The following is a 57,671-nucleotide window of genomic DNA, read 5'->3' as shown; positions in this document are numbered from 1 at the left end:
CACACGCTGATAAAAATTATTATCAATTTGCGAAGGATAAGGCGTGCTTTGGTTATCAGAATATCCCGAAGCCAAAGTTCCGCTGGCGCTAAGTGTAGGTAAAAAACCAGCCTTGGATTTTTGTAATTCCAGATCAGCAGCTTCCTTTTCAATCTGACTGCTTTTTATTTCCGGCCTTTGTTCTAAAGCAGTTTTCTGAGCTTCTTCCAGATTTACAACAGGCAAATTAGGCTCTAAAGTTTCAGGTTTCTGAATATTTAAATTATATCCTGACGGAAGTTGCAGCAATTGTTTTAAAGTCAAAATAGTCTGACGTTCGCTATTTTGAGAAGCAATTAAATTATAATTATCCGTAGCCAACTGTGCTTTCAGTAAAACATAATCTTTTTTGGCGATACTTCCGGCATTGTATTTTAACTCTCCTAATTTGAGTTGCGCATTAGAAGTTTCAACAATTTCGTCCAAATAAATACTATTTTCTTTAGCCAGTAAAATAGTCAAATAAGCTTGTGTGATTTGAATGGTGATATCATTCTCAGCAGCTTCTGCATTAAATTGCGCCGATTTTGTAAAGAGTTCTTTCTGTTTTATATCATTATTTAGATAACCTCCATTATACAAAACCATCGACGAACCCAACGAATAGTTTCCTGCAAAACTAGATTGCGTCTGAAAACCGCCAACAACCGGATCTGCATTTTTAGCATTCGTAAATGTCTGTGAGGCGTTACCCAAAAGATTAGGATATCTTGCTGCTTTAGACAACAACAAATCCTGTTCTGTAGATTTTGTCGTCAAGCGTAAAGTATTAATCTGAATATTTTGCTGCTTAGAATAGGCAATACATTGTTCCAAATTCCATACTGCCGGTAACTGATTTTGTTCAATAGTTTGCCCATTAATAGGCAAACAATGAATAATAAAAATTACCATAAAAGTACTTATCATAAATGATCTCATACCTGAATTTAATTTAAATTAAAAAATAAATTGTAACCTGAGTCCTAGATAGTAAAACTGCTTTTACGCCTATTATGGATTTGATTTAAAAGGGAGAATTTGGTAGGTAATTCATCATAAGTTGATATAAAATGAATTACAATATCAAATGTAGTGATTATTGTAACACTTTTACCGAGGCAAAAATATTTCAGTCATAAATAAACTATAAATTAATTTAAAAGAAAACTTAACAAAAAAGGAAGTATATTCAAAAATAAAAAGCTTCTAAAATAGAAATTTAGCTTTCTGCTTCGACAGCCTGATTTTCTAAAATGCTTTTTAATTGCGGTGCAAATTCCAATCCCCATTTATCAAGAGCAGAAATTAAAGGCAAAAGAGATTCTCCCGTTTCTGTTAGATAATATTCCACTCGTAAAGGGATTTCATTATGAACCGTTTTTCCTAAAAGTCCATGAAATTCCAATTCTTTTAATTGGTTTTGTAATACACGTTTTGTAATTCCGGTAATAACATTCACAAGATCCTTGGGACGTTTTATGCCTTTTGAAATTTCATCCAGCAAACAAAATTTCCATTTAGAACCAAATACTTCCATAGCCACAATAAGTCCACAAGTATAATCAATAGGTATTTTTCGTTGATACATAAAAAATCATTTAGAACTACAAAAGTAAAACAATTACAGTTTTTACAGGAAAAATCCATAGTGATTAATTAATCCCTATGTGACTAATTCATCCCTTATTGTATTATTAATTAACGAGTTCGAACTTTGTAACTGCAAATTTTAATCCTAAAATCAATGAAAACACTTGTAATTATAATTCATCCTGATCTCGAAAACTCTGTAATAAACAAAAGATGGATCGAGGAATTGAATAAATATCCAGATCAATACACATTACATAATTTATACAGTCTTTATCCTGATGAAAAAATTGATATTAAAGCCGAACAGCAATTAGTAGAAAATCACGATAAGATCATATTTCAATTTCCGCTTTATTGGTTCAATTGTCCTCCGCTTTTTAAAAAATGGTTGGATGAAGTCGTAATCTCAGGATGGGCTTATGGCAGAGAAAGCAGTTATAAATTAGCCAATAAAAAAATTGCTTTAAGTATTTCTGCAGGAATTAATAAAGAAGATTACAGCACAGACGGAAGATACAAATATACCCTCGAACAACTTACAGCACCATTTGAAATCACTTTTGATTATATCAAAGCCGATTATAAACCCTTATTTGCTTTTTATGGAGCAGAACATGATTTAAGCACAGAAAAAGTCGAAAAAAATACGAAGGAATATATCTCATTTCTGGAAGCGTTGTAAAACTTATCGCAATGACAAATCTTTGTCGATCAACTAATGTGATTTCTCCCTTCGCTCGAAATGACAAAAAAACGCTAAATAACAAACAACAAGAAATCTCTAAATCATTCCTCCGGAATTTTTTAGACAGTTCCACAGGAACAAAACATATTGTAGGGATGGATTTTAATCCATCATTCGCAATCAAAACAACAAGAAGCCTCTAAAACATAAATTTTAGAGGCTTTTTAATTTTTAGATATTTGTGACAAAACATCCTGTTTTTCTCTCAAATATTCCTTCTCAACCTCCATTTCTAGCGCCTTTATCCACATTGTAAGAATTTAAAAATAAAAAGTATTTTTTACATTTATTTTTCTGAAACAAAACCTTCAAACTTCCCTCTTTAAAAAAAAATTTCGGCTATAAAAACGCAATCTCATTTAAATACAATTACCTGATAACAAATACATTATATGTTAACACAAAATATACTTAACGTTAATATGTACGTTCATTCGTATATTTTTTTCAGATTTATTTTTTTTAATGAGATTAATTTATACTTTTGCTTTATACTATTCTTATTTATTCTAAATAAGACTTACTTACAAATTCATTTTATTCAATAAAGATAAAAAAGAATTTTCTTAAATAATTATCCGAAAACATATGAAAATTAAGAATAAATACAGTAAAATCAAACCGTCAAATTCTCTTTATAAACTGAAAAAAGTGTCAAAGAATATTCGTGAAAGAAGAAGCATTTACGCCAATCAGTTTATCAAAGGAGAAATACCGGAATTGCTGCTGGAAGAAATCTTGATTAATGCAACCTGGGCTCCTAATCATAAAATGACAGAGCCATGGAAATTTATTATTTTTAGAGGTAAATACCTAAGGAAGTATGGAGAATACATGGCGGATTATTACAAGGATTTCTATAGTGAATTGTCACTTGAAGATCAAAAAGACAAACTTTCCTATCTCGAAAACTATCCATTAAATGCCGCTTGTATGATTGGTGTAATTCTGGTAAAAAACACCAAAATTGCCTTGCCCGAATGGGAAGAAATTGCGGCAGTTTCTTCTGCTGTTCAAAATATAGCGCTTACCTGCACCGCACATAAAATTGGCAGTTATTGGAGTACCAAAGGAGTTGCTATCGATTATGTCGCAAAATTTGGTCTCTCGGAAAATGAAAAATCATTAGGGCTTCTCTATCTCGGCTATTATCCCGAAGCCCTAAAACCATCCACAAAGAAAAGAACCCCTCTATCTAAAAAAGTCGTTTATCTCGACTGAATTATAACTAAAACCCTTAAAACAACTATTTTATGAATACCACATTGATCCGTACAGAAGTGTCTGCCATAGGAGTCCAGCCGGACCAGGATTTTTACAAAGACATTTTCCATCAGAATTCCGGCACCGAATATGCTCAGGCTGTGAAATTAGCACAAGAACGTGTTTCAGATTTCCTGAAAAACAATAAAAAACCTTTCAGCGGAATCAAACCCGCAGAAATTAAAGCTAAAATTGATAAGGTTGATTTTGAAATCCCACTACCCGATTACGAAAGTCTGCTTGATGAAGTCGATGAACTTTATGTTAACCACGCCACCGCTTTTCATCTTCCGGAATATATAGCGCACTTAAATTGCCCTGTTGTAATACCCGCACTGGCTGCAGAAGTTATAATAAGCGCCATAAATTCATCACAAGATACCTACGACCAAAGTGCCGGCGGAACTTTTATAGAAAGAAAATTAATTGACTGGACTAGCGAAGAAGTTGGTTTTAAACATGGCGATGGCGTTTTTACCGCTGGAGGATCTCAAAGTAATTTAATGGGCTTGCTTTTGGCAAGAGATTATTATGCATTGAAATATCAAAAATGGAATATCAAACTTGATGGACTTCCGTCTGATGCATCCAAATTCAGAATTTTTGTATCGGACAAAGCACATTTCAGCAATCATAAAACGACATGGGTTTTAGGTCTTGGCGAACAAGCAATCATAAATGTTGGCGTAGATCAAAGATACCGCATGGATCCTGAAAAACTGGAAAAAGCCATCGCTGACGAAATCGAAAAAGGAAATATTCCAATTGCCATCACCGCTACTGCCGGAACTACAGATTTTGGTAACATAGATCCTTTAAAAGCAATTGCCAATATTGCTGCAAAACATAAATTGTGGTTACATGTCGACGCTGCTTATGGCTGTGGATTGCTCTTGACTGAGAAACAAAGGCATTTATTAAACGGAATTGAACTGGCAGATTCCGTAACGATCGATTATCACAAATCATTTTTCCAGCCCGTGAGCAGTAGTGCGTTTATTGTAAAAAATAAACTTCACCTCAATATGATCAAGCACCATGCTGATTATTTAAATCCAAAGGAGCAAAATTACGATGCACTTCCTGCGCAGGTTAATAAATCGGTTATACAGACAACACGCCGTTTTGATGCGCTGAAACTTTGGTTTACCCTTCGTTATATGGGCAAGAAAAAGTTGGGACAATTTACTGACACTTTAATTGAAACTACCCAACAAACTGCCGCATATCTTGAATCTGATCCTAATTTTCAATTGTTATGTCACTCTGATATTGGTGTTTTATTATTCAGATATCTTGACGGACCACTTGAATCCAACTCTTGTGAAGTCAATAAATACATCAAAGAAAAACTCTTTTTTAGCGGTGAAGTTCTAGTAGCCAGCACCAAAGTAAATGGAGAATTCTATCTCAAATTCACGATTTTAAATCCGCTTACAACCCTAAACGATATTAAAAACATTCTTAACCTTATAAAACAAAACGGAAATGAATACCACAGACTTAACTAATTTACAGCAACTGGCAGAACAAGTAAATTACAAATCTCTTCTTAATTGTTATTGCAGAGAATTCAACAATTGGAGCCGTTACGAAGGAATTCCGAAATACGATCAGACTTTGGCTGATTTCATGCAAACAATCAACCACTGCTCTTTTCTAAGATTTGACTTTAGCACAATTGGTCAGGAAGTTTTTGCTCCTTTACAGTATTTTTCTGAAAGTGGCGTACATACTTTTGGCTTTCCTATAGTTTCACGCGCTATTGAAACGGACGAATTCAGAGAAATAAATCCTATCGAATTTACGGCACTTGTTGCTGCTTATTCTAAAACAGAATTTCCTGATGTAGACGCTGTTCCTACGCAAAAACGCATGCAAAACAGTATTGAAAATCTGGCACTTTATCTCGAGCATTATAAAAATAGTGATCGTTCTGCCAACAATCCTGAACAAACATTTATCACATCTGAACAATCTCTGATTTTAGGACATACCGTACATCCTTTACCAAAAAGCAGAGAAGGATTTACCAAAGACGAATTACTTCAATATTCTCCTGAAACCGAAGGAAAGTTTCCGTTACACTTTTTTCTGGTTCACCCTGAAAATGTAGTCGAAAAAAGTGCCGAAGACTATTTGATGACCGATTATCTGAGAAAAGAAATTTCAAAATATGCGACTAAAGAAGCCAAAGAATTATTGGATTTCTATACACAATACAAAGTAGTACCTGCACATCCTTGGGAAGCCAATTATTTATTGGATCAAAAAGAGGTGAAAGAAATGCAATCTAAACAGCTTCTTTTCAGTCTCGGACAATTTGGACCTTCTTATGCAGCAACTTCTTCAGTGCGTACGGTTTATAATTCGGAAAGCGAATGGATGTATAAATTTTCTCTTCATGTAAAAATCACCAATTCCTTCCGTGTCAATTATCTTCATGAACTTAATCGTGGATATGATTCGGCACAATTAATGAAAACTGATTGGGGAAAAGGCATTCAGAAAGACTATCCGCAAATTCACCTTATTACTGATCCTGCTTATATTACGGTAGTTTATGAGGATAAAATTATTGATGGTTTCAGCACCAGTATTCGTCAAAATCCTTTTCATGGAGCAAATGCCAGTAAAAATGTTACCCTTGTAGCTTCACTTTCACAAGATGGTGTTTTGAATGAATCACCCAGAATATTAAATCTTATTAAGGAAGCAGCCAAAAGACAAGATGCATCCGTATCTGAAACTGCCATAGCTTGGTTCAGACAATATCTGAATATTAGTATCACGCCTTTGATTGGGATTTTTAATAAATACGGTTTTGGATCCGAATTTCATCAACAGAATGTTTTGGTTGAATTTGACGAAAATCTTTTCCCATCAAAACTTTACTTCAGAGACAATCAGGGTTATTTTTTCCGTCAGGGAAAAGTAGAAGAACTGGAACGTTTAATTCCGGAATTTGGGAAAGACAGCCGATCTTTTATTGCCGAAAAAAGAATTATTGACTTCTGGGGATATTATCTATTAATCAATCATTTGTTTGGGATCGTAAGCATTTTGGGCAAAACCAAACTTGCTGACGAAAATGTATTGCTTGACATCATCTACGAAACTTTAAAGAAAGAAGAAGAATCAGATACTACAGGTTTAGTTTCACATTTTACCGAAAGTGTAAAATTGATCGTAAAAGGAAATCTCCTGACGAGTTTAAATAATATGGATGAAGCAAGCGCGCCGAGAACAAATCCGGCAGTTTATAAAACATATCCAAATCCTTTAAACAAACACTTTTTCTCTAAAAAACTGATTCAGCCCAAAGAAAACACAACCGTTTTCAGTCGCTTTTTCGAAAAAGAAAATGTAACCATAACCTTGCGTCCCGTAGATCTTGACAAAGATTTAGAGATGCTCCACGAATGGTTTCACCGCGAGCATGCTTTGAAAATCTGGCAAATGAACTGGCCAATTCGTGAGTTGGAAGCATTCTATCGCATGATGCTTCCCGGAGGTCATTCGCACAGTTATATTGGCGAAGCAAATGGCGTTCCAACTTTTAATATCGAAGTGTACTTGCCAAGCCGAGACATTGTTGGTGAATATTATGACGCATTACCCTCAGATTATGGAACACATCAATTTATTGCGCCAACTGATCCGAAATTAAAATACGGTTCTCCGGCAACACAATCTATGATGGATTTTGTTTTGAGTGAACCAAAAGTAGGCAAAATGGTTGGCGAAGGTTCTGTAGATTCAATTGCATCGATGATGAACAAAGCTCACGTTGGATTTAAGATTCAGAAAGTAATCGAAATGCCACATAAAAAAGCCAATCTAAACTTCTGTTACAGAGAATGGTATTGGGCAAAATTTCCTGCTGCCAAAGAGTTTCAAAATAATACGGTTTCGGCACCTCAAGTTTAATCCCCAAAAAAATAACAATGAGTACAGAAAAAATATATTCAGTAATAGGCATCGGAATTGGACCTTTTAATCTTGGACTTGCCGCGCTTATCGAACCTGTAGAAGATTTATCAGCACTATTTTTTGATCAATCAGAAGGTTTTGACTGGCATCCGGGACTTATGTTGAACAATGCGACACTTCAGGTTCCGTTTTTGGCTGATTTGGTAACAATGGCTGATCCAACAAATAAATATAGCTTCCTTAATTATATCAAAGAAAGCGGACGAATCTATAAATTTTACATTCGTGAAAACTTCTTTATTTACAGAAAAGAATACAACGAGTATTGCAAATGGGTTGCTAATCAGTTGTCAAACTGTAAGTTCTCTCACAAAGTAGTATCTGTAGATCATGTTGATGGCGTTTATAAAATAATGGTCATCAACACTCAAACTTGCATTACGGCTACTTATTATGCAGAGAAAATTGTTCTGGGAACAGGAACTTCGCCACATATTCCGGGATTTATAAATCAGGAAGCTTTGCCAAATGTAACTCATGCTTCGAATTATTTGCCTTTCAAATCTCGCATTCCAAAAAATGCATCAGTGACTATAATTGGTTCCGGACAAAGCGCCGCCGAAGTTTTTCGCGATCTTTTGCCTGCAACCGAAAATGGTTTACAACTGAAATGGTTTACGCGTTCGTCACACTTTTTCCCTTTGGATAATAAATCAAAGCTGACTTTAGAACTTACTTCTCCTGAATATGTAGATCATTTTCATAGTTTATCAGATGAAAAACGCAAAAACCTTTTAGACAAACAACACGGACTCTATAAAGGTATCGATCACGAATTGATTAATGAAATTTTCGATAGTCTCTATGAAATGAGTTTAGAAGATACACCACTTAATGTTGAATTACGTTCGAATATGCGCCTTACTTCGGTTAATGAAGATTCTGATGGTTCTTATTCACTTGATTTCATGCACACAGAACTTGATCAGCCTTATGAAGATCAAAGTGATTATGTAATTCTGGCAACGGGTTACAAATACAAAGAACCCGCTATACTTTCGGGAATTGCAAACAAAATTGGTCGTTTACCAAATGGATTATTCAAGGTGAACCGCAATTATACCATTGATAAAAACGGGACGGATATTTTTGTTCAAAATGCTGAATTGCATACGCATGGACTTTCGACTCCGGATTTAGGAATGGGCGCTTACCGAAATTCCTACATCATAAACCAAATCGCAAATCGCGAAGTATATAAGGTCGAAAAACGAATTGCATTTCAACAATTTGGTGTACAAAAATCTACATCAGAATTAAGGGAAGCTAAAGTTTTGGAACTGATAAACGAGTAACACATTGTGAATAATTATTTAACACATAGAAACATAGTCTCGAAGCTCAATGTCATTAAACTAAGTTTTTAGAAAAATAAAATTAGTGCAAATCAAATCCGTTTTTATCTGCGTTTTTACGAAGTAAATCTGTTTTATCCGCGTCAAAATTAGACGCTGATTTTACTGATTCGCTAAAGCGAAAACGCTGATAAAATCAGATTTTTCTAATTACTTTCCTGATTAAACGGTTAAGTAATTCTATAGATTTCCCCTTAACTTAATGACTAAAACTATTTCTCTATATGTTAAAATTAATGACACCCAAAATTTAAACGAATCATTAAACAATTATAAAAAATAATCAGAATGATAACCCCAGAAAACACCTTCAAAGATGCCCAGCACCTTAACGCTGCTGTTTGGAATCAGGTAAATCGAAACTTACTGGCAAAAAGTATTTCAGAATTAATGCGCGAAGATGTCGCAAAACCAGAAATAACAGGTAAAGACGAAGATGGTCTTACCCACTTTATTTTAAAAACCGATACTGAAAGTATTTACTATAGCTTTTCGGCATATCAACGATTTCTAAATTATTGGCATATCGTCAAAAACAGCATTTCCAAAATAGAATATGACGTAAAACTAGACCATGTTGATGTGCCTAATTTCTTTATCGAACTTCAGGAAACTTTTGGCATCAATTCTTTTACACTTGCCCATTATATCGAGGAATTGCTGCACACTTTATATGCTGATGCCTATATTCATTCGAACCGTCGTTTGCCTGCCGGAAAATTAGCCGATGCCGATTTTCAAACTATCGAACACAGTCTGGACGGTCATCCATGGGTAATTGTCAACAAAGGCCGAATTGGTTTTGACTCTGAAGATTATAAAAATTACACTCCAGAATCAGATCAAAAAACACGTTTGATCTGGCTTGCCGCTCATAAAAACAGAGCAACTTTGCATTTGCAAACCGATATGACGGATCAGACTTTCTATGAATATGAAATCGGGAAACAAAAACTGGATGTTTTTAGAAACAAATTAATAGAGTTAGAAGTTAACCCCGACGATTATGTTTTTATTCCGGTTCATTTATGGCAATGGCAGAATAAACTTGTGATGCAGTTTTCTAATGACATTGCTTCTAAACACCTTATTCCGTTAGAATTAACAGAAGATATTTACAGTCCACAGCAAAGTATCCGTACATTTTTTAACGAAAGTGCGCCACATAAACATTATGTAAAAACCTCAATGTCTATCTTAAATACAAGCCATGTCAGAGGTTTGTCGGCAAAACAATTGTCTATAGCGCCACGTCTTACGGCATATATAAAAGATATTCTGAAAAAAGACGAGCATTTACAAAAAATGGGCGTTCTGCTTTTGGGCGAAATGGTTTCGGTAACTTATACACATCCAAGTTATAGTAAAATTGTAAACACACCTTATCAGTACAATGAATATTTGGGTGCTTTGTGGCGCGAAAGTCCAGTGAATTCTTTAAAAGAAGGAGAAAAATTAATGACAATGGCAGCATTATTATATGTTGACAATAGCGGTAAAAGTCTGGTCGAAGAACTTATCGAAAAATCAGGACTTTCGACAGAACAATGGTTAAAGGCTTATATGACGGCGTATCTTAAACCAGTGCTTCAAATCTATTACCAACATTCTTTATCGATAGATCCGCACGGGCAAAATGTGATTCTTATCCTAAAAGATTATGTTCCAACACGAATTGCTTTGCAGGACTTTGTGGGAGATATTCTAATTAATGAAGAAGCAAAGAAAAAGCTGCCACAGGAATTTATTGAAAACATGTTTGTAGCTTCTCCAAATCCTGAAAATGCTCCGTTAACAATATTGATCGCCATTTTTGATGCATTTTTCAGATATCTGAGTGATGTTATGATTACTACCGCAAACTATTCTGAAACTGAGTTTTGGAATTGTGTTTACGAAATCATCACAGAATACCAGTCAGAACATCCTGAACTTCGGGACATATTTGACAAATACAATATGTTTATTCCTGAATTTAAACGTCTTATTTTCAATAGCCGACGTTTATATAACGGTTATGAAGAAACGGCAGGTTTTCCGCACATGAAAAAAAGCGGTTTTATTCCGAATCCGCTGCATCAATTGATTACTGAAGAATTATTAACAGAGAAAGAAAACTAATGAAAGAAGCAATTCTAAAAACACGCTCTTTCTTTGGTCTTTTAAGGCGTTCACTTGCCGGAAGCGAAAGTAACTTTACTTCGGGAAGTATCAACAAAACCATTATTTTGTTGTCTGTACCAATGGTTGCAGAACTCTTAATGGAATCCTTATTTGTGTGTTCCAATCTTTTCTTTGTGAGTCGATTAGGCACAAGTGCCATTTCGATCGCCGGAGCAACAACCACTTTTATCACCTTTTGTTATTCGGTTTCAATAGGACTTGGAATTGCAGCATCAGCCATGATTTCGAGAAGAATTGGCGAGAAAAAATTCAAAGCCGCCGGACAAACTGCAATGCAGGTAATTTATGTAACAATGCCCGTTGCGGTACTTATTAGTGTAGTTTGTACGATCTGGACAACCGATATTATGAGCGCCATGGGACTTTCTGACGCTATGGTTCAGGAAGGAACGCCTTACGGAATTGTCATGTTTGCGTCAAGCGGATTTTTAATTCTGCGTATCGTCATCAACGGAATATTTCGTGGTGTCGGAGATGCTTCAACGGCAATGAGAATACTTTGGGTTTCGAACGCGATAAACATTGCGTTATGTCCCATACTTATTTTTGGCTGGGGACCAATTCCTGCTTACGGATTACTTGGCGTTGGATTAGCAACTTTAATTGCCAGAGTTATTGGAGTACTTTATCAGGCTTGGTATCTTATAAGAGGCAAAACGGTTATGAAAATAGGATTGGCACAATTGGTTTTCAATCTTGCCATTTTCAAAAGAGTTGTAAAACTGGCTTTTGGCGGAACGGTTCAGTTTATTATTCCCGCTTCAAGTTGGGTATTTATGATCAAGATAATGTCTCATTTTGGCGAAAGCGCACTTGCAGGATATATTTTGGCACAAAGAGTAACATCTATTGCCACAATGCCCGCTTGGGGTCTTGGGAACGCAGCAGGAATATTAACAGGACAAAATCTTGGAGCAAAACAACCCGAAAGAGCCGAAAAATCGGTTTGGAGAGCCGGAATGCTCAACATGGGTTTTCTGGTTTTGATTGGAATTAGCTGGATTTTCCTCGCTGTTCCCATAGTCAAAATCTTCACCGATATTCCCGAAGTGATTTCCTTTAGTACGATGTATATCCATCTTATTTCTATGGCGTACATTCTTTTGGGATATACGATGGTTATTTCGAGGGCGCTCAACGCTGCGGGCGAAGTCAAGGTCGTAACCTGGCTTTATATTCTGATGTTTTACATGGTTCAGATTCCACTAGCCTATACTTTAGGAATCTCGTTTGATTTAGGATCAAATGGTGTTTTTACTGCCATTCTGGTTTCAGAAATTATATTGGCGGTTGCCTGTATTGTGATCTTCCGAAAAGGAAAATGGAAACATACTAAAGTTTAAGAATTAATCAATTTAAAGATTTTGTTTCACGCAGATTTAAAAAGGATTTAAGCAGATGTGCGCAGATTATTAGCTCAAAAAAAATCTGTTATAATCTGCTATAATCTGTAACCCGAGCGATAGCGAACTGGCGAAGCAAATCTGCGTGAAAAAATCAACACAAAATAAAATATCAATTTAATTTAAATAATAAAAATAATGAGTACAATAGAACAATTACACGGAGTATTTGCAAGAGCTTTTGAAATTCCTGTTGAAGCAGTAAACGACGAATTAGAATATCAGGCTATTGCCGAATGGGATTCTATGAGCCATCTAGTTTTGGTAGAAGAACTGGAAAGCACTTATAATATTTCTATCGAAATGGAAGATATTCTGGAAATGGGAAGTGTAACTAAAATTAAAGATATCCTTAAAAAATACGGATTCGAAATTAATTAAACAACCTGTTTGATGTGATTTTATTTAACACATGGTAACTAAATTAAGTTAAGCTTTTACAAAATCCCTTTGCGATCTCAAAGCAAAGCGCAATTCATAAAACTTTGTGAACTTTGCGTAATCCTTTGTGAACTTTGCGTAATCCTTTGTGAACTTTGCGGTAAAATTTTATTTGTCGAGTTACTCACGTGGGCTTCGACTCCGCTCAGCCTGACAAGATTGCGTTTAAAAAAACTTAACTTAATTTAGTTACTATGTGTTAAATCATCTTTTACGAATTACATTCAACAGATTAAAATAGACCAAAACTTATGGAACTATATGATTTAATCAGGAAAAACGAAAAACTGACTTTTACAGATTCCAGCACAGGACTTTCAAAATCTATTGCAGAAATGCATCAATCTCTGGAAATTGAAAATCTTCGTTCTGTCGTTTTTATCTACAACGATAATCAGTTGCCGGCAATCGAAACATTACTGAATTTTTATCAAAGCAGATATACTGTTGCCTTACTAGGAATGGGATTATTGGAGGATTTTAAGGAGAACTTAGAACAAAAATATACTCCCTACTATATCTTCGATCCTACCCGTTCTGAAATTGAAGGTTACACTGCTGTGAATGCTTCAGAAACGATAGTATTATTTAAACGAAATGTCAATTTAATTTATCCGATACATGCCAAAATCAAGCTTCTGCTGAGTACTTCCGGAACAACGGGTTCACCAAAATTTGTGAGGCTTTCAGATGAAAACCTGGTTCAGAATGCGAAGTCAATTATGGAATATATGCCAATTCGAACAGATGATGTTGTGCCTTTAAATGTGCCAATAAATTTTGTTTACGGCTTATCAATTTTCACCACAAATTGCATCAAAGCCAATCAGATTGTTTGCACAGATAAAGATGCTTTTCAGAAGGAATTTTGGGCGGATTTCAAGAAATATGGATATTCTACTTTAGGCGGAGTTCCTTATTTTTATGAGATGTTATACAGCATCGGGTTTTTCAAAAAAGATCATCCATCGCTAAGATATCTTACGCATACCGGCGGAATGTTAAACCATAAATTGATCGAAGCTATTGCAGATTTCAGCGAGAAATTCGGAAAACAATTCTTTGCACAATACGGTCAAACCGAAGCTTGCGGACGAATGGCTTATTTGCCGCCAAAAGATCTACTAAGAAAAGGAACTTCGATTGGAAAACCTGTCAAAAACGGAAGCTTCGAAATTGACAATGAAACCGAAGAACTTATTTATAGCGGTCCAAATGTTTTTGGCGGATATGCTAATGTTAGAGGCGATCTTCAGTTTTTTGAACAACAGGAAAAATTGCATACCGGAGACAAAGCCCGAAAAGACGACGAAGGTTACTATTATATTGTTGGCAGAATAAAACGAATTGTAAAATTATTTGGTGTACGACTTAATCTTGACGAAACAGAATTGCTTCTAAAAGACTCTCTGGGCGGACAAACATTTATTTGTTTAGGAATAAACGATAAACATTTGGCGGTTATGTACACGGACAAGAATTTGAACAAAGAGTTAATTCTGAAAGTCTTAAAAGCAAAGCTGAATCTTCATGCCAATTCTTTAAAAGTAATGCCTATCGAAGATGTGCCACTTACGCCAAACGGAAAAGTAAATTATCCGTTGCTTAGGGAATCTTTAGAGTCAGAGATTCTAGTGTAATAAATAACTATTATAAATATCCAAAAAAATCACCTCTATCAAAAACATAGAGGTGATTTTTTAGTTTTAACTAAAGTAAATTTTTAGAATTTTAAAGTCAGATTTACTAAGAAATTCGCCGGAGCCTGTGGCGCTCCCCATGAACTCCAATATTTTTTATTGCTTAAGTTATTGATTTTAACTCCCACTCTCCAGTTGGATTGCTCATAGAATAAAGTCTGATTGTAAATAGTGTATGACGGAATATAAAAAGTATTCGCTGTCGACATATAACTTTTGTCTACATAATTTGCTCCAACACCAATACCAAGACCTTTTAGAACAGTTTGAAATTTATATGAAGCCCAAAAGTTTACCACATCTTCAGGCGCATCTTGTGCTTTATTGCCTTCGATAGCTTTGTTTGCCGCATTTGTTTTTACGATACGATTATCATTATAAGCATAACCTGCTGTGATGTCTAAACCAGGAAGAGGATTTGCCAAAAATTCAAATTCAACACCTTTACTTACCTGTTTACCATCTTGTTGATACACTAAATCTGCTTGTCTTATTACAGCGTTATCATTCGTAATTTTATAATAACTAACCGTAGCACTTAATTTTTTATTAAACAATTCCGTTTTGATACCTGCTTCATATTGATTGGCATAAAGCGGATCTAATATCAATTGTTCTCCTGAAGGTTGTGTAACAGGAGCTAAATTCTGAAATCCATTCATGTAATTTCCAAAAACAGAAACCTGATCTTTCACAACCTGATATACAATTCCTAATTTTGGAGACAAAGAGTTTTGGCTGTAACCTGGCACAGTTCCGCTTTCTTTTCGATCAAAATTATCCAAACGTAAACTTGCCATTGCATATAATCTGTCTGCAACACCCAACACATAAGACGCATATCCACTAAAAGTATATTCGTCTCTTCCCGCTCTGATAACTGGAGCCAACAATACTTTATCAATTTCGCTTCTTCTAATCGGAGCAAAATTCGTTGCAACGTCAATTGTTCTAAAAGGAGCTGCTTGAGTTGGCGTAGACGAAAAAGTATCCGTATAATACCTGTAATTGGCACCAACCAATATTTTATGTTTTAAAATTCCGGTCGTAAATTCACCATTAATATTTTCCTGAACATTGGTATAATTACTCGAAATAGGTCCAAAAAGCGTCGCACGAATCGTAGCCGTAGTTGGCGAAGTCCACGTTGGCAAAACCTGATAACTATAATCTAAATCTTCATTTACATAAGAAAACAGAGTGGTCGATTTCCAACGATCGGATATTTGATATTCAGCCTGAACAAATGCTTTTGATGAAGAAGATTTTGCATCGGCATCATCATAAACCAATGACTTTCTGTAATCTAATTTTATATCTGCAGCATTAGTAATTCCTGATGCAGCGGTAATCGTTGGGAATAATGGTTTGGTATTATTCACCTTAAACAACTCAGCATCAATATTGAAAGTAAGTTTTTCACTTGCTTTAAAAGTAATACTTGGCGTAAAAGAAACCGTTTTATTAAACCCATAATCCAAGAAACTTTTCTCGTTATTAACAGCCGCATTAAGTCTGAAAAGTACATTTTTATCTTTGGTCAAAGGAGTATTTATATCAACCGTAAGTCGGTTCAAACCAAAACTTCCTGTTGTATAAGAAACCTCAGTCGCTGATGCTTCAAAAGGCTTTTTAGTAACCAAATTAACAACCCCTCCAAAAGAAGAAGCAGAAGAACCAAATAAAGTTCCCGAAGGTCCTTTTAATACCTCAATTCGCTCAACATTGGCAATCCCAACAGTCGATCTTCCGGACAGTGTTTCCATTCCGTTTCTGGAATTAATCCCAACCGTAAAGCCTCTAAAAATAACCGCAAATCCACCTGACGGATAATTAAGCGGCACAACTCCGGGTGCATTTCTTATGGCTCCCGCAACATCAGTTACAATTTGTTCCTGTATAAGTTCTTTGTGTATAACATTATAAACCTGAGGATTTTCTATGTTTTTAAGTGGCATTCTCGCAACATATTGCGTTTTTTTAGAAATAAGACTTTTTTTATTAGTAATCACAACCTCCTGCAACTCTTTATTCGAAACCCTTAATTGTACATTTATGATCTCTATTTTATTGTTTTTAACCATAACTTCTTTTTCTGAAGTTTCATAACCTGCAAGAGAAATTTGTAATGTGTATCTATTCTCTCTTACTCTGTTAATTTCAAAATTACCATCTTCGTTGGTAGTGGTACCGTATTTTGAATCTTTAAGTGTTATATTGACATCTGATGCCGGTTTGCCATCAGAAGTTGTGATTTGTCCTTTTATTTTTCCGTGGTTTTGTTGTGCAAAAGACGAAAAGACCGAAAATAAAAGATTCATAATAAGTAAAAACTTTGACGTTCTTAAACTAAGATATTTCATTGATTTTGGATTTTGGTTAGTATTTTTGTCTTTATTTAGAATCAATAAAAACAGTGCAAAAATAGAAATTAATAGTTGTTTAACAAGTATTAATTCTATTTTATTCGATAGAATTGTCTTTCCTATACACTTCTTTACACTGAACAAAAATGGTTTTATCAATTTTATCGGTGTCAATAAAGTAATCTTCAATTCTTCTGAATAGTTGCGAATACCAGTAATATCAATGAATTTAACAGGTAAATTACCTTTTTAAGGTCTTCCACTTTTTTATTTTATACTAAAACTCTGAAAATTTCACTTAAAATTAAAAAAAGAATATTTTTTTCGAAAGATAGTCTATATTAAGTCTAAATAAGTATAAATTTGTGGCAGAATTTTCGAATAAACGAGCAATTCTTTTGTAACACCATCAAATTACCAAATAGAATTGACTGATACTGGAAAACAGCATATATGAAGAAAGGATTTAAGAAAAATATTGGCCTATTGCATTTATGGTTTGGACTTGGTTCCGGATTAATTGTTTTTATCGCTGCACTAACGGGCAGTATTTTGGTTTTTGAAAAAGAAATTGACAAGGCTATAAATCCCGAATATTATAATGTTACCACAATTGGCAAAACAAAAAAGACTATAGATTACTGCACAGACATACTTCAGAAACAATATGCTATAAAAAAAATCACCCGAATTTATACGTATAATGATCCTTCGCGCACCATGCAAATTTTGGGAAAGGATTCAGATAAAAAAGCACAATTTTTTTCTATTGATCCTTATACGGGAAAAGTTCTGGCTACAACTCCACAAGAAAGCAGGTTTTTTGTTGTGGTTTTATCCATACACAGACAATTGTTGTTGGGAGAATCGGGCGAAATTATCATGGGAACTTCTTGTTTGATTTTTGCTTTTATGCTGATTTCAGGTCTTATATTATGGTGGCCAAAAAAAATAAAAAATCTAAAGCAAAGATTAACCGTAAAATGGAGCGGTTCTTTCAAAAGGGTTAATTGGGACTTCCACTCTACTTTTGGTTTCTATAGCTTTTTAGTTTTATTGATTATTTCGCTAAGCGGATTATCTTTTGCTTTTACCTGGTTTCAAAATGGTGTTTACTTTTTGACTGAAGGCACAACCAAAAAACCTTCGGCTAAAGTAGAAAACCCAACCAAAATAGATCCAAAACTCAACAATACTGCCTTTTACCAAAACATTTACAATAAGGCCGACAGCATTTTTCCGTACACCGGAAACATTCAAATTAGAATGCCGGCTGATACAGTCAACAGCATTTTGGTATTAAAAGAATATTCAGAAATTACGATTCCAAATCAATCCAGCGCGGCTTATTTTGATAAATATACCACCGAAGAAATTGAGGCAAGACCTTACAGTAAATTTACAACCGGAGATAAAATAAGACGCCTAAACTATCCTATTCACACCGGAAGTATTTATGGTTTGCCTACCAAAATAATCGCGTTTTTGGTTTGTCTTTTTGCGGTAACATTGCCTGTTACGGGGCTTATAATTTGGTTAGGAAGAAAGAAAAAGAAAAAAACTATTTAGTTAATTTTTAAATAGTAAATGTCACTGTAATTTCTGTTCCCTCACCAATCTTGGATTTTATTTCAAAATTACCATTTAGGGAGTTGGCTCTTTCTTTAATATTACGAAGACCAATTCCTTTTTTTGTTGACTGAACATCGAACCCAATACCATCGTCAATAATCGATAATTTTAAAATATGATTATCAATTAATTGAATTTTCACATCAACTTTTTCAGCATCAGAATACTTATGAATATTTAAAAGCGCTTCCTGAATTATACGGTAAAAATTTATTTTATAAATATTGGCAATACTTTCCCAATCAAATTCTTTATCAATAATATAATTAAATACTGTAGCACTTAACTCTTTTTGATCTTTGATTAAATCTGATATTAAAGTATTAAAATCACTATTTTCTAAAAACGAATCCCGACTTAAATCATGAGAAATTGATCTTATTTCATTTTCAATATTTTCTAATTCAAAAATATACTCTTTTCTTTTTTCAATTGTTTTCTCGTCTACTTTAGAATTAAAAAAACCAAGATTCATTCTTACTCCATAAACCCTGTTCATAATGCCATCATGTAATTCTTTAGCTATTTTATTCTTCTCTTCCTCTTTGGCATTGTTTATTTTTTCCTGTTGTTCACTTAACAATTGATAAATTTCATCGCTGTCACTTTGCTGTTGTTTTACAAACTTTAACTCTTTATTTTTATATTTTAAATAATTGAAAACAAAAATTGCAGACAAAATCAAAAAGAGACCAAAAGAAAAAATTAAAATATAAAAGTTCTTCTTGGTTAAAACTTTATTCTCATTCTCTACATTTGTTGTTTCATATTCTATTCTCGCATATTTATTACTAGTTCTGCTTTGCAGGCTATTAATGCTATCGCTGATTTCTATGTATTGATTTGCAAAAAACAATTTCCTTTTATTATCAATTTTCGAAAGTAACTTTAGAATACTTAAAATTTCGGTTATGCTTCTTGTTTCAACTCCAATCTTATAACCTTCTTTTAAAATTTTTACAGCTTTTAAAGTGTCTTTTTGAGCTAAATAAAGCTCTCCTAAATGAAATTTTTTATAAGCAACACTACTACGGACGCCAAGGCTATCTATGATTTTTAAAGATTCAAAATACATGGATTCCACATTTTTATATTCTTTATTCTTCATTTTAGAATAAGCTAAATTTGATAGAACACTGGCATATACATATGGCCATTTACGCCTTAAATCTTTTGTTAGCAACTTACTTAATTCTTTAATTGAATGTGAATAATCGCCTTTAATGTCATATAAGTTACAAATATTTATTACAGACGATGCATTATAATTATTAACTTCATCTGTGTCCATATTTTCATTCTTTAAAACTTGCAAATTCCTCAATCCCAATTGATGATATTTTAACGCCTGATCATACATAAAAAGTTTCTCTAAACAATTACCCATCAAATTATTGACTGTGTACAAAAGCTTTGTATTGTTAGAATCTTTTAAATATTTCAAAGCTTTTGTCAGCTCTACTTCGCACTCTACAAACCTGCCATCATAAAACAAAATGTAAGCCTTGTTAAAATGTATACGTCCCAATTTTTTATAATCCTGAAGTTGTGTGTAAATCTTTTGAGCTTGCAGATAATAGTAATATGCACTGTCCTTTTGTGAGACTTCATAACAATCTCCAATATAATAAAAGGATTTGGCAATTCTGGAACTATCCTTTTCTTGATTAGATAATCGCAAAGCAATTAAACTAGACGAATACGACTTTACTATATTATTCAAATAATAATATTCTTCCCCCGTTTTTAAGTACAGTTCCCTAACAATAGATTCATTTTTTTGATTCTTAAGTATAATTACAATTGAATCTAAGTATTTTTCCTTTTGAGAACCCGGAATTTTATTAAAGTGCTCTTGATCAAAACGAATAACATCCGTGGTTTTACTTACAGCTTGTTTTTTCCTCCATAATACGAAAGAAATTATCATAAGTGAAAAAATTATCGGAAGAAAAAATTTAAATCTAAATTTCAAAATTGCTACTCGTTAGTTTGATTCAAATATATAAATTAAAGCAGAATATTAACACTTCTGTAATAATATGGATCACAGAAAGAGCAAATAATATTACTTTATTAAAATTTGAATGAATTCCTTTTAAATCAAAAAAAATGTTTAGAAAACCTTTCTTTTCAAAAATTTCTAAAGAGCATTAATTACTTTTACATAAATTTTTTCTAAATGGCATATAATATTCTGATTGTTGACGATCATCCAATGACAGTAGATAGTTATGTCAACTTGCTATCGGACGAGTATTTCAATATCATTGAACCGTTTTTTATCAAAAGTTATAATTGTGAAACTGCCTATAAAGAAACAATATTACTTAAAAAACAAGATCAAAAAATTGATTTTGCAATACTTGACGTTAATTTACCACCTTTTCCTGAACAAAATATCTCTAGTGGTATTGACTTGGCTCTTTTAGTTCGAAAAAACCATCCATTATGCAAAATTTTACTTTTAACTATGCATACCGAAGCTTTTATCGTAAATCGAATTATTAAAGAAATACAACCTGATGGGTTTGTTTCTAAAAGTGAAATTAATTTCGAATCATTTCCTGCTATCTGCAAAAAAATCCTATCAGAGGGAATTGTATATAGCGATGAAATAATAAAATCTCAAAAGAAATTGATTCAAAAAAATTTATATTGGGGCGAATACGACAGCCAGATTTTAATTTTACTTTCTCAAGGTGTTAAAATGGTTGATATTCCAAACCATATACCACTATCATTGAGCTCCATAGAAAAACGAAAAGCTTATATAAAGAGCCATTTATTATTAGAAAAAGGAGGAGATATCGAATTATTAAACAAAGCAAAACAATTAGGCTTTCTATAAAAACGAAATCTTCTAAACTAAATTGATTTAAAACATATTATACCTTAGAATTCTAAAAAAAATGCTTTTAAATCTTTCTGTTATCTCAAAAAAGTGTGGTTTATGTATCAATTCAAATTTCTAAATTCTACAGGAGTTTTTCCCGTCTTCTGCTTGAAAAGTTTATTAAAGTATTGTGGATATTCAAATCCTAGTGAATACGCTATTTCTCCAACAGATTTGTCTGTGTTCATTAAAATATTTTTGGCTTCTTCTATTAAATAAAAATGGATGTGGTCCTGAGCATTTTTGCCGGTTTCCTTTTTGAGTAAATCACTTAAATATCCTGATGAAAGAAATACTTGTTCAGCCAAATATTTTACTGTTGGCAGTCCTTTTTCTTTAATATTCTTTTCATTAAAATACTCATTCAGAATTTTTTCTATCTGAATTACTACCGAGTTATTAGAGTTTTTTCGGGTAATAAATTGTCTTCCGTAAAAACGGGAACAATAATTTAAAAGTAATTCAATGGTCGAAACAATAATATCCTGACTGTGTATGTCGATGTTTTCTTTTAATTCTCCTTCGATCTTAAGAATACAATCGTAGAGAATTTGTTTTTCTTTTTCGGATAAATGAAGCGCTTCTTTTATTTCATAAGAGAAAAAACTATACTCTTTTAATTTATCGTTTAATGAAGTTGCCCTGATTAAATCCGGATGAAAAAACACGCCCCAACCTTCCATCGCAGGCGAAACTTCGATATCATTATCCATTTCAACCACTTGGTTTGGAGCCAGACAAATTAAACTTCCGTCTTGAAAATCGACAATTTTTCGTCCGTATTTAATGTTGTTTCTATTGTAGTTTTTGAATATCAAAGCGTAAAAATCCAAAGAAATTTTAGTGTCTTCGTTAATATGTTCATTTACCTGACTAAAATCGATCACCGCAATCAATGGATGCTGAATTGAATGTTCAAGTTCAAAAAACTTAAACAAATCTGAGATCGTTTGTAAATGTATAAATGCGCTCATAAAATTAATTGTTACTGTAAATATATCCATTTTAATAAAACGATGAGAATCAGAATCAACGTAATGATTCTCATCGTTTTAATTTAATCACAAAGTATTGAATTATAATCCGAATTGTGTTTTCATTCCGTCAATAAATGTTTCATCGTCCAATTGTTTGCGGTTTTCAATAATTGCTTTTGCGTCTTCTCCTGCAGAATATCTCAGTTTATTTGTACCATCTGTTGCTGCTTCATAAATTACATTGGCAACGACACTTGCCGGCGAAGCGGTGTCAAATAATGCAGGTAAAGCTGCCATAACTTTCCCAACTAAATTTTGATACTCAACAAGAGTTTCGTCATTGTTATAATCAAAAGAACGTCCTGCAAAATCAGTTGCAATAGCGCCTGGCTCAACGATTTTTACTTTTCCTCCAAATTGTTCCATCTCATAAACCAAGGATTCCGAAATACCTTCAACAGCAAATTTAGTTCCGTGATACAAAGAGCCTAAAGGGAAAGTCATTTTTCCGCCAATCGACGAAATGTTTATGATTGTACCGCTTTTATTTCCACGAAAGTGGGGCAATATTGTCTTGGTAACATCCAAAAGTCCGATTACATTGGTATCAAACTGACGAATAATTTTCTCTCTCGAAAATGATTCTAAAGTACCATAAGCGCCATACCCTGCATTGTTTAATAATACATCTATTTTTCCAAATTTTGCGATACCTTCTTTTACCGCTTTTTCGATAGATGCTACATCTAATACATCTAATTTCGTAACCAATACATTTTCTAATTTTGTTAATTCTGTTTCGTTTTCCGGAGTACGCATCGTTGCGATAACATTCCATCCTTTTGCCTGAAATAATTTTGCAGTTTCTTTTCCAATACCACTGCTTGCACCTGTAATTAAAATTGTTTTGTTCATTTTTTCATATCTTAAATTAATGATACAAAGGTCTGGTTAGAAGGAGTATTGCAAATAATACTAATTCGGGTAATTTGTATTCTTTTTACGGATTTCTGTAAAGCAATTTTTATAATCATAAAATATTCTTTTCAGTTTAATTTAAATAACAAAAAAACAGATGCCTCCGAATACCGCTAAAACATTGAAAAAGTTTTTAAAATTGAGTTTAAAACACAAAATTCTCAAATTAAAACAAAAATATAATGAATTGTTTTTCAAAAAATTAACCTAATTTTAATGTCCCCACTTCTAATGAATCATTTATGTTCCAATTTATCTGATCAATCAAAATCGAGAAAATATGAAATGGTTTTTCAATTCAATACTAGAAGGCTTAAAACGACGATTTTCAAAATCAAAATCGGATGAAGGTTTTGCTCATTTAGAGAAAGGAAAGCAACTCTATTTGTCCAATAAATTTCAGGACGCATTATTGTATCTGGACAGCGCCATCAATTTAGGATTTGATAATGGAGTATACATAGTCAGAGGTAATTGTCTTCAAAAACTAGATTATCATTACAACGCAATTGAAGATTTTGACAAAGCAATAGAAATGAATCCACTAGAGTTTTCCATTTATTATAGCAGAGCTATTTCCAAAAAAGCGATCTTAGATTTCACAGGACAAATCGAAGATCTTCATAATGCAATCCATTATTATAAAAAAAAATTAAATATAGAAAACCACATCCTGAAAGCTTTCGAAACTGATTTACTCACCGCAAAAATGAATATCGACGGCATCAGACAAAATATGTACGAAGCCCGCAAAATATTACCTTCAATAGAAATAAAAGCTTTAATCAGAGACTCGCTTCATCTCATTAAAAAAGTCAAAGGACGAAGTGTAAAAGTGAATTAACTATTAAATTTTTCTTCTTTCAATATCTTAAAAAATTTCAATGCTAATTGTATATATTTACCATTTAAACCGAAGTTTTTATTATGGAAGATTTTTTAATTGGTATCGGAAAAAGATTAAAAGAAATTAGAAAGAAAAATTCACTGACCATTCACGAAGTTGCCAATATGGCGGGCGTTAGTAATGGTTTGATTTCCAGAATAGAAAACGGAAGAACTATTCCATCCTTACCAGTTTTAATCGAACTGATACAATCTTTAAATACTGATGTAAGTTACTTTTTTGAAGGCGTTGAAAACACCAAAAATGCCAAATACATCCATATTAAAAAAGAAGATTACCAAAAAATAGAAAAAGAAGACAAAGCCGAAACAACCGGTTTTAATTACTATCATATCTTCAGTAAAAGCATCAATTCTATAGGTTTTGAAGCCGTAATTCTTGACGTTGAGCCTAATTGTAAACGCGAAAAGGTGATTACAGATGCTTGGGAATTCAAATTTATCATTAAAGGAAGCGTAACTTATATTATTGATGATGTTGAAGTTATCGTAAACGAAGGCGATTCTTTATGTTTCAACGGAAGACATCCGCACGTACCAGAAAACAGAACCACAGAAAATTGTGTGATGCTGGTACTTTACTTCTATTCTGAAAGTAATAGTTAATTTATTTTACTGCATAATTTTTAACCGCAAAGTGCGCAAAGTTTTTTTTACTCTAAATGTGTTGACAAACGCAAAGGTCGCAAAGCTTTGTCTTGATCTAGCTTTGCGTCCCGAAGCTTCGGGATGTGTTTTCTGTGCGTAATACAAAATTTAACCTTGGCGCACTTTGCGGTTAAACAATAAAAAGGCTACCTCCAAAAATGGAGATAACCTTTTAAAAACAAAAAACACAAACGTTTTAATTTCCTGCAGGAAGCCAAGAGCGACCGTCCAGCGACCAACCAGAATTGATTGGTACGCCAAACCATTGCAGTGAAGAATATGCGATATCTACCATTTTAGGAACTACTCCGGTTGCGGTTCCGCATTTTAAAGTTGTTGTACTTGTAGTCCATGTTGGTGTGTTAGGAAAAGCAAGAGCGATTTGCTGTGCGCTTGAATCTGTAAAACTGTTTCCTAAACCATTATCTCCTTTCCAATATCCAATAAGATTTGCGTAATCAGGATGAGAACTTGTAACCGATGAACAGGTATAATTGAAAATTGAAGTTTCAGATAGTGCTTTATTCCAAACACGAACTTCAGCAATATTTCCGTTTACATTGGCGCCATACGTCAAAGTTCCGTCTTGTCCAACAGCAAATGGCAATCCCGAAGTTAAACTACCAAAAGAGCTCACAATTGCTGCTTGGCCAACAAAAGCACCGTCTTGATAGGTTTTAACCAACTTCGCAGTACGATCAACGACCATAGTTAAATGATGCCATTTTCCGTCATTGATTGTACCTCCCGAAATATCTACGCGATTTTGTGTATCACCAATATTTACTTTCCAGGTTCCTCCGGTATTGGCACAAATCACAAATCCGCGATTTTTACCACTTACCCAATTTTTATTAGAAACTATTGATGGATCACTTGAATAACCAGAAGTTTTTATTCTGCATTCTACTGTAAAACTTGAACTTCCAAAATTGTAAAGTGCATTAGTTGTCGAAGCATAAATACTATTCGAATTAAAATTGGCAAATTTACCTGTAATCGATGTTGTAGGATCAACCGGTTTTTCGATTTTAGTCGAAGTGAAATTCTTATTATTGAAGATTGTAAAAATATTTCTTTCCTCATAAGATGAACCTCCGTGAGAACCTGTAGAGCCAGTTACGATTCCGCCATGATCCGGCGCCACAATCACCAACCAATCCTCGTTGGCATAATTAGGTCTGTTTTTTAAAGCCGTTAAGATTTCACCAATATAACCGTCTGTAGTTTCGATTGAAGATTTGTATTGTGGTACATTCAACGAAAATCCATAACTGTGACCTGCGTGATCTACATCGTCAAAATGCAAAAATAAAGCATCCGGATTGTCGTTTGTCAATGCAGCAACTACTTCATTTTTAACGGCTAAATCTGTCGTTAAAGTTTTCTCCACATCAATACCATCTACAATATAAGTATTGATTGGCGCCCAATGCACGATTGACATTGTTCTTAAAGCCGTATTATACGTTTCAAGACGTTTTAAAAAACTTGGATAAGTTCCAAAATTTGGACTTGAAAAAGAATTGTCTGTAACGCCGTGTTTTAAATGCGTTACACCGCTAAGCATTGTCGACCAGCCGTTTCCGCTCCATGTTGGCGCTTCGGTTAAAGCATCTAAACTGTAAACCGAATTAGGAAGTAATCCGTGAACATTTGGCGTATTGGCTCCCATTAAAGCATCTCCGCGACAGCCGTCGATACCTATAATAAGCAGTTTTTTAGTTCCGCTTGCGGCAACTTTACCAGTGTTTAAAATAGTTTTTGCATTCGCTGAATTCTCATCACTCGCAAGCGTTGGTTCATTGGTACAGGAAGTGACTAAAAGTACACTTGCAAGAATTGTAATGTAACTTAATCTAAAAATCTTTTTCATTGGGTTGAATTGTTTTATTGATTACTATTTATTTACTTGTTTAAAACTATTTCCTGCAGGGATTTTATTTTAACTAATTAGTCTATTATTATGTGCTTAACTTTAACGTAGATTAAAAATGTTAGCCACGAATTGCACTAATTTTCACTAATTAATTCGTGTTGATTCGTGAAATTCGTGGCGAAAAAAAATTAATTCTCAATACTATATAATGATGCAAGTGAATCCAGAATATAATCTGGTTTTGCCTCTTCAAGTTGGGACCTTGTTTGCGCTCCTGAAAGAACGCCAACTGTAATACCACATTGAGCATTTTTTCCTTCTTCAATATCAATTGCAGAGTCTCCTGCTTTCAATACTTTTGAAGCGTCTTTGATTCCGAATAATTGCATTGCTTTGTGGATCATATCCGGAAACGGACGTCCCAATTCTACATCATCAGCTGTGATTAAAGCATCGTATTGATTGTCTTTTTTCCACTCTAATTTTTCCAATAAAGTGTTGGCAACATGACTACTGTAGCCTGTATTTAAAACTACTTTTACACCGTCTTTTTTCAGGTTTTGAAGTACATTTTCAATTCCTTCTATTGGTAAAACTTTAGCCATAAGATATTCCTCGTCTAATGTTTCTTTGAAATATTCGAATATCTCCTGAGATTTATTGGAATCTGTAATATTGATGTGTTTCAAAATATCTTTTATCGCCTGATGTTTTTCTTTGCCTGCTCCCAAGGAAAGCACTAATTCAAGAGAAACATCTATTCCGAATTTATTGATGGATTTATGTAAAGATTTATAAACTATATTTTGTTCGTTTATGGTTGTTCCGGCCATATCAAAAACGACCATTTCAATTTCATTGATTTTCATTTTGTGTGTATTTGTTTTTTTACCATTAAGAGATTAAGTTATATTAAGAAGTAGCACTTAATTTTTCTTAATCTCTTAATGGTTCAATATTTTTTTAGCTTAAGCATTAAAAATTTTATCGATATTATGTTTTGCAAATCCTGCGCTTCCGGTCATTCCTTTACCTCCAATTCCCGTTATGATATGAATGTTTTCGCCAATTGTATGTTCAAAAATATCTTTGTTTTTACATTGCGAATACATTCCGAACCATCTGTTCTGTATTTCGTAGGTTGGCAAATCGATTATCTTTTTGGCTTCTTCAATCATGAAATTATCGATATCCATATTCAAATCAAATCCCAGAGAATCTATATCTTTTGCAGGCGCGTATTCGTGTGAATCTCCAAGAATTACAGATCCATCCAAAGCCTGTTTGAATAAGATATGAACACCGTATTTTTTCTCAAAACTATCCGGATTTTCTTTGGCTTTAATTGCTGCATACGATTTGCATTCTTCAAAAGATTCATATCTTCTAATGGTTAAACCCGTTAGAATAGAACCGTCTAATTTGTAATTATTTTGAGGTTTTGTTTGTAACATCTGAAGTTTAGAAACAACTAAATCGCTATTATTATAAATCTCCGGATATAGTATTTTGAAATCGCTTCCGTTGCAAATAATCATTTTCGAAGCTTTGTATTCTAGTCCGGCTGAAGTTGTTGCTACTACTTCCTCATTTCTGTTTTCAGTATTTAAAACAGTTGTATTCATAAATAAATCAACACCTAAATTGGCGGTCATATATTGATGTAACTTATGAATCATAGTCGAAGGTTCAACCGTAACTTCTTGCGGAAAAAACAATCCTCCTGTACAATAATCAGAGCGTAATCCGGCGTATTTTGCCAGACATTGTTCTTTTGTCAGCAAATTTGATTCGTAATCATTCGAGATATTTATTTGGTGCAACTCTTCAATCAATTGCATTTCTTCTTCGTTTGAAGCCAAATAAACCGTTCCGTTTTGACGAATACTAATATCAAACTGCGACTGGATATCTTTGTAAATATTTAAACTTTCTTTTCCGAAGTTTTGCCATTTTCTGTCCATTCCTGATGGTACAACCTGTCCAAAATTTCTAACTGTTGCACCTTCGGGTTTGCTGTTTTTTTCTAAAATGGCAACTGACAATCCTTTTTGTAAAGCGTGATAGGCATGAAATGTACCTAAAACTCCTGACCCAACGATTAATAAATCATATTTCTCTTTCATGTGTTTGTGTTTTGTGTAATTTGTGTTTTTATGACAATCCGCAAAGAGTACCAAATTTGTTTTTTTTGCCACGAATTTCTCTAATTTTCTCTAATTTTTATTTTGAAAATACTTAAAAAACCAGCTATAAATTGCACCGATTTATGCAGATTTTTAATCTGTACAATTAAAATAATTCGGGTTAATTTGAGAAATTCGTGGCAAACTTTTTTTATATTATTTTGGCTTGGTATTCGTCGTGGATAGTCATATTTATTTTTTATTTTATTCTATTCCTTTTCTTTATTTCAAGTGTACAATGGCGTTGTAGTAATTTTTGATGTTTTTTTGAATTTCCTTTTAAAATAATTAAAAGACATTATCGTGGTGATTATCCCAACAAAGGATAACAGATAAATACAAGTGGTAAAAAAGCTTAATAGGGAAATATTCTTGTCTCCAAAGTTTTTGAAAAACAAAACCAAAACGCTTCCTAAATATCCAAAAGCATCAGCTATGTAGATTAAAAATCCTGTGTTTCCGTCTATTTTATAAGTCGCAATCATTCGGTCAAAAAACAAACCGTTAAACGGAATATAACAAACATACATTCCAAATCCTGAGATTATCATCCACGGAAGTGGTGACATTAAATGCTTTTGAAACATGAACGTTGTTACACCTACAAGTAATGAACCTAAAAACAAGACTAAATGATAATTTTTGAAGGCTTTGTAGTTGTTTTTCATGCTTCCTAAAAATCCTAGAATAACAAGAACCGAGATCGCAATTGGAATTTCTGAATACATATAAATCGAAATACTTTCTTTATATCCCAAAGTATCCCACAATTCTCTGGCAAAATTATCCCTGAATTCTCTCATTGCCGTTAGCATGGCGTAGAATATAATTATTGCCGTTAACGGAAATGCAAATTGCTGAAATAAGGATGCGCGTTCTTTTTTGCTCAGTGGTTTTCGTTTTGACCTTAAAGCTAAATCTTCGCTATCAGGATTTGGGATTTTCTCCAAAAACAATGAAAATACAATTAACGGAATTATAAAAATTAATCCCGAAACAAAAGGCATCCAAAACTCATTGCATCCCAAAACCGTCAAGACAAATATTCCCACAGATTTTGCCGCTCCGGAGGAAACTATAAAACTCGAACAGAGAATAACGCCTAATAATTCGGTGGTTTTTCTTCCTTCGATATAAGAGAAAACGATTCCCCAGATCATTCCTAAAGGCAATCCGTTTATGAATAAAAACAAAATATTGTAAGGCGCCGGAACTAATGCAAATCCTAGTAAAGCCAATTCTGAAATGGCTATAAAACTGATTAAATATAAAATTCTCTTAGCCGATTTTAGCTCCGATATTATTTTAATTCCTAAAAATTTAGAAAGTGTATATCCTAAAACCTGAGCCAGAATCAACAAGATTTTATAGTCAATTCCCCAGAAAGCCATATGGTCAAATGTGGCTACCGTAAAGGGTTTACGGAAAGCATACATACAAAAATAAGTACCAAATGCCGCAATGGATGTTTTTAATATAAACCTGAAATTAGATGCTTTTTTAGACATTAGTTCTTAAATATTTAAGGTAATAGATGGTTGTAAAGTTTTAATGTGTGTTTCTCTATAGTTTTTTAGAAACTCGCTGGATGTAGTTGATTCAAAAAAAATAAACTGTAAAAATAAAATCTCCCAACATCCAACGAGTTAACTTATAGTTGTCTATAAATTATATTTTAAACCAAGATTGAATTTTGCTCCGTAATATTCTACCTGTTTTGGTCTATTTGGAGTTTCTCCAAAATGATACATCAAAGGCTCATTCAAAACATTATTTAAATCACTGAAGATTGTAAAATGATCACCTACTTTATAAGAAGCCGAGAAATCAAGTGAGTTGTATTTACCGTAATAAATATCATTCATGTCTGTATTCTTGGCATTGGCGTCAAAACTTATTGCATAAGCTCCTTTATGGTTAAATGCTGCTCTCACGTTAAGTTTACCTGTCTCATAAAACAATTGTAAGTTGTATAATTCTTTTGCCTGATAAGGAGTTGATACTTTTCTTCCGTTTGGATTATTGGTGTTTTGCCCCAAAGTCATTTCAGAATTCATGAAAGTTGCATTGATCTGTGTTCCAAAATATTTAAGGAATCCCGGTAAGAAGCTGAATCTTTTTGTGATTCCAAATTCTACTCCGCCAATCCATGCATTTCCGCCATTTGTTGGTGAACTGATTTCGATATTCGGAATTCCGTTTATGGTACCTTGATAAGTGTCATCAAAAATTGGATCTGTAATCGATTTGTAGAAAACTCCAGCGTTGATTACTCCTACTTCATCCAGAAAATATTCTCCTAATAAATCAAAATTCCAGGAATATGTTGGATTCAAATTCGGGTTTCCACCTGCATATTCGCCATCAATCGTGTTCAATGATCCGGCTGGAGAAATGTCACCAAAGTTTGGTCTTGCAAATGTTCTGGTTGTAGCAAAGCGAAGGTTTAAATTCTCAACAGGAGTATATTTAATATGCAACATTGGCAATACTGATGTATATGTTTTTGTGTTTTCCGCATCAATAACTACATTGTTTTCTACCGTTTTACCCGTAACTTGTGTGATTGTATTGGTTACTCTAACCCCTCCTAAAACGGTCCATTTATCTGTTATTGAATAGGTTGCCATCGCATAGGCAGATGATGTAGTTTCGCCAACATTAAAGTTTCTTCCTAAACCTTTTCCTAATTCAGGAATTTGAGAATCTACGGGATTCAAAACTAAATTTGCCTGAGATGTATTGAATAAATTATTCATTCCGTTTCCGGATAAAACAGGCCCAAAAGTGTTTCCTATATTCGTTCCGGTTTCTCTTCTCATATAATCAGTTCCGCCCGGCTGATTGATTAAATCTGAACCGTAATTTGATAAATAAGGCGTTGGAGAACCTACCCAATTGTAATATTCGTCTCTAAAAGTCGCAATACGATCTTTGTCTGTCAATTTTGCGCCAAACTTCATTTTTAGACTTTCATTAAAATTGTGCTCATAGTTTACCGCTGCAATAATATTGTCTCTTTCTACAATGCTTATTTTATAAAGTTCCAATGTAGAAAACTTCATTTTTGTTGGATCTGTTTTGAAATTTGGATCTGAATAAAAATCAAATATTGATTTCGGGTTATTAGGGTCAAGCATTCCGCCATCAGCAGCCCAATATGCTCTTGGTCCGCCAGCTCCGCCATTTGCAACAGGAACCGTGTTTAAATATTCCGGTTTAACGCCAACTCCGGTTTGGTTAAACTGGATTAAAAAATAACTGTTGTCTTCTGCATTCGGAATGTTTCCGTATTTAAACTGATTTCTGTATGAAGCCAGACTCCAATCTAAATTTCCGTTTGCCAATTGATGTTTTCCCCCCAAATCAATACCAATAAATTGTGTCATCAATTCGTTGTGAATATCCTGTTGTTCAACTGTTAAAGCATTTGTAGTACTGTTGAATTTGTCAAATCTGATTCTGTGTTTGTAATGCGTTTCAGTATCCGAAAGTCCGCCGTAAGTTGCTTTCAGGAAAATTTTATCTCTCGAAGAAGGATTAAATTCCATTGCACCGTTTAAACCCGTTGTTTTTCTAACTCCCGTATAATCTCTTAATTCTAATCTGTAAACTCCCTGATCACCATTTCTTCTGGCTTCGTAATTATCTGTTGCCCAGTTTCTGTCCCAATATGTACCATTAATAATGTATCCAAATTTTCCGTTTTTACTTTTGTCACCAATAGTAATTGATCCGCTGTAAATTCCTTTATCTGATTTTTGATTGTATCCGCTAAAAATACTTGCTTTAATCGTTCTTTTTGTTGGAGCAGTCTGCGTTGTAAAATTCACGCTACCACCAATTGCATCACCATCCATATCTGGCGTAAGCGCTTTTGTAGCTTCAACATAAGCAATAAGATCTGACGGAAAAAAGTCAAATGCCGTGGCTCTCGAAGTGGTTTCTTCTTCGGCAGTTGGGATTCTGTTTCCGTTGATTGTAGTCGATGACCAAAATGGTGGTAAACCTCTCACCGAAACGAAACGTCCCTCGCCCTGATCTCTTTCGATTGAAACTCCCGGCATACGCTGAACGGTTTCGGCAGCATTACGATCCGGAAGTTTTCCTATTCCGTCAGCAGCAATTACATTTACAATGCTCATTGATTTCTTTTGCATGTTCAGCGCTCTTGCTTCACTATTTCTTTGGCTCATTCCGCTTACCACAACTTCGCTTAATTCTTTTGAATTGGTTTCTAAACGAATGATTCCTAAACGAACTTGTTGATTGTCTTTTACTTCAATCTTTATATTTTTTGTTTCATATCCTATATATGCGATTTGTAATTCTAAACTACCAGATCTAACATCCTGAATTGTAAAATAACCACTGAAATCAGTTGTTGCTTTTTGATTATTAGATAATATAATAGTTGCTCCCGGCAATGGAGATTGTGAGTCGGTAACGGTTCCGCTTATTGTAGCTTTTTGCGCCGTCATGTTCTGCGCAAAAAGTGCAACCGAAAAAATAAAAATTGCCTTGTAAATTGTTTTCATGGTTAATTTGTTTACAAATATTAAATTTATTAAAGCAAATAAACAATGATTTTTATAAATAGTAAATAAATGAAAATTATGTAATTGTTAAAGAAAAGCAAATTTAAGAGGCTTCTTTGTTAAGGATTTGTAAAAACAAAAATCGTTAATCAATTGAAAATGATATAAAAACTCCTTTAAATACGGGGCAAACAATCTATTTAGAAGACTCTTTTGAACAAAAAAGTAAACGATTTCGAAGTAAACATTCGGTAACAATTCAGTTTTGAAATCTTCTACTTATTTACAAATAGTAAACTTTTTGAATGATATTTTACAAAATTTATTCATTGGAGATCATTGTTATTATGTATGTCAGATTTATGCAAAACAACATGATAAGATATTGTCAACAACAATTTGTTCCATCGGAATATCACATTGGTAGAAAAAAAATAGATCGTGAGAAATATCGTCCTGTAAGGACGTTTGACAAATTGTGTCTCTATCTGTATGTATAAAATCAAACGTTCCTACGGAACGTACAAAATGTCGTATTTATTTGACTACCGATGAGATGTTCCGATGGAACAAAAAACAAATATGAATATCTATCTTAATGAAATTGATTTATTTTCTAATAAACAAATAACCTGACGTGATATTGTCCTTAATAACTTATTCCATCGGATTTTGTCTTAACTTAATGACATTGCTCTACCTCTTAATTAATTTCATCTTGCAAAATCTCGACTTAAAACCTCCAAAAACAAAATGACATTTTAAACAAAGTAAAATGACATTCTGAACAAACTCCATCTTTTAGCTTCCCTTTAATTTTGTCTTATAACAATTAGATAAAAAAATACACAAAATGAAAACAAACAATTATCAGGGAACTTTCCAGAAACCAATTGGTTCCGGATTTAATGCAAAATCAACCACAAACGAAGTTATTAAAGGAATTGACCTTACGGGAAAAATTGCGATTGTAACCGGCGGAAATACCGGAATTGGATTAGAAACCGTAAAAACTCTTGCCAACGCCGGCGCAACAGTAATCGTTCCTGCGAGAGATATAGAGAAAGCAAGGAAAAATTTAGACAGAATCCCAAATGTAGAATTGGAAATTATGGATTTAATGAATCCTGATTCTATAGATGCTTTTGCACAAAAATTCCTTTCGTCGCAAAGACCTTTGCATTTATTGATTAATAATGCCGGAATTATGTGGGTTCCGTATCGTCGAGACAATCGCGGAATCGAATCGCAATTGGCAACCAATTATTTGGCACAATTTCAGCTTACGGCGAGATTATGGTCAGCGCTCAAAAAAGCCAAATCTGCCAGAGTAATTAGTGTTTCATCGCAAGGACATCAATTTGGTACTTTTGATTTTAATGATCCTAATTTTTTATACAAAGAATACGAAACTTTAGAAGCTTACGGACAATCAAAAACGGCTTGTAATTTATTTGCTTTAGAATTAGACAATCGCGGTCAGGAATTTGGTGTGAGATCTTATTCTCTACATCCTGGTTCTATTAATGGTACCGAATTGGCGAGAGAAGCTTCATTAGAGTTATTCCAGAAAATGGGATTATGCGATGCCGATGGAAATATTTTACCGAAAATCTTGGCCAATTTAAAAACTATTCCGCAAGGCGCTGCTACAACGGTTTGGTGCGCTACAAGTCCGCTTCTTGAGAATATTGGAGGCGTTTATTGTGAAGATGTTGAAGTTGCTTCGATTTCAACCGAACCTTCCGTAACTCCCGGAGTGAAATTATATTCGCTTGACGAAGACAATGCCAAAAGATTATGGTTACTTAGTGAAGAAATGACGGGAATAATTTTTGATGTTCTTTAATTTGAAATGTCTTTTGTAAAATGTCATTTGTAAAATGTCATTTGTGAGATGTAAAATGTTAAATAGTGAGTTGTCGTTGTTTTGGATGGCAACTCACTATTGAATATAAATTGTTTCATTGTTTATTTTAAATCTTGGAATGATTTTGATTTTATTAAATTTGGGAAAAGTTCTGTTTTGGAAAAAGAATTACTCCTATAGCCAATAATCTATTTTAAGCATGAAAAAAATAATATTATTTACCATCTTACTTCTTTCTTTTTATTCGCTAAATGCTCAGCCTATTCCTGAGTGTAATTCTGAAACAGGAATAAAAATAGCTCTAAAAGGAAATGATGAATTAACATGCAGTTTATCTCCAAGTTTTGATCTTAATGATTGTTTTTTTATAGACCCACATTATATTAAGGATAGTTTAGGTATTGCATATTTTAAATTTAACATTTATAAAAATATTACGGATGCCGGCGATGAAACATGGAAAGGAAGAAAAGTATATTTAAAAGATTCTGTTTACACGCACAAAATAAGAGACGTAGACAAAATGGTAATTTATGTTGCAAAATTTGATAGAAAAGAACGCATACGTTTTTATTTAGAAATTCCAGAATTCAAAAAAGGATCTTTTTTTATAGATGTTACGAAAATCGATGAAACAAACTATGACAAAATGAAATCTACCAAATATCATAGGGGTTCCGATACTACCCAAGGATTTGATATTACACCAGAAAAATGGACGGAAATGAAAAAAATGGGGAGATTAATTGTTTTTTATCAATATGCAAATAAACGATCTTTGATTAGTTAGATCTAAAATTGTAATAAATTATTTTGAAAATGAGAATATTTGATTTTTTGTTTTATTGTTTATATAGGATGTTTGCATCAATAAAAAGAGTGGGAGAAAAAGATGAGAATTTGGCGTCGATATTTTTTTCTGTTTTATTGTCAACCCATTCCTTAATGATCTTTTTTTTAACAAGATATATTTTTCCAAAAGGCTATTTTAGTTTATTCCCGTATAATATCATTCTAAAATTACTGATTGGATCAGTTTTTCTTATTTGGTATTTTATCTGCAATCATTACTTTTTAAAGAACGAAAACTACATAAGAATCGTCTCTTTTTATGAAAACATTTATAAAGAACAAAATAGAAAAATTGCATGGATTGGAGTTTTATATTCTTTAGCAACATTTCTTGTTTTCTATGTGACCGCAGTTTATTTAGCCAACGGAACTTATTTTTAGGTGATATAGCATAAAATATGTAAATTAACCTTCGTCATACGAAGTCAATCATAATGGATACAAATATGAAAAAGTTAATAATAATATTAATAGGCATTTGTCTTTTTCCAATGCATTTTACAGGACAAGAAAAGAAACAAAATGCTACTCCTAAAAAATTAGAAACAAAAATAATAAAGGAATTTAAGGCAAAAGGGAAATATAAAAAAATCATTAATGACACTCTTTTTACGTTAACAGAAACAGAATTAGACTATATATTAAGAGTAAAACCTGTTGGTCAAAATTTTCAAAAAATTTCATATTATTATAAAAAAACACTTATTCTTAAAAGTGAAAATCTACGATTTAAAAGCATGGATATCGGTGTTGAAAAAAGATATGATAAGACCGGTAATCTTATCAAAAAAAAGAATTATGATAAAGGTTTTGAGAACTTTACAGTAAATGATCTTATATTATTTGTAAATAAAAAATTAAAAATTGACCTCAATAAAGATAGAGAAGGATTGTCAGTTATTAGATTTCCTCAAGGATTATCGAATATTAATCGACCCGAATATTATATTGACATTTACAATAAAACTTCAAACAAAGTAAGAACCATAATAATAAATGGAAATACCAGAAGTATTATTTCTGATACATCAGAAGATATAAGGGCAAGCATATGATAAAAGCCAATTAGATTTTATAGGAAACAACTAATAACTAAACTGCTTTTTTAAAGTAAAGTTGGTTTGGATTTTCCTGATTATCTTCATTTTTATAACTGAATTCCTGATATCCTAAAGATTTTAAAGTTTGGATTAAAACTGCATCAATTTCAAAAGCTTTTGCCCAAATCAAATCGTGTTTTCTTTGCAAGGCAACTTCTTCCGCACGTTTAAAAAGTACGATTAAATCATCCGGATTAAAGTAAACGATATCAGCTACTCCAATCGCTTTATTGGCTCCTAGATTTTGATTGGAAAGTCGGGAGGAATTTAACTTCATAAATGACAAAGGATTTTCGTTTTCGTAAACCATCAACATTTCGACCGAAAAATCATTTTGAATTTTGAAAAACTTTTGGCGTGAAAGATTTTCCGTTGTGTACTTCTCTCCTATTTCTTTCGATGATCCAAATAAATCAGAATAAAACTTAAGGGCTTTCTCTTCCATCCAAATGATATTATCATTTATTTTCACTACGAATTTTGCTGCTTTTGACATGTTTTATGTTTTTATTATAGTGCAAAGTTGAGATGATTTGATGGATGAAAAAAGAGCTAAAAGTCTTTTAATTTGTTCAAAAAGTCCGAAGCTATTTTTTTACAAGGGTGTTTTCGTTTGATTTGTCATTTCGCAAAACGAGAAATCATACGCGTATATCGACAAAGATTTTTATTCTCTTTGCGGAGTTTCAAGTGTGATTTCTCGTTTCACGAAATGACAAATTAAGCCCCAAATATAGATTCCGTTCGCTCGCGAGAGGGATAGAAGCTATCCGCCGCGACGGAGCGTATAGCCCGACAGCATCCTGGCAAGAGGGCGTATATGCGCAAACTAAATTGCCCTCTTGTCAGGATGGTGGCTCGCCCAAAGTATTATAAATAGTCTAAATATTTTTTCTGCGATATTCGAGTGGCGAAATTTCTGTTGCTTTTTTGAAAAATCTACCAAAAGTCGATTGATTCGGGAAGTTTAGTATATCGCTAATTTGGTTGATGGTCAGATCTTTGTTTTGAAGTAATACTTTGGCTTCGAGGACTACAATATCTTCTATCCAATCGCTTGCTGTTTTGCCGCTATTATTTTTGATGACTTCTGATAAATATTTTCTGGTAACGTTGAGCGCATCAGCATAATACTGAACGGATCTTTGGTGTAAGAAATCTTTAAAAAGTATTTCTTTGAACTTTTCAAACAAAGAATTTTGGGTCGTTTCGGTTAAGATTGTTTGTTTTATGAAATCGAGTTCGTAAATTAGAATATAAAGATAACCTCTAAGAATCGAAGGCTGATGATTCGAATTATTGTCGAGCGATTGTCTTAGCAACGAAAAGATTTGCTCAAACTTTAATTTGTTTTTTTTCTCGAGATTAAAAACGTGCATTTCGCTATTATCGAAAAATTCATATTGGGACAGAAAGAAAACATTGGCCTGATTATGAAGAAAAAATTGTGGTTTAAAAAAGATAATATCGATTAAAATTTCGTCGCCGTCTTTTGTAAAACTTCTAATCACCGAAGGTCCTAATGTGATTATGGCCGGTGCATGCACTACAACTTTTTTTAGTCTGGTTTGCATAACAATGCTCCCCTTTCTTAGAAATTCTATAGCATAACTTTCTGCCCGATACGGTTCGCTGATATAGGGATGATCTTTTGCCTGAACATAAAAATAATCTTTATTATTGTTAATATCGGTAAACAAACTCTTATGATGTGCGAGCGAGTATGTTGCAATTTTATTCTTCAATTATTTAATTTTAAGCTGTATCAAATATAGTTAACGTTTTTTGCCTAACAAAAAAATGGCGCTGTTTAGCGCCATTTTTTGCATTCTTTTATAGGAAAAGAACATATGTTGAAATTGATTTTTATTTTTTGTCGATTTTATATAATCTTCCACCATCTGTAACAGCGTATAAAGCTCCGTCGTTTCCTTGTGTTACATCTCTGAAACGTTGATTTTCTGAAGCCAGAAGTCTTTCTTCACCAATTACTTTATTGTCTTTTATGGCAAGACGCACGATATGCATTCCGCTCAAAGCGCCTATGAAAAGATTATTTTGCCATTCAGGAACACGATTACCGGTATAAAAAGTCATTCCGCTTGGCGAAACTACCGGATCCCAGTAATAAACAGGTTGTTCTAAACCATCTTGCTGCTGAATTCCTGCACCAACTTTTTCTCCGCTATATTCGATTCCGTATGTAATTGTTGGCCATCCGTAATTTGCGCCTGGTTTGATGCGGTTGATTTCGTCTCCTCCTCTTGGTCCGTGCTCTGCCAGCCAGATTTCATTTGTTACGGGATTAAGTGCCAAACCTTGTGGATTTCTATGACCATAACTGTACAATTCAGGTAAAGCTCCGGTTTGCGTAAAAGTAGGATTTCCAGTTGCTGGCTGCCCGTCTTTTGTTATTCTGATTACTTTTCCCAAACCTGTTGCAACAGATTGTGCCAATGGTCTTGTTTCTAACACAGAACGTTCTCCAGTACTTATTACAAGCGAACCCGTTTTATCAAAAAGAATACGTCCGCCATAATGCAGCGTACTTGCGTTGGCAGGTTTAGCTCTGTAAATTACGGTTGCTCCTTCGATTGTTTTTTCGTCAGCAGATAATTTTCCTTTGGCCACAGCGGTATTATTTCCGCCTGTTGTAGCTTCTGCAAAAACCCAGTAAATCATACGATTTGCAGTAAATTCCGGATCAATAGTTAATCCTAATAAACCGCCTTGTCCGGCAGCATTAACAGCAGGAATACCAGTTATAGGCGCACTCAAAACTCCGGCTGTCGTTGCAATACGCATAGTTCCATTTTTCTCGGTAATTAATAATCTGCCATCCGGAAGACTTTTTATTCCCCAAGGACTTGATAAGGTTGTAGCAAGAACAACTCCGGCATAAGGTGTATTCGTTTGAACGCCATTTATACGGGTTTGCCCTGCGAATGCGGGTTTATAGGTTGTGTTAGCGGCATTTCCTTCAACAGGATTCGTAACTGTACCTGGATTTGAATCTATATCTTTGTCGTTTCCGCAGCCAAATAAGGTCATTAGCATGCTCAAAACAATAGCAATTTGGTTAATAGTTCTCATAGTTTTGGGGTTTTAATGATTAAAAAAAAATGGTAGATATTCTAATTTACAACAAAACAAAAATCTCAAATTAAAATTAAAAAAAATTATATAATTTATGAGAAAAGTTATACAATTACACTCTTTTAAACATAAATTATATTTGCTTGACGAAGGAATTATGGTTGCTTAGTGAAGAAATGACAGCAATAATATTTGATGTTTTTTAAATGCGTTTTCTAGTAAGATGTCTTTTTGAGATGAAAGATGCTAATAAAATTGTCGTTATTTTGAAGCGGCAACTTTCTATTGGATAAAGATTGTTTCTTTGATTTATTTTAAATTTCGGAATGATTGTGATTTTACTAAATTTGGTAAAAGTTCTGATTTCTTGATATTTTGTTTTCAGATTTCATTTCAATAAAAAAACAAATGAATTATACTATTTTAAATCAGTATGGAATTACTTTTAGTAAACAAAGTAATGGTAACATAATAATCAATTCAAATTTAAGGAGTTTAAATCCTTATTTATACATGTTAACAAGGCAAAAAAGAATGTTAGAAGATCTTATAACTACATTAAATTTATCACTTGAAGGAAACTCAATTTCTCCTGATGATAAAGAATGGAGTGTAGAGATGGGCTTACAAATCTATACAGGGATAATTCAAAATAATATGACTTTTGATTTATTTCTCGAAGATCACTATGATCAAACCTTAGAAAGTTATCCTCTTTTAGATATTAAAGAAATTTTAAAATCATTACTTGGATTTATAAATTAATCGCTCATGTTCTACAAAGTCTTCCTATGAAAAATCGGTCAAATGTCTGCTATTTTGTGCAATTTCATAGATTTCTAATAAAATTATGAACCCCGGATCAATTTGATTTTAATTAAATATATTATGACGATAGCTCAAATTTTAGACTTACATGACATAAATTTTATCAAAGTTAAAGATAATGATTCTTATTCAAAGCTTTTTTATGGAGGTGGAGAAATGGAAATGTTCTTTACTTATTTCAGAGATCCGGACAATATTGAAACAGAAATAATTCAATTGATTGATCATTATTTAAATGGAAATCCTTTTCCAGTAGATAATGATCTAACTGTAGGAAATGGTGATTTTATTGATGTATCTGCATTTTCTGTAACATTTAACAATAGAGAATCTTTTATAATTAGTCAATCTATTCCGTTGCATCATTTTCGTGTTATTACTCAAGCTTGGATTGATTATCTAAGGAATGGGTAAATTAATTTATCTAAAAAGCTTTTACGTTGAAGAAGGGATTAAAACAATATTAACGAAATAAAAAAATAATGGAAGATAAAAGAATTATAGAAGTTATTATAGACAAAATAAATGCTGGTTATGATGATTATGAAATTGAAAAGTTCTTAGAGCGACAAAAAATAAACTCTATTGAATTTGACAAATTAATTGAGATTACTAAGAATAGAATCTTAGAATATAAATTACAAACATATCCAAAACAAAACAAATTAGCATTTATCTTTTGGTTAATTCTATTTATATTATCTTTTCTTTTTTTCTTCATCATAATACCATTTTTAAGTGTTATTAATAGAGTAATCCCAATCGCAATATTTGGAGCATTTATCATCAGTTTATCCGGGTTTTACTCTATATTGTATTACAAAAGTTGGGAAAACGATTTTATTGAAAAAATAGGAAAACCAAAATTCAATTTACAAACCTATATTTTAGTTTCTAGTTTGCCAACAGTCCTATTTTATTTCATAATTTCATGGAATTTTTTAGAAGGTCCTGGACATAACCTCTATACATTAAGTATAACAAGAAGGGCATTAAAATTGCTTTTTCCTTAAAAATCACCACAAAATGGAATACGAAGCAAAATATATAACACCGGATATTAAACTTTCATGTTATGAGGATAAGTTTTTTAAATCTGATATTATGTTTGATCAGCACATGTTGGTTTGGTTTATTTCGGGTGAAACTAAGATTGTGCAGACTGATGGAATCCATATTTTTAAGAAAGGAGATATTTTTCTGATTCCCAGAAATCAACTGGCGACGATTATAAATTATCCAAAAGACGGGCAACCTCATAAAACCGTCGTTATGCATTTGTCTACCGAAAAACTGAAAGATTTCTATGCAAAACTAGATGTAAAACCAAAACCCAATATTCAGCCAAAAATATATTCTTATAAGAATCATCCGTTACTCGAAAGTTGTCTTGCGTCGTTAATTCCGTATTTTGAGATGACAACGCTTCCTGAGAATATCGCCGACTTAAAAATAACCGAAGCAATTAGTATTCTCAGATCAATTGACAGCGAAATAGATAATATCCTGGCAAATTTTGAAGAACCGGGAAAAATTGATTTGGTTAATTTTATGGAACGTAATTTTATGTTCAATATGCCACTCGAAAGATTAGGTTATCTAACAGGCAGAAGTTTGTCGACTTTTAATAGAGATTTCAAGAAGTATTTTAATACCACTCCGCAAAAATGGCTGACCAAAAAACGGCTTGATCTGGCACATTACCAATTAACTAAAAACAAGAAAAAAACAATTGATGTTTGTTATGAAGTGGGTTTTGAGAACTTATCGCATTTCTCTTATGCCTTTAAAAAGCAATTTGGTTACACTGCCACAGAATTACTTCGTGTTGATCATCAGATAAATTAGAAAGCGAATATTATTGATTCTCCTTTTCACTCTTTAATTGTAAAGCTCTTTGTAAGAAACTCTGATGTAAAATCTTGTTTTCGGCTTCGTCAATAGCTTTGAGCAAATTATTCTGATTGTCGGCAATATCAGAGAGAATTTGTGTCATTACGCCCCAAACAGGTTCCATTTGAGAGATAAGCTCCTGCCCTTTTGCCGTCAAAACTATCAGTCGTTTGCGTTCGTCTACTTTATCTTTTTTGGAACGAATCAGTTTTTGTTTTTCCAATTCTTTTAGCAGACTAATCGTTGAAGGATGTGTATAACCAATTTCATTTGCAATCTCAACAACACTTAAAACTCCTTTGTGATGCAAGGTATAAATTACCGGAAACCACTTAGGCTCAAAATCAATTCCGTATGATTTATAGAATAACGCACCGTCTTTACGCAATTGCTCACTTAGACGCTGTAATCGCGTTGAAATAGCTAAAATTCCAGATTCGTTAATAATATTCATTCCTTATTTTTTTAGTTGTAAATGACAAAATACATTGTCGGCACTCATTATCGGAAAAGTCGCCGGAAGCGATTCTTTGGCGATGCGTACAAAATCATTTCTTTCGTAAAAACGCAAAGCAGCTTCCAGTATCGTTATTGTTCCCAAATATAAATCATCAATTTGATTTTCTTTGCAATAATCAATCAAAGTCTCTAATAATTTCTGCGCAATGGAGAACTCTTTTCCGCGGAATTCCTTTTTTACAAACATCTTTCTTATTGCAGCTTCACTGTCATTAAACTTCACTAAAGCAATTGTCCCAACCAATTCATCATCGATAAAAGCGCCCCAGAATCCACCACCACTGGCATAATAAAAGTTTGTTATATTCAATAAATCCGGTTGATCTTCTAATGTAATAGGAACATTAAACTCCTTCTGCTGAATGCTTAAAACTAAATCTACTACAGCATCTGCATATTTATTTTCAATTGGGATAATTATCGGTTTCATATCAATAAAATTAAAACACAAAACTACGTAGTTAAATACATAAATAAAAATATTTTATGATTTATTTGCCACGAAGGCAATAAGACACAAAGTTTTTGTTTCTCGCAGATTTAGCAAATCAAGCAGATTTTTTTAATCATTTTAATTCTTTAATCTGTGGCTATAAAAATAAAACTTTGCGACTTTGCGTCTTTGCGCGATTAATATTCACAGGAAATACAATTAAATCTGCAGAATCTGCGTGAAACAAAAACTTTGCGACTTAGTGTCTTTGCGCGATTCTTCTAAAAATAAAACTTTGTGTCTTAGCGCCTTCGTGGCAAAACAAGCAATCTAAAAATGTGAAACTTATCACAAAATTTTAAAAAACACTTGCACAAATGACCAATCGGTCATATATTTGTACTCGTAAAATGAAAACTACCATGACAAAGGGAGAAGAAACCAAACAATTCATTATAGAAAAAGCTGCCCCGATTTTTAATACAAAAGGGATTGCCGCAACCGCTATGAGTGATATTATGGAGGCTACGAAATTGTCTAAAGGAAGTATGTATGTTCATTTTGAAAACAAAGATGTATTGGCTTGCGCTGCGGTCGATCATAATATGAAAATTCTGGGTGATAAACTTATAGCTCAAATAAGCAAAGCAAAAACTGCAAAAGAAGAATTATATACCTACATAGAATTCTTTAGCAATGCTGTAAATCCACCCCTTACTGGCGGTTGTCCTTTATTGAATTTTGGTACAGAAGCTGATGATACTAACCCAGTTGTAAAAGAGAAAATAAATAAAGGAATTCAACTCAATCAACAATTATTAGAAAATGGTATTACTAAAGGAATTGCCAACGGAGAATTTAAATCCGATTGGAACGCAGGAGATTTTGCAACCGTAATGTTTGCCATGATGGAAGGCGGTCATTTAATGTCAAGAATGTCAGGCAATAATGATAAGATGAAAGTAATCATTAAAACCTTAAAAAATTTAATAGAAGAAAACAGTATATAATTTTTTTTTATTCAAAAAAATGACCGATCAGTCATTTTTTGAATATCAAAAATCAATAACAATAAAAATAAAAAATAAGTTCAATATCAATTTACAACTCACCATTAACATTTAACAATTAAGAAATCATGTCAAAAACAATTTTAATTTCAGGATCAACAAAAGGATTTGGAAGAGCCTGGACAGAAGCATTTTTAGAAAAAGGATATAAGGTAGCTGCAACAGCCAGAAATATCGAATCTCTCCAGGATTTAAAAGCTAAATACGGAGATGCAATTTTACCACTTACGCTTGACGTAAATAATCGAGAAGATTCATTTGCTGTTGTACAAAAAGTAAAAGAGCATTTTGGAACTATCGATATCCTGATCAACAATGCCGGTTATGCTTTAAACGGTGCTGTTGAAGAAGCTTCTGAAAAAGAAGCAAGAGCACAATTCGAAACTAATTTCTTTGGAACTTTATGGTTAACACAAGCGGTTCTACCCATAATGAGAAAACAACAAAGTGGTCATATCATTCAGGTTTCTTCTATTTTAGGAATTGTAGCTTTACCAAATTTAGGTCTTTATAATGCCACTAAATTTGCTGTAGAAGGTCTTACCGAAACATTAGCTCAAGAGGTAAAACAATTTGGTATAAATGTTACTTTGGTAGAACCAAACGGTTATGTTACCGATATCTGGGGTAACGGCTTCAACAGTGAAAGCATACCTGCTTATGACGGACTTAAAAAAGCCATTGTAGATGGACATGATCCTGATTCTTTCGGAAAATCAAACGCTACAGTTCCGGCAATTATTAAACTAGTCGAAGCAGAAAATCCACCATTACGTTTATTCTTAGGAAAAGTTGCGTTGCCATTTGCAAAACAAACTTACGAACAAAAACTTGCTACCTGGGAAGAATGGAATGACGTTTCTGTTGCTGCACACGGATAATTAAATCCTGCATTTATAAAATATAAAAACTGCGTAAAATCAAATAGGTTTTACGCAGTTTTTTATGTTCTAATAAGAAATCTAAAAAAAATAAAATTTAGCAATGATTTAAATTTAAAATCCGTTTTTATCCGCGTTTTCGCTTTAGCGAATCAGTTAAATCAGCGTCTTTTTATAACACGGATTTACTTCGTAAAAACGCGAATAAAAAAAATAGATATTTTGAAAATTATACTCTTATTAATATCAAAATTACTAAAGTTATTTTGCCAGAAAAAAGGCTAATAGATCTTTTTGAACCTGAGCCGTATTTTCCTGAACCAGCCAATGTCCTGAACCTGCAATTTTGGATTCGGTTACATTCACAGCAACTAATTTGGAGTGGTCTTTTAAGAATGCTGCTGCAAAATATTCTCCTCCCATTGCCAGCAAAGGCATTTTTAATTTTGTTTTCATGAAGATTAAATTGTCTTTTCCGTCCTGCGGAAAATTCCCGAACCATTTAAAACTTGATTTTGCTGCATCTTTTACTGCATACGCTCTTACAAACTCTGCTATTTCTTCGGGTGTAAAAGGATCTTTTACATGTCCAACCATTGGCCAGAAGTTGGTTAAAAACTCTTTTTCTTTTCCTTTAACAATATCTCCGGAAGCTGGCCAGGCAAAAAATCCAAACCACCATGCTGAAGCCGAAACTTGTGACCAAACCGGCTCAATTCCAGGAAGTAAAGCATCCATTAAAGCAAGTTTTTTTACTTCGCTGCCATATTGCGCCGCATATGCATAAGCCACCATTAAACCGATATCATGACCAGCAAGATTGATATTTGTGTAGCCTAATTTTTTAACCAATTCGTGAATATCCGTTGCCATCGTTTTTTTATCATAACCACCTTCTGGTTTGTCCGACTCTCCTACTCCTCTTAAATCCGGTGCGATAACCGTAAAATGTTTAGAAAGCTCCGGAAGCAGGCGATCCCACATGTACCAGTTTTGACCAAAACCATGAACTAATACTAATGGATCACCTTTTCCGCCAATTACATAATGAATCTTTACGCCATTGACCAATGCGGTTTCATGTTTAAAATTTGCCGGTGGAACTGCCGGTTTTGTTACTGCTGAATCTGCTGTAGTAATTGATTCTTCGGCAGCCGCTTTTATTGGTTCTTCTTTTTTATTGCAGGATGCAAATGATAAAAAACTGATTATTAACAGGCCAAAGAAACCTTTTGAAGTTTTTGACCATAAATTTTGGTTAGAAATTGATTTCATGATTTTAAATTTAAATGTTGTTAAATACTTTCTAATAGGCTAGAATTGTGCCTAAGACACTAATTCCTACAAATACAAGGCTTTACAAACTAAAAAGTGAAGGTAAAATGTTGTATATCGTTATCATTTGAAAAACATTGACGATATAACACTAAAATCAAGTCTGATTTGATTGTAATAATGCGACGATTCTTTTATCCTCCAATTCGGTAAATTTTATAACTTTATCGTTCTAAATAAAGCGTCGGGTTCTAGATTAAATCACTTGACAAAACAACTTCAAAATGGAAATCGACACAATTCTTGACGAAATATTTAAATTACCGGAAGCATCAAAAACGGCTTTAAAACTGAATATCTCTCAGATAAAATATCCAAAAGGACACATTCTCTTGAATGCGGGTAAAGTCGAATCGAATATCTATTTTATAAAAAAAGGAATTGTGCGCGCTTATGTTGAGCAAGATGATAACGAAATTACTTTTTGGTTTGGAAAAGAAGGACAAACCGTGATTTCGATGAAAAGCTATACGCAAGAAGAAAAAGGATATGAAACTATTGAACTTCTGGAAGATTGCGAACTTTATGAATTAAAGAAAGAAAATCTTCAAAAATTATTTGAAACTGATATTCATATTGCAAACTGGGGCAGAAAATTTGCCGAAATAGAACTTGTAAAAACAGAAGAACGGTTGATTTCACGTCAGTTTAAAAATGCTACGGATCGTTATTTAGAATTATTAACGAATCATCCTGAATTGATTAGAAGAATTCAATTGGGACATATTGCTTCTTATCTCGGAATTACACAAGTAAGTTTAAGCAGAATACGGGCGGACATAAAATAATTTCATTTTTTATCATTTGTTAAATTTTATTTGCGTCAGGAGAAGGAACTTTGCCACATAAAATTTTAACAATATGAACTGGATTATTCTAATTATTGCGGGACTTTTTGAAGTTTCGTTTGCAACTTGTCTCGGAAAAGCAAAAGAAGCTGTTGGTACTGATGCCTATTTATGGTACACGGGCTTTTTTGTATCGCTAACCATAAGTATGTTGCTGCTTATTAAAGCAACTGAAACTTTACCTATTGGAACTGCTTATGCGGTCTGGACAGGAATTGGTGCTGTAGGAACGGTATTAATGGGAATCTTTGTTTTTAAAGAACCCGCTGAATTTTGGAGATTGCTTTTTCTTGCAACATTAGTTGGTTCAATCATTGGCCTTAAAGCTGTTTCACATTAATAAAAATTGATCGTTTTTTAATTTATAAACTTTTGTTTAGTCTAAAGTTTATAAAATCTAATCTGGATATTTACTTAAAGCTCAATTCGTACGGATTGGGCTTTTTTTTTGCCTGTATTCAACGTTAATAAATCAAAAACTTACAAATTTACTTTTGACTTTTATAGTCTTAACAAGATTGACATAACATTGAGAATTGCATGAAGTATAACTTCTTACGCTATTTTTATTTTTGAAAAACTACAAAGAGGCGTTTCATTTTCTAAAATGAAACCAATTTATCCCCAGATTAGTAGCTTTATATTTTTTGCACGTTTAATTTTATCTGCAACAATTTTTATGAGTGTATTCATAAAAATAAATTTTTCAGTAAATCGTAATCTAATTTTTAATTTATGAAAAAAAGCATTCTAATAATTATACTTTGTGTTAGTTCCTTTTTTTTCTCTTGTAAGAAAGAAAAAAATCCAGATTCAGCAAATCCGGAAGCATCACAGTCTGCCACCGCTGATTCTAGTGCGCTTGCCGATAATGGCTGGCCTCGTGAAACTACTAATAATGGAACAAAATTGGTTTATTATCAACCTCAGGTCGATGATTGGAAAGATTATAAAGAAATTACAGCCAGATTAGCTTTTTCTTTAACTCCCAAAGATGGAAAACAAGTTTTGGGTGTAGCTTCTTTAAAAGCAGAAACATTGGTCGATAAAGACAATCGAAACGTTTTTTTTAAAAATATTCAGGTAACAGATGTTCGATTTCCTGCACTTGATGAAAAAAAAGTTCCTGAAATGGAAAAGTTGTTCAAAGAAACATTGCCCAAAAGTGGTGATCCAATTTCTGTGGACCGAATTCTGACAGATTTAAACCAAACCAAGAATCCATCAAAAGGAATTGCTGCAAAGAATGATCCTCCTCAAATTTTTTACAGCACTAATCCGGCAGTACTGCTTATTGTACAAGGAGAGCCTGTTTTGGTACCGGTTGAAAGAACAGATATACAATACGTGGTCAATACAAATTGGGATTTGTTTTTTGATAAAACATCCAAGGATTACTATTTGCTTGCAGATAATATTTGGCTTACTTCAAAAAACTTAAACGGAAAATGGGCAAAAACCACAAACCTTCCTTCTGGTTTGAGTAATCTGCCATCAGGTCAAAACTTTGATGATGTCAAAAAAATGATTCCACCCCCATCAACAGGCACAGCACCAGAAGTTTTTTTTAGCAACAAACCTGCTGAGTTAATTGCCGTAAACGGAAGTCCAAAATTTGTAAAAATACCCGGAACCAAATTGATGTATATCGACAATACCGAAAATGATATTTTTGCCAGCGAAGGCAATGGTCAATATTATGTATTATTATCCGGAAGATGGTTTGGATCTAAGGAATTAACCGGACCATGGACGTATGCCGGAAATAAACTTCCTTCTGATTTTGCTAAAATTCCTAAAGATTCTCCAAGAGCCAATGTTTTGGCTTCTGTACCCGGAACGCAGGAAGCTCAGGATGCTGTGATGTTAGCTCAGGTTCCAACAATGGCAGTTATAAACAAAGCTGATGCCGAAGCAAAAGCAAAAGTTACCTATGATGGAACTCCACAATTTAAACCTATCGAAGGTACAAAAATGCAGTATGCAAGTAATACTCAGGATAAGGTTATAAAGGTGGGTGATTTATATTATTTGTGTTTTCAGGCAGTTTGGTTCATGTCTACAAGTCCAAACGGACCTTGGAAAACAGCTGATTCTGTACCTAAAGAAATTTACACTATCCCGCCAAGTTCTCCTGTATATAATGTGACATATGTAACGCAAACTACCACTGATACAACTGTTGAAAGCAGTACTACAGCGGGTTATTTTGGTGCTTTTGTTATTGGTGCAACTGTAGGTGCCTTACTAACATACGGTACAGGATTTTACTATCCGCCTTATATTTATTATGGTGGTTTATATCCAATTTATCGCCCTTGGCCTTATACTTACGGAGGCGGAGCAGTTTACAATCCTTGGACAGGTGGCTGGGCTGCCGGAAGAAGAGTTTACGGTCCTTACGGATCTGCAGGAACATCTGCCTGGTACAATCCTGCAACGGGTAGATACGGACGTTCTGCAAGTGTTCAGGGATGGTACGGAGGTCGTACTGTGGCCGCCTCCTATAATCCGTGGACAGGAAACTATGCCAGAACTGCTCAAGGTCATAATGCTTATGCACAATGGGGACATTCTGCAGCTACAAATGGCAATCAATGGGTACAATCAGGGCATATTACAACACGACGCGGTACTGCAATTGGTTATCAAACTTCTGGTGGTAAAGAAGGTGTAATCACGCATCACAGAGGTGGCGGAACTACGGTTCGAACCAATAATAATTTATATGCGGGACATGACGGACATGTATATAAAAGAGACCAAAACGGAAACTGGAGTCATTATAACAATGGCAATGGTGGCTGGACGCAAGCGGGTACTCTGGGTTCATCAAAAAAATCCGGCAACGAAATACAGCGCAATAAACCTGATCAAAATCTTGGTGGCGCAACCCGTAATACCGGTGGTGAAAGAATCCAACATGATAACTTACCTAAATCAGCCCAAACACTTGGAGGCGCTACCCGTAATACAGGCGAAGGACTCCAACACGATAACTTTCCAAAATCAAACCAAACACTTGGACATCCTGACAAACCTCTGGGAGAAGCTGGTCGTCCTGATATTACAAATGATCTTGATCGCTCAGCATTCTCCAGAGATCGTGGTGAGGAGCAAACACAAAGATTTCAAAATTTCCAAAGAGACGGCGGCCGTTTAGGTGGCGGCGGTGGAGGATTTAGAGGTGGTGGAGGATTTAGAGGCCGAAGATAATTGCCTTTTAAAATTGCTTAACAGTTTAATCAGGAAAGTAATTAGAAAAATCCGTTTTATCAGCGTTTTCGCTTTAGCGAATCAGTAAAATCAGCGTCTAATTTTGACACAGATAAAACAGATTTACTTCGTAAAAACACGGATAAAAACGGATTTGATTTGTAATAGTTTAATTTTCTAAAAGCTTAACTTAATAACATTGCTCAATGGTTTTTTATACTAATATCAATAAAAAAGCCGGATTATCCGACTTTTACTTTTATGATTCACAACTGCTGCAGGTAACAAGACTTGCAACAAGTTCTTTTGATACGCTCTGACTGCGTTGGTAATAAAGACTTTTAATCCCTAATTGCCAAGCTTCTATAAGAAGTCGGTTTACTTCTTTGACAGGCAATTCTGCCGGAATATTAAGGTTTATACTTTGTCCCTGATCTACAAATTTTTGTCTGATCGAAGCTTGCTGAATAATTTCTAACTGACTGATTTCTTTGAAGGTTTTAAAAACATCTTTTTCTGTCTGGCTCAGTTGGCTCATATGTTGCACACTTCCGCCATTAAGCATGATTTCTCTCCAAACTTCTTCGTTGTCAAGACCTTTTTCTTCCAATAATATTTTAAGGTATTTATTCTTACGCATAAAATTACCTTTACTCAATCCTGCTTTGTAATAATTACTGCTAAAGGGTTCAATTCCTGGTGAAGTTTGCCCCAAAATAGCCGATGATGAAGTTGTTGGCGCAATTGCCATTGTGGTTGTATTGCGTCGTCCGTATCCTTTTAATAATTCAGGTTCACCGTAGATTCTTGCTAAATCCTGAGTTGCTTTATCTGCTTTATCGCTAATATGTTGGAAAATTTCTGTGGTTTTCATTTTGGCTTCCAGACCTTCAAACGGAATCATATTCTTTTGCAAATACGAATGCCAGCCCAAAACTCCAAGTCCAAGTGCACGGTGTCTTTTGGCAAAACGATTGGCTGCCGAAAGATAATAGTTGCCTTCTGTTTTTTCGATGAATTCCTGTAATACGGCATCAAGAAAAAAGATGGCTAATTTTACTGCTTCTGTATCTTTCCATTCTTCGTAAAGCTCCAGATTCATTGATGAAAGACAGCAAATAAATGATTCGTCAATATCTGACGGAAGCATGATTTCGCTGCATAAATTACTGGCGTTTATACGCAGGTTTTTATCTTTATATACTTGTGGTTTATTCTTGTTTACGTTGTCACTAAAAAAGATATATGGCAACCCTTTTTGCTGACGGCTTTCGAGAACTTTTGCCCAGATTTGTCTTTTATCGCTATCGCCATCAATCATTTCCTGCATCCAATAATCGGGTACACAGATTCCGGTAAACAAATTCTGGATTGGGTTACCGATGCTTTTAATCTTCAAAAATTCTTCAATATCCGGATGATCTACATCTAAGTAAGCTGCAAACGCACCTCGGCGAACGCCTCCTTGCGAAATAGTATCCATTGTTGTGTCAAAAAGCTTCATAAAACTTACTGCTCCACTACTCTTTCCGTTATCGGTTACAGCGCTTCCTCTTTCGCGCAATTCTCCAAAATATCCGGATGTTCCTCCACCAATTTTGGTTTGCATGATTACTTCGCCTAATTTATGTGTAATCCCTTCTATTTCGTCCGGAACATGTACATTAAAACATGAAATTGGCAAACCGCGTTCTGTTCCCATATTAGCCCAAACAGGCGAACTAATACTCATCCAGCCGCGTTCGATCATTTCTACAAATGAATCTTTTAGTTCTGGTTTATATAGTCTTTTCGCGGCAGCGGTACAAATTCTGTCAATTGCACCTTCTACAGTTTCCCCTTTTAAAAGATAACCACGGTTTAGTATTTGTTCACTTTCAGAGTTTTTCCACCACATTTTATTGTCGGCATTGCTTAACGGAGCTCTATTTCCTGTAATTGTATCTATTGTATTCATGTTGTTTTCGGCTAATTAGAAAAGGTCGTTTGCAGTAATACTTTTGTCGTGTTTGGTATATTCTACGGGTCTTTTTGCAAAAAAATCATCCAGACTATTGGCAAAAACTTCTTCTTCGAACCACGCCATGGCACGATAATCTTCGGCTGGAACGTTAAAAATGGTTGGAATATTGATTTGAGTAAGACTTTCGTCTATTCTAAATTTCATAAAGTTCACCAAATCAGCTTTTTTAATGGTTTCGATTTCACCATCTTCAAAAATCCAATCTAATATATCTGCTTCTACATCAATCGAATTCTTAACCGTTTCTTTAATCAGTGTTAATGTTTCTTCATCAAAATAATTAGGGAATTCCTCGCGTATTTTGTTTACAATAAAAATTCCACCATTAGCATGAATTTGTTCGTCGATTGAAGTCCATGCAATAATATTACTCACATTTTTCATATAACCTTTAAATCTTGTAAACGATAATAAAATCGCAAACTGACTGAAAAGCGATACATTTTCGATCAAAATACTGAACAGAATTAACGATACTACGTACTTTTTATTGTCTTGTGATTTGGTATCTTTTAAAACATCCGAAAGATAATCGACACGTTTACGAATCACAGGAATCTCCATTAATTTCTCAAATTCATCATTATATCCCAAAACTTCCAAAAGACGGGAATAAGCTTCTGAATGTCTGAACTCGCATTCGGCAAACGTACTTCCTAATCCGTTGAATTCCGGTTTTGGAAAATGCTCATAGATATTTCCCCAAAAACTTTTTACGGCTACTTCTATTTGTGCAATCGCCAATAAACTGTTTTTGATTGCCGTTTTCTCAGCAGTATTTAAATGGGAGTGAAAATCCTGCGTATCAGCAGTAAAATCAACTTCGGTATGAACCCAATATGCTTTATTGATGGCTTCTGTAAATTGTAATACCTCTGGATACTCAAAAGGCTTATAATTGATTCTTTTATCGAAAATAGACATATAAATAAGTATTTAATGGTGAATTGAATAAGAAAAAAAACATTCGTTTAAGAAATTTAACGTTGTTTTTATATTTACAAAATTAAGCCACTGTTCTTCTTTCATCCCCATTTTGATGTTAAAAAACCGACCAATTATCAACAGCTTTTGGTGCATTGAAATGAGATGAAAATTTTCTTTTTATCAACACGCACAATAGTTTCTAAATCTCAAACTCATAGCTATTTATAAAGTTTCTAAATAAAGTTATCAACATTAAAAGCTATGTTAAAACAACTCTTGGCTAAAACAGTTATCAACATTAATATAAAAAAAAGAAAGATTTAAACTACAGGAAAATGATTTAAAGAAGAAAACCGAACGCTACTTATTGGTCAAAACAATCTGTAGATTAGTTACTGCTGAAAAAGAAAAAGCGCACTTTAAAATTATTTAACAAATTAATTTTAAACACCTTACAATAAATTTCAAAAACAAATTATTGCTTCTGAATTAAATTATTCTAAAAAAAACTTATTTCATTTTGAACATAATTTTTTTCTGAATTGTGATAATAACAATTTACACTTAAAATAATAGCATTAACCAAATTTGGCTCTGGTTTAATTTTGATTAACCAAAAGATATTGCCAATAACTACCGAAAACAACAAAGTGATTTTACTTCAAAAATTAGCATTTGATATAGTTTAATTTAAAAGGAAGGTTTAAATTTTACAAAAAACAGATTGTCTGAAAGTGATTCTAATTTTGTCAATTCTAAGATGCTTTTGATCCTGTTTTTTTATTGTTCTGTTGCAAGGATAACAAAAACTCATTTATAAAAAATTATTTATTATCTAATACTTGAATAGGAAGAACAAAATAATGTATTTCTACAAAATTTTATCTTCCTATCCAAAATATTAAATATTAAAGTCTATTATTTAAACTTAATCTAAAAAGTTATAACGTAATCCTAGCTCAAAAGTATCATTGGCAAATGCGCCATTGTTGCCAATATAACTGGAATACGCCAGAAAGATTCCAAGTTTGTTCAATTGAAGTCCAAAAGCTCCCGAAATAGCTTGATTCGTGTGATACATTGCCGATATATTTATCTTGTACTCCGGCATGTTGAATCTTGCTCCAAGATCTACTATATCTTTATATCCTCTAATGCCTCTATAAGCCAAAAGAGGCTCGATGTTAAAGTCATTTATTCGACTGGACAGGTATACTTTATAGCTTATGGCAGAATAAAATATCTGATTGTCTACGTATCTTCTTTCGCCATTGTCGTTCTCAAAAAATACATTGTTTAAATTTGGTACCGAGGCTTGAACGGTTAATAATTTTGTGGTATACGAAATTCCGAAATCACCATCGAGAGCAGCGCCTTGATTAAAATTCTGAATTGAAGGATCATCTATATCTCCACTTACTTTACTATTATCAAGCGAGAGAATTCTGGTTCCTAGAGATAATCCGAAATTTAATTTGCGATCGTCACCATCTAATGGTAAATGATAAGCAAAGGTTCCTAAAACTCTTGTATTGGTAATTAAACCGGCTTTGTCATTATTAAAATTAAGCCCATAAGCAACTCGGCTTTCCGGATTATATTCTAAAGTTAGATACATTAATGCAGGACTACCTGGTACGTCACTCCACTGCCCCTGATATCCAATATTCATACTGATCCCCTTATTTAGTCCCGCCATGGCGGGGTTACCTATATATTGGTTTTGATAATACATGGCTTCAAATCTGTTTAACTGTGCGTTAGCCGAATTTGATACCAATAAAACTATACTCAAAAACAGAATTTGTCTAATGATAGATAATTTCATAATTACTCTTTTACTTGTACTCATATCTATATGGTTATGATATAATAATTATACTATTTAGCCTTTTTACGATCTTAATTAATCTCTGATAATGGTTATAAAACCTTTAATTTTAGGCAGTGCATCGCCCAAATCAATTAGATAATAATAAGTATCATTGTTTAACGGAGATCCGTTGTATATTCCGCCCCAATCATTGCTATATGATTTTTTAGAATATACTATTCGTCCCGCTCTGTCGTATACCGTGACCATGTTGTTAGGGTATAAAAGGATATCTTTAATTTCCCAGAAATCATTTTTCCCGTCTCCATTTGGCGATAAAACATTAGTTGCCACTACTTTGTCCGGTCCAACAGCTTTGTAAACTGTAATTGTATAAGTTTCTTTGGTTATACCATCTTCAGCCGTAACTATTGTTTTAATAATATTTTCTCCAGTATTTAAAATTATCGGAGTACTTGCAGTAGCATTCAAAACAGGCACACCATTTACTGTTACAACAGCATTAAGATCAGTAACTATTGGAGTCACGGTTATAGACGCTACATCATACTTAACAACAGTATTATAATTTTTTACATCGGATTCAAATACCGGTTCTAATACACCATTACTAATAGATAAATTAGATAAAGTTGCTACATCTGAACTTTCCTTTATAATATTTAATGTATAGGTTTTGGTAACTGAGCCATCTGGTGATGTCACTTTTATCATCATTGTATTAATACCTGTTACTAATGAAACCGGAGTTAAAGACCCTCCATTTACAACGATAATTCCGTTAATAGTTATTTTTGCTAAAGGATCTTCAGAAGAAACAGTTATCGTTTCTGTGTGAATGTCATTTCCAACATTTACATTATATACGAGCGTATTTGGTGAAAAAACTGGATTAAGCAATCCACTATTAATAGATAAACTTGCCAGATTTACATTACTGGATGATACTACGGTTAATATCCCCGGAACATAAGTGATTGCATAATTTAGATCTACCGCTCCGCTAGCTGTAATTGGATAAGTACCTACGGGACTTGTCGTTGTAGCTGTGGTGTTAAGCGTTGGTGCTGTTGCCAGATTTGCGACAGTATCTCCATTTACAAATCCTGCATAACTTGCTGTTAAAGCTGGATTTGCTGATCCGTAAGTTTTACTTTGATCGTCGGCTGTAATAGTTAAAGTTGCTGTAGTTACCGTTAGATTTCCATCAATATAACTAATGGTGTAGTTTGAAGAAACTGC

General features: G+C 33.5%; 46 protein-coding genes (1 of these 46 running past the window's edge). 25 read left to right on the top strand and 21 right to left on the bottom strand.

All coding sequences use genetic code 11. The annotated features are described in order from the left end of the window. Both CHB81_RS09780 and CHB81_RS09775 read right to left on the bottom strand, forming a co-directional pair. On the bottom strand, positions 1 to 960 hold the 5' portion of the coding sequence (locus tag CHB81_RS09780) for a TolC family protein (protein WP_254921040.1). Its footprint begins 381 nt before the window's first position; the window shows 960 of its 1,341 coding nt (coding positions 1–960); it begins with the start codon at positions 958 to 960; the stop codon falls past the left edge of the window. 280 nt (positions 961 to 1,240) lie between these two features. Further along, on the bottom strand, positions 1,241 to 1,609 hold the full coding sequence (locus CHB81_RS09775) for a helix-turn-helix domain-containing protein (protein WP_089351717.1): 369 nt from the start codon (positions 1,607 to 1,609) through the stop codon (positions 1,241 to 1,243). Positions 1,610 to 1,765: 156 nt separating this feature from the next. On the opposite strand from CHB81_RS09775, the gene CHB81_RS09770 reads away from it, so the two are divergent. The 9 genes from CHB81_RS09770 to CHB81_RS09730 all read left to right on the top strand — a co-directional run bounded on the left by CHB81_RS09770 (position 1,766) and on the right by CHB81_RS09730 (position 14,638). Beyond that, positions 1,766 to 2,296, top strand: coding sequence for an NAD(P)H-dependent oxidoreductase (locus CHB81_RS09770; protein ID WP_089351716.1), 531 nt, complete (start codon positions 1,766 to 1,768; stop codon positions 2,294 to 2,296). A gap of 651 nt (positions 2,297 to 2,947) precedes the next feature. Continuing rightward, a complete protein-coding gene (locus CHB81_RS09765) occupies positions 2,948 to 3,580 on the top strand; it encodes a nitroreductase (RefSeq protein ID WP_089351715.1) in 633 nt (210 codons plus the stop codon). A gap of 32 nt (positions 3,581 to 3,612) precedes the next feature. Beyond that, the gene (locus CHB81_RS09760) at positions 3,613 to 5,133 is read left to right on the top strand and encodes an aspartate aminotransferase family protein (protein WP_089351714.1); all 1,521 of its coding nucleotides are present in this window, start codon (positions 3,613 to 3,615) and stop codon (positions 5,131 to 5,133) included. Beyond that, positions 5,111 to 7,552, top strand: a complete 2,442-nt coding sequence (locus CHB81_RS09755; RefSeq protein WP_089351713.1) for a GNAT family N-acetyltransferase — start codon at positions 5,111 to 5,113, stop codon at positions 7,550 to 7,552. The genes CHB81_RS09760 and CHB81_RS09755 overlap by 23 nt, the downstream gene beginning before the upstream one ends. A 17-nt stretch (positions 7,553 to 7,569) precedes the next feature. Next, the gene (locus tag CHB81_RS09750; RefSeq protein ID WP_089351712.1) at positions 7,570 to 8,910 is read left to right on the top strand and encodes a lysine N(6)-hydroxylase/L-ornithine N(5)-oxygenase family protein; all 1,341 of its coding nucleotides are present in this window, start codon (positions 7,570 to 7,572) and stop codon (positions 8,908 to 8,910) included. Between the two features lie 348 nt (positions 8,911 to 9,258). Next, on the top strand, positions 9,259 to 11,091 hold the full coding sequence (locus tag CHB81_RS09745) for an IucA/IucC family siderophore biosynthesis protein (protein ID WP_089351711.1): 1,833 nt from the start codon (positions 9,259 to 9,261) through the stop codon (positions 11,089 to 11,091). Continuing rightward, entirely contained in the window at positions 11,091 to 12,497 is a 1,407-nt protein-coding gene (locus CHB81_RS09740) for an MATE family efflux transporter (RefSeq protein WP_089351710.1), read from the top strand. Before CHB81_RS09745 ends, CHB81_RS09740 begins: the two co-directional genes overlap by 1 nt. A 198-nt stretch (positions 12,498 to 12,695) precedes the next feature. After that, on the top strand, positions 12,696 to 12,938 hold the full coding sequence (locus tag CHB81_RS09735) for an acyl carrier protein (RefSeq protein WP_089351709.1): 243 nt from the start codon (positions 12,696 to 12,698) through the stop codon (positions 12,936 to 12,938). Positions 12,939 to 13,249: 311 nt separating this feature from the next. Then, complete coding sequence (locus tag CHB81_RS09730; RefSeq protein WP_089351708.1) at positions 13,250 to 14,638, top strand: AMP-binding protein; 1,389 nt, start codon at positions 13,250 to 13,252, stop codon at positions 14,636 to 14,638. Positions 14,639 to 14,721: 83 nt separating this feature from the next. Here CHB81_RS09730 and CHB81_RS09725 read toward each other — a convergent pair whose 3' ends face one another. After that, a complete protein-coding gene (locus CHB81_RS09725; protein WP_089351824.1) occupies positions 14,722 to 17,061 on the bottom strand; it encodes a TonB-dependent receptor in 2,340 nt (779 codons plus the stop codon). A 456-nt stretch (positions 17,062 to 17,517) separates the two neighbouring features. On the opposite strand from CHB81_RS09725, the gene CHB81_RS09720 reads away from it, so the two are divergent. After that, complete coding sequence (locus tag CHB81_RS09720; protein WP_089351707.1) at positions 17,518 to 18,633, top strand: PepSY domain-containing protein; 1,116 nt, start codon at positions 17,518 to 17,520, stop codon at positions 18,631 to 18,633. A 7-nt stretch (positions 18,634 to 18,640) separates the two neighbouring features. Here CHB81_RS09720 and CHB81_RS09715 read toward each other — a convergent pair whose 3' ends face one another. Further along, positions 18,641 to 20,626, bottom strand: a complete 1,986-nt coding sequence (locus CHB81_RS09715) for an ATP-binding protein (RefSeq protein ID WP_089351706.1) — start codon at positions 20,624 to 20,626, stop codon at positions 18,641 to 18,643. Between the two features lie 252 nt (positions 20,627 to 20,878). Between CHB81_RS09715 and CHB81_RS09710 the strand changes: the two genes are divergently transcribed. Next, the gene (locus tag CHB81_RS09710; protein WP_089351705.1) at positions 20,879 to 21,547 is read left to right on the top strand and encodes a response regulator; all 669 of its coding nucleotides are present in this window, start codon (positions 20,879 to 20,881) and stop codon (positions 21,545 to 21,547) included. Between the two features lie 107 nt (positions 21,548 to 21,654). Here the strand turns inward: CHB81_RS09710 and CHB81_RS09705 are convergent, their stop codons facing one another. Together CHB81_RS09705 and CHB81_RS09700 are read right to left on the bottom strand one after the other, a co-directional pair. Then, positions 21,655 to 22,566: an AraC family transcriptional regulator gene (locus CHB81_RS09705; RefSeq protein ID WP_089351704.1), complete on the bottom strand. Its 912-nt coding sequence runs from the start codon at positions 22,564 to 22,566 to the stop codon at positions 21,655 to 21,657. A 102-nt stretch (positions 22,567 to 22,668) separates the two neighbouring features. Continuing rightward, positions 22,669 to 23,484 carry an SDR family oxidoreductase gene (locus CHB81_RS09700; protein ID WP_089351703.1) on the bottom strand — a complete coding sequence of 272 codons (816 nt, stop codon included), beginning with the start codon at positions 23,482 to 23,484 and terminating at the stop codon, positions 22,669 to 22,671. Between the two features lie 343 nt (positions 23,485 to 23,827). Here CHB81_RS09700 and CHB81_RS09695 point away from each other — a divergent pair, with 343 nt between their 5' ends. Beyond that, positions 23,828 to 24,391, top strand: a complete 564-nt coding sequence (locus CHB81_RS09695) for a hypothetical protein (protein WP_089351702.1) — start codon at positions 23,828 to 23,830, stop codon at positions 24,389 to 24,391. 83 nt (positions 24,392 to 24,474) lie between these two features. Next, positions 24,475 to 25,059 (top strand): helix-turn-helix domain-containing protein, encoded by a 585-nt coding sequence (locus tag CHB81_RS09690; protein WP_089351701.1) that lies wholly within the window; start codon positions 24,475 to 24,477, stop codon positions 25,057 to 25,059. 238 nt (positions 25,060 to 25,297) lie between these two features. On the opposite strand, the gene CHB81_RS09685 is transcribed toward CHB81_RS09690, so the two are convergent. The 5 genes from CHB81_RS09685 to CHB81_RS09665 form a co-directional block, all read right to left on the bottom strand. Next, a complete protein-coding gene (locus CHB81_RS09685) occupies positions 25,298 to 26,977 on the bottom strand; it encodes a DUF4983 domain-containing protein (protein WP_089351700.1) in 1,680 nt (559 codons plus the stop codon). Between the two features lie 191 nt (positions 26,978 to 27,168). Next, a complete protein-coding gene (locus tag CHB81_RS09680; protein WP_089351699.1) occupies positions 27,169 to 27,849 on the bottom strand; it encodes a phosphonatase-like hydrolase in 681 nt (226 codons plus the stop codon). 99 nt (positions 27,850 to 27,948) lie between these two features. Beyond that, positions 27,949 to 29,106, bottom strand: a complete 1,158-nt coding sequence (locus tag CHB81_RS09675) for a TIGR03364 family FAD-dependent oxidoreductase (RefSeq protein ID WP_089351823.1) — start codon at positions 29,104 to 29,106, stop codon at positions 27,949 to 27,951. Positions 29,107 to 29,393: 287 nt separating this feature from the next. After that, the gene (locus CHB81_RS09670) at positions 29,394 to 30,674 is read right to left on the bottom strand and encodes a DUF5690 family protein (RefSeq protein WP_176427511.1); all 1,281 of its coding nucleotides are present in this window, start codon (positions 30,672 to 30,674) and stop codon (positions 29,394 to 29,396) included. A gap of 153 nt (positions 30,675 to 30,827) precedes the next feature. Then, on the bottom strand, positions 30,828 to 33,704 hold the full coding sequence (locus tag CHB81_RS09665) for a TonB-dependent receptor (protein WP_089351698.1): 2,877 nt from the start codon (positions 33,702 to 33,704) through the stop codon (positions 30,828 to 30,830). Between the two features lie 853 nt (positions 33,705 to 34,557). Here CHB81_RS09665 and CHB81_RS09660 point away from each other — a divergent pair. The 3 genes from CHB81_RS09660 (at position 34,558) to CHB81_RS09645 (ending at position 37,481) form a co-directional block, all read left to right on the top strand. Then, positions 34,558 to 35,553, top strand: a complete 996-nt coding sequence (locus CHB81_RS09660; RefSeq protein ID WP_089351697.1) for an SDR family NAD(P)-dependent oxidoreductase — start codon at positions 34,558 to 34,560, stop codon at positions 35,551 to 35,553. A gap of 220 nt (positions 35,554 to 35,773) precedes the next feature. Then, positions 35,774 to 36,364, top strand: a complete 591-nt coding sequence (locus CHB81_RS09655) for a hypothetical protein (RefSeq protein WP_089351696.1) — start codon at positions 35,774 to 35,776, stop codon at positions 36,362 to 36,364. A gap of 508 nt (positions 36,365 to 36,872) precedes the next feature. Beyond that, entirely contained in the window at positions 36,873 to 37,481 is a 609-nt protein-coding gene (locus tag CHB81_RS09645; protein ID WP_141130385.1) for a hypothetical protein, read from the top strand. A 37-nt stretch (positions 37,482 to 37,518) separates the two neighbouring features. On the opposite strand, the gene CHB81_RS09640 is transcribed toward CHB81_RS09645, so the two are convergent. The 3 genes from CHB81_RS09640 to CHB81_RS09630 form a co-directional block, all read right to left on the bottom strand. Next, positions 37,519 to 38,022: a hypothetical protein gene (locus tag CHB81_RS09640; RefSeq protein ID WP_089351693.1), complete on the bottom strand. Its 504-nt coding sequence runs from the start codon at positions 38,020 to 38,022 to the stop codon at positions 37,519 to 37,521. A gap of 385 nt (positions 38,023 to 38,407) precedes the next feature. Beyond that, positions 38,408 to 39,271, bottom strand: a complete 864-nt coding sequence (locus CHB81_RS09635; RefSeq protein ID WP_141130384.1) for a helix-turn-helix domain-containing protein — start codon at positions 39,269 to 39,271, stop codon at positions 38,408 to 38,410. A gap of 121 nt (positions 39,272 to 39,392) precedes the next feature. Continuing rightward, a complete protein-coding gene (locus CHB81_RS09630) occupies positions 39,393 to 40,619 on the bottom strand; it encodes a PQQ-dependent sugar dehydrogenase (RefSeq protein ID WP_089351691.1) in 1,227 nt (408 codons plus the stop codon). 411 nt (positions 40,620 to 41,030) lie between these two features. Here CHB81_RS09630 and CHB81_RS09625 point away from each other — a divergent pair, with 411 nt between their 5' ends. The 4 genes from CHB81_RS09625 to CHB81_RS09610 all read left to right on the top strand — a co-directional run bounded on the left by CHB81_RS09625 (position 41,031) and on the right by CHB81_RS09610 (position 43,298). After that, on the top strand, positions 41,031 to 41,387 hold the full coding sequence (locus CHB81_RS09625) for a hypothetical protein (RefSeq protein ID WP_089351690.1): 357 nt from the start codon (positions 41,031 to 41,033) through the stop codon (positions 41,385 to 41,387). Positions 41,388 to 41,510: 123 nt separating this feature from the next. Further along, positions 41,511 to 41,864, top strand: coding sequence for a hypothetical protein (locus CHB81_RS09620; RefSeq protein ID WP_089351689.1), 354 nt, complete (start codon positions 41,511 to 41,513; stop codon positions 41,862 to 41,864). Positions 41,865 to 41,932: 68 nt separating this feature from the next. After that, positions 41,933 to 42,463 (top strand): hypothetical protein, encoded by a 531-nt coding sequence (locus tag CHB81_RS09615; RefSeq protein ID WP_089351688.1) that lies wholly within the window; start codon positions 41,933 to 41,935, stop codon positions 42,461 to 42,463. Between the two features lie 13 nt (positions 42,464 to 42,476). After that, complete coding sequence (locus CHB81_RS09610) at positions 42,477 to 43,298, top strand: helix-turn-helix domain-containing protein (RefSeq protein ID WP_089351687.1); 822 nt, start codon at positions 42,477 to 42,479, stop codon at positions 43,296 to 43,298. A gap of 10 nt (positions 43,299 to 43,308) precedes the next feature. On the opposite strand, the gene CHB81_RS09605 is transcribed toward CHB81_RS09610, so the two are convergent. Both CHB81_RS09605 and CHB81_RS09600 read right to left on the bottom strand, forming a co-directional pair. Beyond that, positions 43,309 to 43,797, bottom strand: a complete 489-nt coding sequence (locus CHB81_RS09605) for a MarR family winged helix-turn-helix transcriptional regulator (RefSeq protein WP_089351686.1) — start codon at positions 43,795 to 43,797, stop codon at positions 43,309 to 43,311. Positions 43,798 to 43,800: 3 nt separating this feature from the next. Continuing rightward, on the bottom strand, positions 43,801 to 44,292 hold the full coding sequence (locus CHB81_RS09600) for a GNAT family N-acetyltransferase (protein WP_089351685.1): 492 nt from the start codon (positions 44,290 to 44,292) through the stop codon (positions 43,801 to 43,803). A gap of 425 nt (positions 44,293 to 44,717) precedes the next feature. Between CHB81_RS09600 and CHB81_RS09595 the strand changes: the two genes are divergently transcribed. Together CHB81_RS09595 and CHB81_RS09590 are read left to right on the top strand one after the other, a co-directional pair. Beyond that, the gene (locus CHB81_RS09595; protein WP_089351684.1) at positions 44,718 to 45,305 is read left to right on the top strand and encodes a TetR/AcrR family transcriptional regulator; all 588 of its coding nucleotides are present in this window, start codon (positions 44,718 to 44,720) and stop codon (positions 45,303 to 45,305) included. Between the two features lie 128 nt (positions 45,306 to 45,433). Beyond that, positions 45,434 to 46,246 carry an SDR family NAD(P)-dependent oxidoreductase gene (locus tag CHB81_RS09590; protein WP_089351683.1) on the top strand — a complete coding sequence of 271 codons (813 nt, stop codon included), beginning with the start codon at positions 45,434 to 45,436 and terminating at the stop codon, positions 46,244 to 46,246. A 261-nt stretch (positions 46,247 to 46,507) separates the two neighbouring features. Here CHB81_RS09590 and CHB81_RS09585 read toward each other — a convergent pair whose 3' ends face one another. After that, a complete protein-coding gene (locus tag CHB81_RS09585) occupies positions 46,508 to 47,521 on the bottom strand; it encodes an alpha/beta fold hydrolase (protein WP_089351682.1) in 1,014 nt (337 codons plus the stop codon). A gap of 284 nt (positions 47,522 to 47,805) precedes the next feature. On the opposite strand from CHB81_RS09585, the gene CHB81_RS09580 reads away from it, so the two are divergent. The 3 genes from CHB81_RS09580 (at position 47,806) to CHB81_RS09570 (ending at position 51,645) form a co-directional block, all read left to right on the top strand. Beyond that, positions 47,806 to 48,369 (top strand): Crp/Fnr family transcriptional regulator, encoded by a 564-nt coding sequence (locus tag CHB81_RS09580; protein ID WP_089351681.1) that lies wholly within the window; start codon positions 47,806 to 47,808, stop codon positions 48,367 to 48,369. A gap of 73 nt (positions 48,370 to 48,442) precedes the next feature. Further along, positions 48,443 to 48,769: a multidrug efflux SMR transporter gene (locus CHB81_RS09575; protein WP_089351680.1), complete on the top strand. Its 327-nt coding sequence runs from the start codon at positions 48,443 to 48,445 to the stop codon at positions 48,767 to 48,769. A 395-nt stretch (positions 48,770 to 49,164) separates the two neighbouring features. Next, positions 49,165 to 51,645 (top strand): hypothetical protein, encoded by a 2,481-nt coding sequence (locus tag CHB81_RS09570; RefSeq protein ID WP_089351679.1) that lies wholly within the window; start codon positions 49,165 to 49,167, stop codon positions 51,643 to 51,645. Between the two features lie 259 nt (positions 51,646 to 51,904). Here CHB81_RS09570 and CHB81_RS09565 read toward each other — a convergent pair whose 3' ends face one another. The 4 genes from CHB81_RS09565 to CHB81_RS09550 form a co-directional block, all read right to left on the bottom strand. Then, positions 51,905 to 53,602 (bottom strand): ribonucleoside-diphosphate reductase subunit alpha, encoded by a 1,698-nt coding sequence (locus tag CHB81_RS09565; protein ID WP_089351678.1) that lies wholly within the window; start codon positions 53,600 to 53,602, stop codon positions 51,905 to 51,907. Between the two features lie 15 nt (positions 53,603 to 53,617). After that, the gene (locus CHB81_RS09560) at positions 53,618 to 54,592 is read right to left on the bottom strand and encodes a ribonucleotide-diphosphate reductase subunit beta (protein ID WP_089351677.1); all 975 of its coding nucleotides are present in this window, start codon (positions 54,590 to 54,592) and stop codon (positions 53,618 to 53,620) included. A 931-nt stretch (positions 54,593 to 55,523) separates the two neighbouring features. Continuing rightward, entirely contained in the window at positions 55,524 to 56,447 is a 924-nt protein-coding gene (locus CHB81_RS09555) for a PorP/SprF family type IX secretion system membrane protein (protein WP_089351676.1), read from the bottom strand. A gap of 54 nt (positions 56,448 to 56,501) precedes the next feature. Beyond that, on the bottom strand, positions 56,502 to 57,671 hold a 1,170-nt coding region (locus CHB81_RS09550; RefSeq protein ID WP_141130383.1), incomplete at its 5' end, for a cadherin-like beta sandwich domain-containing protein.

It is taken from the genome of Flavobacterium sp. ov086 (genome assembly GCF_900187965.1).
In the GTDB taxonomy this organism is placed as follows: domain Bacteria; phylum Bacteroidota; class Bacteroidia; order Flavobacteriales; family Flavobacteriaceae; genus Flavobacterium.
The sequence above is the reverse complement of the archived record's forward strand: the minus strand, read 5'-3'. Positions and strand labels throughout refer to the sequence as shown.

Bases quoted from the DNA above. Each gene is read 5' to 3' on its own strand.
- CHB81_RS09775 (WP_089351717.1), bottom strand. From the start codon at position 1,609: ATGTATCAACGAAAAATACCTATTGATTATACTTGTGGACTTATTGTG.
- CHB81_RS09770 (WP_089351716.1), top strand. From the start codon at position 1,766: ATGAAAACACTTGTAATTATAATTCATCCTGATCTCGAAAACTCTGTA.
- CHB81_RS09765 (WP_089351715.1), top strand. From the start codon at position 2,948: ATGAAAATTAAGAATAAATACAGTAAAATCAAACCGTCAAATTCTCTT.
- CHB81_RS09760 (WP_089351714.1), top strand. From the start codon at position 3,613: ATGAATACCACATTGATCCGTACAGAAGTGTCTGCCATAGGAGTCCAG.
- CHB81_RS09755 (WP_089351713.1), top strand. From the start codon at position 5,111: ATGAATACCACAGACTTAACTAATTTACAGCAACTGGCAGAACAAGTA.
- CHB81_RS09750 (WP_089351712.1), top strand. From the start codon at position 7,570: ATGAGTACAGAAAAAATATATTCAGTAATAGGCATCGGAATTGGACCT.
- CHB81_RS09745 (WP_089351711.1), top strand. From the start codon at position 9,259: ATGATAACCCCAGAAAACACCTTCAAAGATGCCCAGCACCTTAACGCT.
- CHB81_RS09740 (WP_089351710.1), top strand. From the start codon at position 11,091: ATGAAAGAAGCAATTCTAAAAACACGCTCTTTCTTTGGTCTTTTAAGG.
- CHB81_RS09735 (WP_089351709.1), top strand. From the start codon at position 12,696: ATGAGTACAATAGAACAATTACACGGAGTATTTGCAAGAGCTTTTGAA.
- CHB81_RS09730 (WP_089351708.1), top strand. From the start codon at position 13,250: ATGGAACTATATGATTTAATCAGGAAAAACGAAAAACTGACTTTTACA.
- CHB81_RS09725 (WP_089351824.1), bottom strand. From the start codon at position 17,061: ATGAAATATCTTAGTTTAAGAACGTCAAAGTTTTTACTTATTATGAAT.
- CHB81_RS09720 (WP_089351707.1), top strand. From the start codon at position 17,518: ATGAAGAAAGGATTTAAGAAAAATATTGGCCTATTGCATTTATGGTTT.
- CHB81_RS09715 (WP_089351706.1), bottom strand. From the start codon at position 20,626: ATGATAATTTCTTTCGTATTATGGAGGAAAAAACAAGCTGTAAGTAAA.
- CHB81_RS09710 (WP_089351705.1), top strand. From the start codon at position 20,879: ATGGCATATAATATTCTGATTGTTGACGATCATCCAATGACAGTAGAT.
- CHB81_RS09705 (WP_089351704.1), bottom strand. From the start codon at position 22,566: ATGAGCGCATTTATACATTTACAAACGATCTCAGATTTGTTTAAGTTT.
- CHB81_RS09700 (WP_089351703.1), bottom strand. From the start codon at position 23,484: ATGAACAAAACAATTTTAATTACAGGTGCAAGCAGTGGTATTGGAAAA.
- CHB81_RS09695 (WP_089351702.1), top strand. From the start codon at position 23,828: ATGAAATGGTTTTTCAATTCAATACTAGAAGGCTTAAAACGACGATTT.
- CHB81_RS09690 (WP_089351701.1), top strand. From the start codon at position 24,475: ATGGAAGATTTTTTAATTGGTATCGGAAAAAGATTAAAAGAAATTAGA.
- CHB81_RS09685 (WP_089351700.1), bottom strand. From the start codon at position 26,977: ATGAAAAAGATTTTTAGATTAAGTTACATTACAATTCTTGCAAGTGTA.
- CHB81_RS09680 (WP_089351699.1), bottom strand. From the start codon at position 27,849: ATGAAAATCAATGAAATTGAAATGGTCGTTTTTGATATGGCCGGAACA.
- CHB81_RS09675 (WP_089351823.1), bottom strand. From the start codon at position 29,106: ATGAAAGAGAAATATGATTTATTAATCGTTGGGTCAGGAGTTTTAGGT.
- CHB81_RS09670 (WP_176427511.1), bottom strand. From the start codon at position 30,674: ATGTCTAAAAAAGCATCTAATTTCAGGTTTATATTAAAAACATCCATT.
- CHB81_RS09665 (WP_089351698.1), bottom strand. From the start codon at position 33,704: ATGAAAACAATTTACAAGGCAATTTTTATTTTTTCGGTTGCACTTTTT.
- CHB81_RS09660 (WP_089351697.1), top strand. From the start codon at position 34,558: ATGAAAACAAACAATTATCAGGGAACTTTCCAGAAACCAATTGGTTCC.
- CHB81_RS09655 (WP_089351696.1), top strand. From the start codon at position 35,774: ATGAAAAAAATAATATTATTTACCATCTTACTTCTTTCTTTTTATTCG.
- CHB81_RS09645 (WP_141130385.1), top strand. From the start codon at position 36,873: ATGAAAAAGTTAATAATAATATTAATAGGCATTTGTCTTTTTCCAATG.
- CHB81_RS09640 (WP_089351693.1), bottom strand. From the start codon at position 38,022: ATGTCAAAAGCAGCAAAATTCGTAGTGAAAATAAATGATAATATCATT.
- CHB81_RS09630 (WP_089351691.1), bottom strand. From the start codon at position 40,619: ATGAGAACTATTAACCAAATTGCTATTGTTTTGAGCATGCTAATGACC.
- CHB81_RS09625 (WP_089351690.1), top strand. From the start codon at position 41,031: ATGAATTATACTATTTTAAATCAGTATGGAATTACTTTTAGTAAACAA.
- CHB81_RS09620 (WP_089351689.1), top strand. From the start codon at position 41,511: ATGACGATAGCTCAAATTTTAGACTTACATGACATAAATTTTATCAAA.
- CHB81_RS09615 (WP_089351688.1), top strand. From the start codon at position 41,933: ATGGAAGATAAAAGAATTATAGAAGTTATTATAGACAAAATAAATGCT.
- CHB81_RS09610 (WP_089351687.1), top strand. From the start codon at position 42,477: ATGGAATACGAAGCAAAATATATAACACCGGATATTAAACTTTCATGT.
- CHB81_RS09605 (WP_089351686.1), bottom strand. From the start codon at position 43,797: ATGAATATTATTAACGAATCTGGAATTTTAGCTATTTCAACGCGATTA.
- CHB81_RS09600 (WP_089351685.1), bottom strand. From the start codon at position 44,292: ATGAAACCGATAATTATCCCAATTGAAAATAAATATGCAGATGCTGTA.
- CHB81_RS09595 (WP_089351684.1), top strand. From the start codon at position 44,718: ATGACAAAGGGAGAAGAAACCAAACAATTCATTATAGAAAAAGCTGCC.
- CHB81_RS09590 (WP_089351683.1), top strand. From the start codon at position 45,434: ATGTCAAAAACAATTTTAATTTCAGGATCAACAAAAGGATTTGGAAGA.
- CHB81_RS09585 (WP_089351682.1), bottom strand. From the start codon at position 47,521: ATGAAATCAATTTCTAACCAAAATTTATGGTCAAAAACTTCAAAAGGT.
- CHB81_RS09580 (WP_089351681.1), top strand. From the start codon at position 47,806: ATGGAAATCGACACAATTCTTGACGAAATATTTAAATTACCGGAAGCA.
- CHB81_RS09575 (WP_089351680.1), top strand. From the start codon at position 48,443: ATGAACTGGATTATTCTAATTATTGCGGGACTTTTTGAAGTTTCGTTT.
- CHB81_RS09570 (WP_089351679.1), top strand. From the start codon at position 49,165: ATGAAAAAAAGCATTCTAATAATTATACTTTGTGTTAGTTCCTTTTTT.
- CHB81_RS09565 (WP_089351678.1), bottom strand. From the start codon at position 53,602: ATGAATACAATAGATACAATTACAGGAAATAGAGCTCCGTTAAGCAAT.
- CHB81_RS09560 (WP_089351677.1), bottom strand. From the start codon at position 54,592: ATGTCTATTTTCGATAAAAGAATCAATTATAAGCCTTTTGAGTATCCA.
- CHB81_RS09555 (WP_089351676.1), bottom strand. From the start codon at position 56,447: ATGAGTACAAGTAAAAGAGTAATTATGAAATTATCTATCATTAGACAA.